This is a genomic window from Acidisoma sp. 7E03 (assembly GCF_054665075.1).
In genome coordinates this window covers 1-54,892 of record NZ_BAAFHE010000016.1, presented here as the reverse complement: position 1 = coordinate 54,892, position 54,892 = coordinate 1, and the positions used below count along the sequence as shown (strand labels likewise).

The 54,892-nt window shown below is 63.5% G+C and carries 59 protein-coding genes, 2 tRNA genes and 1 pseudogene (1 of these 62 cut by a window edge); 41 read left to right on the top strand and 21 right to left on the bottom strand.

The features are described 5' to 3' along the window. From ACYQ6W_RS20235 to ACYQ6W_RS20210, 6 genes are all read left to right on the top strand, one after another. A protein-coding gene (locus ACYQ6W_RS20235; RefSeq protein WP_459677846.1) for an amino acid ABC transporter ATP-binding/permease protein crosses the window boundary here: on the top strand, window positions 1-1,626 show its 3' portion. Its footprint begins 45 nt before the window's first position; the window shows 1,626 of its 1,671 coding nt (coding positions 46-1,671); its start codon lies off the left edge, out of view; the stop codon is at window positions 1,624-1,626. A 14-nt stretch (window positions 1,627-1,640) separates the two neighbouring features. Next, entirely contained in the window at window positions 1,641-2,567 is a 927-nt protein-coding gene (locus ACYQ6W_RS20230; RefSeq protein ID WP_459677844.1) for a DnaJ C-terminal domain-containing protein, read from the top strand. Window positions 2,568-2,689: 122 nt separating this feature from the next. Then, window positions 2,690-3,643: a GNAT family N-acetyltransferase gene (locus ACYQ6W_RS20225; protein WP_459677842.1), complete on the top strand. Its 954-nt coding sequence runs from the start codon at window positions 2,690-2,692 to the stop codon at window positions 3,641-3,643. 136 nt (window positions 3,644-3,779) lie between these two features. Further along, entirely contained in the window at window positions 3,780-4,103 is a 324-nt protein-coding gene (locus ACYQ6W_RS20220; protein ID WP_459677841.1) for a chaperone modulator CbpM, read from the top strand. 201 nt (window positions 4,104-4,304) lie between these two features. Then, window positions 4,305-6,695: a phosphoketolase family protein gene (locus tag ACYQ6W_RS20215; protein WP_459677839.1), complete on the top strand. Its 2,391-nt coding sequence runs from the start codon at window positions 4,305-4,307 to the stop codon at window positions 6,693-6,695. Window positions 6,696-6,767: 72 nt separating this feature from the next. Then, window positions 6,768-7,946 (top strand): acetate/propionate family kinase, encoded by a 1,179-nt coding sequence (locus ACYQ6W_RS20210; protein ID WP_459677837.1) that lies wholly within the window; start codon window positions 6,768-6,770, stop codon window positions 7,944-7,946. Window positions 7,947-7,979: 33 nt separating this feature from the next. Here the strand turns inward: ACYQ6W_RS20210 and ACYQ6W_RS20205 are convergent, their stop codons facing one another. Beyond that, window positions 7,980-9,047: an alkene reductase gene (locus tag ACYQ6W_RS20205; RefSeq protein WP_459677835.1), complete on the bottom strand. Its 1,068-nt coding sequence runs from the start codon at window positions 9,045-9,047 to the stop codon at window positions 7,980-7,982. Window positions 9,048-9,177: 130 nt separating this feature from the next. Here ACYQ6W_RS20205 and ACYQ6W_RS20200 point away from each other — a divergent pair, with 130 nt between their 5' ends. After that, window positions 9,178-9,513: an ArsR/SmtB family transcription factor gene (locus ACYQ6W_RS20200; protein ID WP_459677834.1), complete on the top strand. Its 336-nt coding sequence runs from the start codon at window positions 9,178-9,180 to the stop codon at window positions 9,511-9,513. On the opposite strand, the gene ACYQ6W_RS20195 is transcribed toward ACYQ6W_RS20200, so the two are convergent. Both ACYQ6W_RS20195 and ACYQ6W_RS20190 read right to left on the bottom strand, forming a co-directional pair. Continuing rightward, window positions 9,514-10,662 carry an iron-containing alcohol dehydrogenase gene (locus ACYQ6W_RS20195; RefSeq protein WP_459677832.1) on the bottom strand — a complete coding sequence of 383 codons (1,149 nt, stop codon included), beginning with the start codon at window positions 10,660-10,662 and terminating at the stop codon, window positions 9,514-9,516. It lies immediately after the preceding gene. Window positions 10,663-10,737: 75 nt separating this feature from the next. Next, window positions 10,738-11,283 carry a hypothetical protein gene (locus ACYQ6W_RS20190; RefSeq protein ID WP_459677831.1) on the bottom strand — a complete coding sequence of 182 codons (546 nt, stop codon included), beginning with the start codon at window positions 11,281-11,283 and terminating at the stop codon, window positions 10,738-10,740. A gap of 245 nt (window positions 11,284-11,528) precedes the next feature. On the opposite strand from ACYQ6W_RS20190, the gene ACYQ6W_RS20185 reads away from it, so the two are divergent. Next, entirely contained in the window at window positions 11,529-11,912 is a 384-nt protein-coding gene (locus ACYQ6W_RS20185; protein ID WP_459677829.1) for a hypothetical protein, read from the top strand. Window positions 11,913-11,942: 30 nt separating this feature from the next. On the opposite strand, the gene ACYQ6W_RS20180 is transcribed toward ACYQ6W_RS20185, so the two are convergent. Continuing rightward, window positions 11,943-12,806, bottom strand: a complete 864-nt coding sequence (locus tag ACYQ6W_RS20180; RefSeq protein WP_459677828.1) for a LysR substrate-binding domain-containing protein — start codon at window positions 12,804-12,806, stop codon at window positions 11,943-11,945. A 169-nt stretch (window positions 12,807-12,975) separates the two neighbouring features. Here ACYQ6W_RS20180 and ACYQ6W_RS20175 point away from each other — a divergent pair, with 169 nt between their 5' ends. From ACYQ6W_RS20175 to phnX, 8 genes are all read left to right on the top strand, one after another. Then, window positions 12,976-14,169 (top strand): 2-aminoethylphosphonate--pyruvate transaminase, encoded by a 1,194-nt coding sequence (locus ACYQ6W_RS20175; protein WP_459677826.1) that lies wholly within the window; start codon window positions 12,976-12,978, stop codon window positions 14,167-14,169. A gap of 7 nt (window positions 14,170-14,176) precedes the next feature. Continuing rightward, window positions 14,177-15,529, top strand: a complete 1,353-nt coding sequence (pbfA, locus tag ACYQ6W_RS20170; protein ID WP_459677825.1) for a (R)-1-hydroxy-2-aminoethylphosphonate ammonia-lyase — start codon at window positions 14,177-14,179, stop codon at window positions 15,527-15,529. Beyond that, window positions 15,526-16,536 carry a C-terminal binding protein gene (locus ACYQ6W_RS20165; RefSeq protein ID WP_459677824.1) on the top strand — a complete coding sequence of 337 codons (1,011 nt, stop codon included), beginning with the start codon at window positions 15,526-15,528 and terminating at the stop codon, window positions 16,534-16,536. Before pbfA ends, ACYQ6W_RS20165 begins: the two co-directional genes overlap by 4 nt. 296 nt (window positions 16,537-16,832) lie before the next feature. Continuing rightward, complete coding sequence (locus ACYQ6W_RS20160) at window positions 16,833-17,864, top strand: 2-aminoethylphosphonate ABC transporter substrate-binding protein (RefSeq protein WP_459677823.1); 1,032 nt, start codon at window positions 16,833-16,835, stop codon at window positions 17,862-17,864. Then, window positions 17,864-19,003 (top strand): ABC transporter ATP-binding protein, encoded by a 1,140-nt coding sequence (locus ACYQ6W_RS20155; RefSeq protein WP_459677822.1) that lies wholly within the window; start codon window positions 17,864-17,866, stop codon window positions 19,001-19,003. Before ACYQ6W_RS20160 ends, ACYQ6W_RS20155 begins: the two co-directional genes overlap by 1 nt. After that, window positions 18,996-19,856 (top strand): 2-aminoethylphosphonate ABC transporter permease subunit, encoded by an 861-nt coding sequence (locus ACYQ6W_RS20150; RefSeq protein ID WP_459677821.1) that lies wholly within the window; start codon window positions 18,996-18,998, stop codon window positions 19,854-19,856. The genes ACYQ6W_RS20155 and ACYQ6W_RS20150 overlap by 8 nt, the downstream gene beginning before the upstream one ends. After that, on the top strand, window positions 19,840-20,643 hold the full coding sequence (locus ACYQ6W_RS20145; protein ID WP_459677820.1) for an ABC transporter permease subunit: 804 nt from the start codon (window positions 19,840-19,842) through the stop codon (window positions 20,641-20,643). Before ACYQ6W_RS20150 ends, ACYQ6W_RS20145 begins: the two co-directional genes overlap by 17 nt. A 4-nt stretch (window positions 20,644-20,647) precedes the next feature. After that, the gene (phnX, locus tag ACYQ6W_RS20140; RefSeq protein WP_459677819.1) at window positions 20,648-21,457 is read left to right on the top strand and encodes a phosphonoacetaldehyde hydrolase; all 810 of its coding nucleotides are present in this window, start codon (window positions 20,648-20,650) and stop codon (window positions 21,455-21,457) included. 95 nt (window positions 21,458-21,552) lie between these two features. Here the strand turns inward: phnX and ACYQ6W_RS20135 are convergent, their stop codons facing one another. Both ACYQ6W_RS20135 and ACYQ6W_RS20130 read right to left on the bottom strand, forming a co-directional pair. After that, entirely contained in the window at window positions 21,553-21,828 is a 276-nt protein-coding gene (locus ACYQ6W_RS20135) for a hypothetical protein (protein ID WP_459677818.1), read from the bottom strand. 379 nt (window positions 21,829-22,207) lie between these two features. Then, complete coding sequence (locus ACYQ6W_RS20130) at window positions 22,208-23,095, bottom strand: SDR family oxidoreductase (protein WP_459677817.1); 888 nt, start codon at window positions 23,093-23,095, stop codon at window positions 22,208-22,210. A gap of 499 nt (window positions 23,096-23,594) precedes the next feature. Between ACYQ6W_RS20130 and ACYQ6W_RS20125 the strand changes: the two genes are divergently transcribed. From ACYQ6W_RS20125 to ACYQ6W_RS20065, 13 genes are all read left to right on the top strand, one after another. Beyond that, window positions 23,595-24,935, top strand: coding sequence for a tyrosine-type recombinase/integrase (locus ACYQ6W_RS20125; protein ID WP_459677816.1), 1,341 nt, complete (start codon window positions 23,595-23,597; stop codon window positions 24,933-24,935). Continuing rightward, a complete protein-coding gene (locus tag ACYQ6W_RS20120) occupies window positions 24,932-25,684 on the top strand; it encodes a hypothetical protein (RefSeq protein WP_459677815.1) in 753 nt (250 codons plus the stop codon). Before ACYQ6W_RS20125 ends, ACYQ6W_RS20120 begins: the two co-directional genes overlap by 4 nt. 45 nt (window positions 25,685-25,729) lie before the next feature. Continuing rightward, window positions 25,730-26,017 carry a hypothetical protein gene (locus ACYQ6W_RS20115; protein WP_459677814.1) on the top strand — a complete coding sequence of 96 codons (288 nt, stop codon included), beginning with the start codon at window positions 25,730-25,732 and terminating at the stop codon, window positions 26,015-26,017. A gap of 132 nt (window positions 26,018-26,149) precedes the next feature. Next, window positions 26,150-26,350, top strand: a complete 201-nt coding sequence (locus ACYQ6W_RS20110) for a hypothetical protein (RefSeq protein ID WP_459677813.1) — start codon at window positions 26,150-26,152, stop codon at window positions 26,348-26,350. Beyond that, a complete protein-coding gene (locus tag ACYQ6W_RS20105) occupies window positions 26,347-27,186 on the top strand; it encodes a bifunctional DNA primase/polymerase (protein WP_459677812.1) in 840 nt (279 codons plus the stop codon). The genes ACYQ6W_RS20110 and ACYQ6W_RS20105 overlap by 4 nt, the downstream gene beginning before the upstream one ends. Next, window positions 27,183-28,532 carry an AAA family ATPase gene (locus ACYQ6W_RS20100; RefSeq protein ID WP_459677811.1) on the top strand — a complete coding sequence of 450 codons (1,350 nt, stop codon included), beginning with the start codon at window positions 27,183-27,185 and terminating at the stop codon, window positions 28,530-28,532. Before ACYQ6W_RS20105 ends, ACYQ6W_RS20100 begins: the two co-directional genes overlap by 4 nt. A 466-nt stretch (window positions 28,533-28,998) precedes the next feature. Continuing rightward, window positions 28,999-29,328, top strand: a complete 330-nt coding sequence (locus ACYQ6W_RS20095) for a hypothetical protein (RefSeq protein ID WP_459677810.1) — start codon at window positions 28,999-29,001, stop codon at window positions 29,326-29,328. After that, window positions 29,325-31,436, top strand: a complete 2,112-nt coding sequence (locus tag ACYQ6W_RS20090; protein ID WP_459677809.1) for a hypothetical protein — start codon at window positions 29,325-29,327, stop codon at window positions 31,434-31,436. Before ACYQ6W_RS20095 ends, ACYQ6W_RS20090 begins: the two co-directional genes overlap by 4 nt. A gap of 817 nt (window positions 31,437-32,253) precedes the next feature. Beyond that, a complete protein-coding gene (locus tag ACYQ6W_RS20085) occupies window positions 32,254-32,736 on the top strand; it encodes a hypothetical protein (RefSeq protein ID WP_459677808.1) in 483 nt (160 codons plus the stop codon). Next, a complete protein-coding gene (locus ACYQ6W_RS20080; RefSeq protein ID WP_459677807.1) occupies window positions 32,733-33,092 on the top strand; it encodes a hypothetical protein in 360 nt (119 codons plus the stop codon). Before ACYQ6W_RS20085 ends, ACYQ6W_RS20080 begins: the two co-directional genes overlap by 4 nt. Further along, entirely contained in the window at window positions 33,089-33,442 is a 354-nt protein-coding gene (locus tag ACYQ6W_RS20075) for a hypothetical protein (RefSeq protein ID WP_459677806.1), read from the top strand. Before ACYQ6W_RS20080 ends, ACYQ6W_RS20075 begins: the two co-directional genes overlap by 4 nt. Window positions 33,443-33,659: 217 nt before the next feature. Further along, window positions 33,660-33,938, top strand: a complete 279-nt coding sequence (locus tag ACYQ6W_RS20070; protein WP_459677804.1) for a hypothetical protein — start codon at window positions 33,660-33,662, stop codon at window positions 33,936-33,938. Next, complete coding sequence (locus ACYQ6W_RS20065) at window positions 33,939-34,967, top strand: hypothetical protein (RefSeq protein WP_459677802.1); 1,029 nt, start codon at window positions 33,939-33,941, stop codon at window positions 34,965-34,967. 62 nt (window positions 34,968-35,029) lie between these two features. Here ACYQ6W_RS20065 and ACYQ6W_RS20060 read toward each other — a convergent pair whose 3' ends face one another. The 5 genes from ACYQ6W_RS20060 to ACYQ6W_RS20040 form a co-directional block, all read right to left on the bottom strand. Beyond that, window positions 35,030-35,398, bottom strand: a complete 369-nt coding sequence (locus tag ACYQ6W_RS20060) for a hypothetical protein (protein ID WP_459677801.1) — start codon at window positions 35,396-35,398, stop codon at window positions 35,030-35,032. A 273-nt stretch (window positions 35,399-35,671) separates the two neighbouring features. Then, entirely contained in the window at window positions 35,672-36,610 is a 939-nt protein-coding gene (locus tag ACYQ6W_RS20055; RefSeq protein WP_459677800.1) for a hypothetical protein, read from the bottom strand. Window positions 36,611-36,618: 8 nt separating this feature from the next. Continuing rightward, entirely contained in the window at window positions 36,619-37,050 is a 432-nt protein-coding gene (locus ACYQ6W_RS20050; protein WP_459677798.1) for a hypothetical protein, read from the bottom strand. 173 nt (window positions 37,051-37,223) lie between these two features. Further along, window positions 37,224-37,580 carry a GIY-YIG nuclease family protein gene (locus tag ACYQ6W_RS20045; RefSeq protein WP_459677882.1) on the bottom strand — a complete coding sequence of 119 codons (357 nt, stop codon included), beginning with the start codon at window positions 37,578-37,580 and terminating at the stop codon, window positions 37,224-37,226. A gap of 44 nt (window positions 37,581-37,624) precedes the next feature. After that, complete coding sequence (locus ACYQ6W_RS20040) at window positions 37,625-37,858, bottom strand: helix-turn-helix domain-containing protein (RefSeq protein WP_459677880.1); 234 nt, start codon at window positions 37,856-37,858, stop codon at window positions 37,625-37,627. Between the two features lie 180 nt (window positions 37,859-38,038). Between ACYQ6W_RS20040 and ACYQ6W_RS20035 the strand changes: the two genes are divergently transcribed. The 5 genes from ACYQ6W_RS20035 to ACYQ6W_RS20015 are packed head-to-tail and all read left to right on the top strand — an operon-like array spanning window position 38,039 to window position 39,630. Then, a complete protein-coding gene (locus tag ACYQ6W_RS20035; RefSeq protein WP_459677797.1) occupies window positions 38,039-38,395 on the top strand; it encodes a hypothetical protein in 357 nt (118 codons plus the stop codon). Between the two features lie 11 nt (window positions 38,396-38,406). Beyond that, a complete protein-coding gene (locus ACYQ6W_RS20030; protein WP_459677795.1) occupies window positions 38,407-38,760 on the top strand; it encodes a hypothetical protein in 354 nt (117 codons plus the stop codon). Continuing rightward, the gene (locus ACYQ6W_RS20025; protein ID WP_459677794.1) at window positions 38,757-38,987 is read left to right on the top strand and encodes a hypothetical protein; all 231 of its coding nucleotides are present in this window, start codon (window positions 38,757-38,759) and stop codon (window positions 38,985-38,987) included. Before ACYQ6W_RS20030 ends, ACYQ6W_RS20025 begins: the two co-directional genes overlap by 4 nt. After that, window positions 38,984-39,331, top strand: coding sequence for a hypothetical protein (locus ACYQ6W_RS20020; protein ID WP_459677793.1), 348 nt, complete (start codon window positions 38,984-38,986; stop codon window positions 39,329-39,331). Before ACYQ6W_RS20025 ends, ACYQ6W_RS20020 begins: the two co-directional genes overlap by 4 nt. Then, the gene (locus ACYQ6W_RS20015; RefSeq protein WP_459677792.1) at window positions 39,328-39,630 is read left to right on the top strand and encodes a hypothetical protein; all 303 of its coding nucleotides are present in this window, start codon (window positions 39,328-39,330) and stop codon (window positions 39,628-39,630) included. Before ACYQ6W_RS20020 ends, ACYQ6W_RS20015 begins: the two co-directional genes overlap by 4 nt. Window positions 39,631-39,774: 144 nt before the next feature. On the opposite strand, the gene ACYQ6W_RS20010 is transcribed toward ACYQ6W_RS20015, so the two are convergent. The 6 genes from ACYQ6W_RS20010 to gyrA all read right to left on the bottom strand — a co-directional run bounded on the left by ACYQ6W_RS20010 (window position 39,775) and on the right by gyrA (window position 45,131). Beyond that, window positions 39,775-40,242, bottom strand: a complete 468-nt coding sequence (locus ACYQ6W_RS20010; protein WP_459677790.1) for a hypothetical protein — start codon at window positions 40,240-40,242, stop codon at window positions 39,775-39,777. After that, window positions 40,242-40,508 carry a hypothetical protein gene (locus ACYQ6W_RS20005; protein ID WP_459677788.1) on the bottom strand — a complete coding sequence of 89 codons (267 nt, stop codon included), beginning with the start codon at window positions 40,506-40,508 and terminating at the stop codon, window positions 40,242-40,244. The genes ACYQ6W_RS20010 and ACYQ6W_RS20005 overlap by 1 nt, the downstream gene beginning before the upstream one ends. Before the next feature lie 635 nt (window positions 40,509-41,143). Further along, window positions 41,144-41,219 (bottom strand) — tRNA-Lys (locus ACYQ6W_RS20000). A 114-nt stretch (window positions 41,220-41,333) separates the two neighbouring features. Then, complete coding sequence (locus tag ACYQ6W_RS19995) at window positions 41,334-41,816, bottom strand: peptidylprolyl isomerase (RefSeq protein ID WP_459677879.1); 483 nt, start codon at window positions 41,814-41,816, stop codon at window positions 41,334-41,336. Between the two features lie 62 nt (window positions 41,817-41,878). After that, on the bottom strand, window positions 41,879-42,397 hold the full coding sequence (gene coaD / locus ACYQ6W_RS19990) for a pantetheine-phosphate adenylyltransferase (RefSeq protein ID WP_459677787.1): 519 nt from the start codon (window positions 42,395-42,397) through the stop codon (window positions 41,879-41,881). Between the two features lies 1 nt (window position 42,398). Continuing rightward, window positions 42,399-45,131, bottom strand: a complete 2,733-nt coding sequence (gyrA, locus tag ACYQ6W_RS19985; protein WP_459677878.1) for a DNA gyrase subunit A — start codon at window positions 45,129-45,131, stop codon at window positions 42,399-42,401. A 283-nt stretch (window positions 45,132-45,414) separates the two neighbouring features. Between gyrA and ACYQ6W_RS19980 the strand changes: the two genes are divergently transcribed. Further along, on the top strand, window positions 45,415-45,747 hold the full coding sequence (locus ACYQ6W_RS19980) for a plasmid stabilization protein (RefSeq protein ID WP_459677877.1): 333 nt from the start codon (window positions 45,415-45,417) through the stop codon (window positions 45,745-45,747). 64 nt (window positions 45,748-45,811) lie between these two features. Here ACYQ6W_RS19980 and pnp read toward each other — a convergent pair whose 3' ends face one another. The 3 genes from pnp to truB all read right to left on the bottom strand — a co-directional run bounded on the left by pnp (window position 45,812) and on the right by truB (window position 49,537). After that, entirely contained in the window at window positions 45,812-47,965 is a 2,154-nt protein-coding gene (gene pnp / locus ACYQ6W_RS19975; protein WP_459677785.1) for a polyribonucleotide nucleotidyltransferase, read from the bottom strand. Between the two features lie 351 nt (window positions 47,966-48,316). Next, window positions 48,317-48,586, bottom strand: coding sequence for a 30S ribosomal protein S15 (rpsO, locus tag ACYQ6W_RS19970; RefSeq protein ID WP_459677783.1), 270 nt, complete (start codon window positions 48,584-48,586; stop codon window positions 48,317-48,319). A gap of 24 nt (window positions 48,587-48,610) precedes the next feature. Beyond that, complete coding sequence (truB, locus tag ACYQ6W_RS19965; protein ID WP_459677782.1) at window positions 48,611-49,537, bottom strand: tRNA pseudouridine(55) synthase TruB; 927 nt, start codon at window positions 49,535-49,537, stop codon at window positions 48,611-48,613. A gap of 185 nt (window positions 49,538-49,722) precedes the next feature. Here truB and lepA point away from each other — a divergent pair, with 185 nt between their 5' ends. The 6 genes and pseudogenes from lepA to ACYQ6W_RS19935 all read left to right on the top strand — a co-directional run bounded on the left by lepA (window position 49,723) and on the right by ACYQ6W_RS19935 (window position 53,896). Then, window positions 49,723-51,528: a translation elongation factor 4 gene (gene lepA, locus ACYQ6W_RS19960; protein WP_459677781.1), complete on the top strand. Its 1,806-nt coding sequence runs from the start codon at window positions 49,723-49,725 to the stop codon at window positions 51,526-51,528. A 96-nt stretch (window positions 51,529-51,624) separates the two neighbouring features. Beyond that, window positions 51,625-51,714, top strand: a tRNA-Ser gene (locus ACYQ6W_RS19955). A 91-nt stretch (window positions 51,715-51,805) separates the two neighbouring features. After that, window positions 51,806-51,985: pseudogene (locus ACYQ6W_RS19950) on the top strand (DUF6538 domain-containing protein); the annotation flags it as partial. A 54-nt stretch (window positions 51,986-52,039) separates the two neighbouring features. Beyond that, window positions 52,040-52,516, top strand: a complete 477-nt coding sequence (locus ACYQ6W_RS19945; protein WP_459677886.1) for a hypothetical protein — start codon at window positions 52,040-52,042, stop codon at window positions 52,514-52,516. Further along, complete coding sequence (locus tag ACYQ6W_RS19940; RefSeq protein ID WP_459677779.1) at window positions 52,452-53,309, top strand: site-specific integrase; 858 nt, start codon at window positions 52,452-52,454, stop codon at window positions 53,307-53,309. The genes ACYQ6W_RS19945 and ACYQ6W_RS19940 overlap by 65 nt, the downstream gene beginning before the upstream one ends. Further along, window positions 53,276-53,896 carry a hypothetical protein gene (locus tag ACYQ6W_RS19935; protein WP_459677778.1) on the top strand — a complete coding sequence of 207 codons (621 nt, stop codon included), beginning with the start codon at window positions 53,276-53,278 and terminating at the stop codon, window positions 53,894-53,896. The genes ACYQ6W_RS19940 and ACYQ6W_RS19935 overlap by 34 nt, the downstream gene beginning before the upstream one ends. Window positions 53,897-54,109: 213 nt before the next feature. On the opposite strand, the gene ACYQ6W_RS19930 is transcribed toward ACYQ6W_RS19935, so the two are convergent. Continuing rightward, the gene (locus tag ACYQ6W_RS19930; protein ID WP_459677777.1) at window positions 54,110-54,385 is read right to left on the bottom strand and encodes a hypothetical protein; all 276 of its coding nucleotides are present in this window, start codon (window positions 54,383-54,385) and stop codon (window positions 54,110-54,112) included. Window positions 54,386-54,892 lie beyond the last annotated feature (507 nt).

Sequence of the window (54,892 nt, the reverse complement as noted above, 5' to 3'; positions counted from 1 at the left end):
GAGCGGGGACGCCTCGTCCTCGCCTGTCTCGCGGCCGGCACCGTCACCGCCGCGTCGACCCTGCTGCTCGGCATTTCCGGTTGGTTTCTGACGGCCGCCGGCCTCGCGGGACTGGCGGGGCCGTTGGTCGCCAACGGCTTCAACTATTTCACGCCGGCCGCGCTCATTCGCCTTTTCGCCATTCTGCGCACCGGCGGCCGCTATGCCGAGCGGGTGCTGGAGCATGAGGCCGCGCTGCGCGCCCTGGCCCGCATCCGGCCTGCGCTCTTCGCGGCGATCCTGGCCGCCCCCGCCGAACGCGCCTTGGGCTACAGCGTGGGGGATGCCGCAAGCCGCATGGTGCAGGATGTGGATGCGCTGGAAGCGCGCTTCGTCCGCCTGCCGGTGCCCTGGGGCATGGCGGCGGCCTTCCTCGCCGGCACGGCGATGGTGCTGCCAGCCGGCCTGCTGCCGGCGCTCGTGACCGCCGGCATCCTAGGGACGACGTTCGGCATCGGCTCCTGGCTGGCTCGTCTTGCGCGGGCCGATGGACAGGCGGTGCAGCGCGCCAATGCCGCGCTGAAGGAGCGCTATGCCGGCCTCGTCTCGGCCTCCGCCGAACTCCGCGCCTATGGGCTCGAGACCTGGGCTGCGGCGGAGATCGCAACGGAGGGCGAGAGGCTGCTCGCCGCGCAGGCGCGGGTCACCGCCTGGGGTGGCTGGTTCGCGCTGCTCCAAGGCTCGGCGGCGGGCCTCGCCGGGATGGCCGCGCTTGCGCTCGCGCCGCCGCATCATCTGCCCCTCGCAGCGATGGCGGCGCTTGGTGCGACGATGACGGTGGACGGCGCCGGTGCCTTCCTGCGCGGGCTGGAAGCGAAAGGCGGCTGGCAGGAGGCCGCCGACCGGCTGGAGACCGTGCTCACGCCACCGCCACCCGCTTTGGCGCCAGGCATGGCCATCGGCCCCGACCCGGAGATCGACCTCGGCATCGGTGCCGCGCCGCTGGCGTCGGGCAGTATCGTCGGCCTCACCGGTGCCTCGGGCATCGGCAAGACGACGCTGCTCGAGCGGCTCGTCGGGCTACGCTCGGCAGTCGGAGCCCGCATCACGCTGGATGGCCGGCCGCTCGACCGCCTGGAGACCGCTGCATACCGACGGGTTTTCGCCTATGCACCCCAGGATGCGCCACTGCTGGCCGGCACCGTGCGGGCCAATCTCATGCTGGCCTGCCCGGACCGGGCGGAGGTCGGGGATGATCTGCTGTGGTGTGCGCTGGAGGATGCGGCCCTTGCCGCCCGCATGCGCGCCTTGCCCGACGGCTTGGACACCTGGCTGGGCGAAAACGGCGCCCGGCTCTCGGGCGGAGAGCGCCGCCGCCTCGGCCTCGCCCGCGCCTATCTTCGGCCGGCGCCATGGCTTCTGCTGGACGAGCCGACCGCCGGGTTGGATCTGGCCACCGAGGCGATCGTGTGCGGCCGGCTGGCGGCGCGCCTGGCGCGTACTGGTCAGGGCGCCCTCGTCGTTTCGCATCGCCCGGCGCCGCTGCGGCTTTGCAGCTCTGTTCTGCGCCTGGGCGATCCCGCGCCGCATGCCATGATGTCTTCAACCGGACAGCGCGCTGACCTACATACGATCAAGCTTGCTTGAACCGGGATGGTCTGATGGCGAAGACGGATCTCTACGCGACTCTCGGCGTCAGTCGCAGCGCGAGCGCCGAGGAGATTCGCAAGGCTTATCGCGCCTTGGCGAAGCAGCATCATCCTGATCTCAATCCGGGCAACCAGGTGGCCGAGGATCGCTTCAAGGCGATCGCCGCCGCCTACGACATTCTGGGCGACGCGGAGAAGCGCGGCCGATACGACCGCGGCGAGATCGACGAGACGGGGGCCGAGGCGGCCCCCGAACATCCCTCCTATCGCAGCTACGCCGAAGGCGCCCAGGGACGGCGCTACCGGCAGCAGGCGGGGCCGGAGATGAGCGAGGCAGATCTGAGCGATCTTTTCGCCGATCTCTTCGGCCAAGGCGCGCAACCGGGCGGCCGGACGAATGGCCCGCGCCGCGGGCGTGATGCGCACTACACCCTCACCATCGACTTTCTCGATGCGGTGACGGGAACGACGAAGCGCCTGGCGCTGCCGGAAGGACGGGGGCTCGATGCGCGCATTCCCCCCGGGATCGAAGAAGGCCAGGTGATGCGGCTGAAGGGCCAGGGCGGGCCGGGGCGCGAAGGTGGCCCCGCCGGCGACGCCTTGATCGAAATCCACATCACTCCGCATCGCGAGTTCCGCCGCGACGGACGGGACATTCATGTCGAGGTGCCGATCAGCTATTCGGAAGCGGTGCTCGGCGCCAAGATTCCGGTGCCGACGCCGACCGGCCCCGTCACGATGACGATCCCGAAAGGCTCCGACACGGGCACGAAGCTGCGCCTGCGCGGCCGTGGCGTGGCGGCACATGGTGGCCAGCCGGCGGGTGACGAATTCGTCACCCTCAAGCTGGTGCTCGGGACGGTCGACGACGCGCTGGAGACCTTTCTGCGGAATTGGCCCGGCCGCGAGCGGGACGACCCACGGAAGGAGCACAACTGACCGCGCCGGAAAGGCCGCCGGCGCATCATCCACTCGGCCAGTCCGTCCCCCAAACAGACAGGTCGCACTCTTGCCGGCTCGGCTCTACCTGATACCGGTCTGGATCAGAGGCGAAGCGGCGTATGGACGGGATGACGGGGCTGACGGGACTTTCGGCCCGGCCCATTTTCGACGAGGACTGGTGGTTCGACGCGGTCTGCCCGGGGGCCTGGGCGCGGCATGAAGTGCGGCGCGATGGGCGGCTCTTCGCCTCCTTCGCCTTCCATATCTTTCGCAAGATGGGCTTCCGCTACGTCACCATGCCGGGTCTGACACGCACGCTGGAACCCACCATCCATCCGGGCGCGCGCAAGCCGGTCAGCCGGCTGCAAAGCTCGACGGCGCTGCTCAAGGAGTTGCTAGAGAGCATGCCCCGCCACGACCGTATGGAACTGTGCCTGCCGCCGGACAGCGAATTGGCGCTTCCCTTCAGCCTTCTCGGCTACAGGAGCACCGCGACCTATACTTTTCGCCAAGAGGGCGAATCGCGGGATACGCTGTGGCACGGGATGGACCAGAAAACCCGCAATCTGATCACGACCTCGCGCAAGCGGCTCGCCGTCACCCGTCATTACGATCTCGACCGCTATGTCCGGCTCTCGCGCGGCAGCCGCAAGAGTGGCGGCCGGGACAAGACCGACTATGCGGCGATCTGCCGAGCGTTTGAGGCCTGCCTGTTACGAGAGCAGACAACCATCCTGGCGGCGGTGGACGAAGAGGGACGTGATGTCGCGAGTGCGATCCTGATCTGGGATCGACACGAGCTTTATTATTGGATGAGCGCGCGGGACAATGGCCTCTCCGGTAATGCCGCAAACAGCCTGCTCGTATGGGAAGCGTTGGAACTGGCCTCGGCGCTTGGCCGCCGTTTCGACGTGGATGGTTTCATCACGCCGCGCAACGGCGTCTTTCTATCGAAGTTCGGCCTGCAGCCGGCGATCCGCCATTACGTCACCAACGTCAATCCGGTCTGGTCGATGCTGCAGGGCATTCGCGCCGCCTTCCGGCCGGGACTGGACCAAGTCTCCTACCGCTGACCGGCGCCGGCCGCTGACAAGCCGGCGAGCAGCCGCCCACTCTCTGGCGCCCGTGGCGCCCATGGACTAACCTCATCACGGGGTGCGCCGCGGCCCGATGCATCGGCCGGCGCCAGGACCTGGTGCGAGGTGTGTGATGATCACGATCGAAACCCTGTCCGCCACGGTCTCCGGCTTCGATGCCGAAGATCTGCAGCGCTGGATCGACAATGCCTGGGTGCGCCCGGATGGCCCGCCCGGCAGCTATCGCTTCCACGACATCGACGTCGCCCGCCTGCGCCTCATTCTCCAACTGCGTGACGACATGGGGATCGACGAGGGCGCGCTGCCGGTGGTGCTATCACTTCTCGACCAACTGTACGAGACACGGCGCCAGATACGGCGCCTGTGCGATGTCATGGAAACGACACTGTCGCCGGAAGATCGCCGACGGCTGCGCGAAGACATCGGCCCCGTCTGATAAAATAAGTCGTCCTGACGGTCCGCTCGCGGCCACGTGCGTGACGGCGCGGCCGTCTCTTGATCTGCATCAACGCTCTCCTCCCTCACTCGCCTGCACAACGGGACATCCAGGGAGATCATCCCGCCGCTGCAGTGTCTCGCATCCCGCGATCTGCTGCGGGTTCGTTCAGGCAGGCGCTACGGCGCCCAGGAGGTCCAGATGCACGATCCGTCCGCTGCCACACCAACTCAGTCGCAGCCGCTCTCGCCCGATCTGCTCAAGAAGATGGATGCCTACTGGCGCGCCGCGAATTACCTCTCGGTCGGCCAGATTTATCTGCGCGACAATCCCTTGCTCGAACAACCCTTGACGCTGGAGCACGTCAAGCCGCGGCTGCTTGGCCACTGGGGCACGACGCCCGGCCTCAACATGCTCTATGTGCATCTCAATCGCCTGATCAAGGACAACGATCTAGACATGATCTATGTCATCGGGCCAGGCCATGGCGGGCCGGGGCTGGTGGCGCATGCCTATCTCGAAGGCTCCTATACCGAACGATATCCCGCGATCGAGCGCAGCCGTAGCGGTCTGCATCGGCTGTTCCGGCAGTTTTCATGGCCCTACGGCATTCCGAGCCATGTGGCGCCCGAGACACCAGGCTCGATCCATGAGGGCGGCGAGCTCGGCTATTCCCTGGCGCATGCCTATGGTGCGGCCTTCGACAATCCCGATCTGATCGTCGCCTGCGTGGTAGGGGACGGCGAGGCTGAGACCGGGCCGCTCGCCACGAGCTGGCATTCCAACAAGTTCATCAATCCGGCCCGCGACGGGGCGGTTCTGCCCATCCTGCATCTCAACGGGTTCAAGATCGCCAACCCGACCATCCTGTCCCGCATCGGTGACGAGGAGCTGGCGCAGTTGATGCGCGGCTACGGTTACGAACCGCATTTCGTGGAAGGACATGAGCCGGAGCTCGTGCATCAGCAGCTCGCCGCGACACTGGACGCCGTTCTTGCCCGCATCAAGCAGATTCAGGCGACGGCCCGTGCTGCGGACGCGCAAGCGACGCCGGAGCGGCCGCACTGGCCGATGATCGTGCTGCGCACGCCGAAAGGCTGGACCGGGCCGAAGGTCGTGGACGGCAAGCCGGTGGAAGGCACCTGGCGGGCGCATCAGGTGCCCATCACCAATTTTCAGACTCCGGAACATCTCACCATTCTGGAGGATTGGCTGCGCAGCTACAGGCCGCAGGAGCTTTTCGACCGCAACGGTAAGTTCCGCGACGACTATGCGGAGCTCGCGCCGACCGGTCATCGCCGCATGGGCTACAATCCGCATGCGAATGGCGGCGAGATCATGCAGCCGCTCTCCCTGCCGCATTTCAGCGACTACGCAGTGGCGGTGCAGGAGCCGGGGGCGGTGCGGGCCGAAGCCACGCGTGTGCTGGGCCACTACATCCGCGACGTCATGAAGCTCAACATGGAGCGACGGAACTTCCGTCTCTTCGGGCCGGACGAGACCGCCTCCAACCGCCTGGATGCCGTCTACGAGGTGACGAAGAAGGAGTGGATGGCGGAGACGGTGGACTTCGACACGGATCTCGCATCCGATGGCCGCGTCATGGAGGTGTTGAGCGAGCATCTATGCCAGGGGTGGCTGGAGGGTTATCTTCTGACGGGCCGTCATGGCTTCTTCAGCTGTTATGAAGCCTTCATCCACATCATCGATTCGATGATGAACCAGCATGCGAAATGGCTCAAGGTCACGCGCGACATCCCCTGGCGCAAGCCCATCGCCTCGCTGAACTATCTCCTCACCTCCCATGTCTGGCGGCAGGACCATAACGGCTTTTCCCATCAAGACCCGGGCTTCATGGATCTGGTGGCGAACAAGAAGGCGGATATCGCGCGCATCTATCTGCCGCCGGATGCCAATACCCTTCTCTCCGTCGCGCATCACTGCCTGCACAGCCGGAACTACATCAATCTGATCGTCGCCGGAAAACAGCCGGAGTGGCAGTGGCTGTCGATGGATCAGGCCATCAAGCATTGCACGGCTGGCGCCGGCATCTGGGACTTCGCGAGTGACGAGGGCGAGCCAGACGTCGTCATGGCCTGCGCGGGTGACGTGCCGACGGTCGAGACCATGGCGGCCGTGATGCTACTGCGGGAATACGTGCCGGACATCAAGATCCGCGTCGTCAACGTCGTCGATCTCATGGTGCTGCAGCCAACCTCGGAACACCCACATGGCCTTGAGGACAGCGAGTTCGACGCGCTCTTCACCCGCGACAAGCCCGTGGTCTTCGCCTTCCATGGCTACCCGTCTCTGATCCACAAGCTCACCTATCGCCGGTACAACCACGTCAACATCCACGTGCGCGGCTACAAGGAAGAGGGCACGACGACGACGCCCTTCGACATGGTGGTGATCAACAACCTCGACCGGTTCCAGCTGGCTCTGGATGCGATCGAGCGGATTCCCCGGCTGAAGGATCAAGTGCCGGCGGAACGGGATCGCTACTGGGCGACGATCCAGAAGCACAAGCTCTATGTCGGCGAGCATGGCGACGACATGCCCGAGATCGTCAACTGGCGCTGGCACCGCTGAGGCGCGCGCGGCCGAACCCGGCGCAGGTCCCTCTGCGCCGGGAGGGTCTTGAGCGACATGTCGGAGATAGCGATGCGCCATCACGGATCGATCCTCACGCTTAATGCCGGCTCCTCCAGCATCAAGTTCGCGCTCTTCGATGCGGCGCAGAACCTGCGGGAGACGCTGCGCGGCGAGATCGAGAACCTGTCCAGCGTGCCGCACTTCCATGCAGTGGACGACGAGGGGCGCGTGCTGATCGAGCGACGCTGGGCTCCGGAAGACAACGCTTCCTACCCTCATGTACTGGGGGAGTTGATCGCCTTTGCGGAGGCGCATCTGGGGGAGGGCGGCTTGAGTTCGGTCGGCCATCGCATCGTGCATGGCGGGGCGGAATACAGTGCCCCGGTGCGGCTGGATGGCGCGACCGTCGCCGCCCTCGAAGCACTGACGCCCCTTGATCCGCTGCATCTGCCGCTCAACCTGGCGCCCATCCGGGCGATTGCCGCGGCGCGGCCGAGCCTGCCCCAGATCGCCTGTTTCGACACCGCCTTCCACCATACCGTGCCAGAGGTCGCGCGCAGCTATGCCCTACCGCGCACCCTCACCACTCAAGGGGTGCGCGCCTACGGTTTCCATGGCCTGTCCTACGAATATATCGCGGCGGCCTTGCAGGATGTGGCGCCGGGTCTCGCCTACGGTCGGGTGATCGTCGCGCATCTCGGCTCCGGCGCCAGCCTCTGCGCTCTCGCGAACGGCAAAAGCTTCGCCACGACCATGGGCTTCAGCGCCATCGACGGGCTGATGATGGCGACGCGCTCGGGCATCGTTGACCCGGGCGTGCTGCTCTATCTCGGGCGGCAAGGCATGAGTTTCGCTCAGATCGAAGAGATGCTCTACCGCCAGTCCGGCCTGCTCGGCGTTTCAGGCATTAGCGGTGACGTCCGCACGCTGCAGGAGAGCGACGCACCGGAAGCGCGGCAGGCGCTGGATCTCTTCGTCTACCGCGTCGCCTGGGAGGCAGGGGCGCTCGTCAGTGTCCTAGGTGGATTGGACGGGCTGGTCTTCACGGCTGGCATCGGGGAGCATTCGGCCGGTCTGCGGGCTGAAATCTGTGCGCGCCTCGCCTGGCTGGGTGTGCGGTTGGATGCGGCGGCGAATGCCGCCCACGCCGCCGTCATCAGCCTGCCGGACAGTGCCGTTTCTGTCCGCGTCATCCCGACGAACGAGGAGCTGATGATCGCCCGGCATGTGCTAGGCCTGCTGGGCTGAGGGGCGGGGCCGTGCGCCCCACCCCTTTTTGCGTCAGGCGGCGACGGTCTCGGGCAGGGCCGGGTAATCGGTGTAGCCCTCGGCTCCGTGGGCGTAGAGCGTGTTGCGATTCAACTCGTTCAGCGGCGCTCCGGTGCGGAGGCGGGCCGGAAGATCGGGGTTGGCGATGAATTTCACGCCAAACGCGATGGCATCCGCCCAGCCTTCGGACAGCGCCTTTTCCGACTGCTCGACGGTGAAGCGCTCATTGGCGATGTAAGTGCCGCCGAATTCCTGCTTCAGCGTCGGGCCGATCGAATCCGCCGCTTCATGTTCACGGGCGAAGAGGAAGGCGAGGCCGCGCTTCTTCGCTTCCCGCGCCACATGGCTGAAGGTGCCGCGCAGATCGCTGTCGCCCATGCTGTGGCTATCGCCGCGCGGCGCAAGATGCAGGCCGACGCGATCCGCACCCCAGACGGAGATGGCGGCATCCACCGCTTCGAACATCAGCCGCGCGCGGTTTTCCACCGGGCCGCCGTATTCATCGGTCCGCTTGTTGCTGCCGTCCTGCAGGAACTGGTCGAGCAGATAGCCGTTGGCGCCGTGGATCTCCACGCCGTCGAAGCCGGCGCGCTGGGCATTCTCGGCGCCGCGCTTGTAGTCCGCGATGATGCCGGGAAGTTCCTCGAGGGTCAGGGCGCGGGGTGTCGGGTAGGGACGCTCGGGCCGCAGCAGGCTGACATGGCCCTGGGCCGCGATGGCCGAGGGAGCTACCGGCAAATCGCCACCCAGCAGGGAAGGATCGGAGATGCGGCCGCAATGCCAGAGCTGCATCATGATGTGGCCGCCGGCCGCATGCACGGCATCGGTGATGACGCGCCAGCCTTCCACCTGGGCTTCCGACCAGATCCCGGGCGTCCGCTCGTAGCCGACGCTTTTCGGATTGATGTTGGTCGCTTCGGTGAGGATCAGGCCGGCGCTCGCGCGCTGGACGTAATAGTCGCGCATCAGCGGCGTCGGCACACGGTCCTCGGTGGCACGGGCGCGGGTGAGGGGGGCCATCAAGACGCGGTGCGGCAGGTCGAGCGCGCCGACGCGGATCGGGTCGAAAAGTGTGGGCATGGGTGGCATATCCCTGGTTGCGGGCTGAGAAGCCCCGGCTGAAAGGCGCGCCGCAGACCCAAGGTAAGCGGCGAAAGCGGGCACGCCGGTGTTTGATGTTCGACGAATATCGAATATAGGAGAGGGCATCATGGCGCAAGAGCCCTACTGCCACCCGGATATCGAGACGGTCAGCCTGGCCGAGGTGCTGCATGCGCTGAGCGACCCCGTGCGCCTTTGCATTTTGCGCTCTTTGAGGCCGGGTGAAGAGACTGCGTGGAGCGGCTTCATGGTGAAGGTCTCGCCCTCCACCCTCAGCCATCACATGAAGGTTCTGCGCAATGCAGGCCTGATCCGCAACCGGCGCGAGGGTACGCGCTGTCTCGTCTCGCTACGGCCGGAGCTTTCCGGCCGCTTCCCGGATCTGGTGGAGACGGTGATGCGGCTCACGCCGCCCGCCTGTATCGAGGCCGAAGACGCGGCCTAATCAGCCCCAGGCTTCCTGATAGAGGGCGATGATCTCGGCGGCCTCTGGCACGCGCGGGTTGTTGGCGGGCGAGCCGGAGGCGAGCGCTTGTTCCGCCATCAGCGGCAACAGCCTGTCCCATGCCGCCGGGTCGATGCCGTAGCTCTTCGGCGTCGGCACGGCGAGATCGCGGTTGAGCGCAGCGAGGGCTGTCGTCAGCTTGGCCACCGCGCTCTGGTCGCCTTCCGTCGCTTCCGCCAGACGCATGGCCCGCGCGCAGGTGGCATAGCGGCCGAGGGCGGCAGGCGCCGACCAGCGGGTGACGGTCGGTAGCAGCATGGCGTTGGACAGGCCGTGCGCGACGTGGAAATGCGCGCCGATCGGCCGGCTCATGCCATGCACGAGCGCAACCGAAGCGTTGGAAAAGGCGATGCCCGCCTGATGCGCACCCAGCATCATGGCAGCGCGCGCTCCGCGGTTACCGGGCTCGGCATAGGCCGTGCGCAGATTGTCCCAGATCAGCCGCATGGCGGAGAGCGCCATCTGGTCGGAGAAGTCATTTGCCCGGCGCGAGACATAGGCCTCGATCGCATGGGTCAGGGCGTCAACGCCAGTATCGGCGGTCAGCCGGGCCGGTTTCGACATCGTCAGCTCGAAATCGATAATCGCCGCCATGGGAAGATAAGCGAGGCCGGCGCAGAGCATTTTCTCCCCACTTGCCTCGTCCGTGATGATGGTGAAACGCGTCGCCTCCGAACCGGTACCGGCAGTGGTGGGGATGGCGACGATGGGCAGGCCCGGCGCATCCTGCACATGCGGCACGCGAAGCTCCCGCATCGTGCCGCCGAGCGGTCCGAGCACCGCAGCGGCCTTGGCCGTGTCGATGGGGCTACCGCCGCCGAAGCCAATGACGCAGTCGAAATCGCCGCTGCGCAATTGGGTCAACGCGGCATCGACCGAGGCGACCGTCGGATCGGGCACCACCTCGGTGAAGGCGGGGATCTCCCCGCCCAGGATGGCGCGCAGACGGGCCAAGCCGCCGGAGGTGGCGAGGAAGGGGTCGGTGACGATGAGCGGCCGAGAGAGGCGGAGCTGCTCCAGAACCGCAGGCGTCTCCTCAAGGCTGCCGGGGCCGAGGCGGATCAGGCGCGGGAGAGCGATGGCGGCCATGGGGGTGTCCCTTCCAGGATCTGGTTCGACCGGACTCTGGGCAGAAGGGCCGCGGCTTGTCCACCGAGGGAGGCGCTACCAGCTGCGCGCGGAGACGGTGCAGAGGCGGGACCAGAGGCGCGCGAAATCGGGGCTCGTCGCCTCGAAGCGCGTCATCGTCATGATGCCGGCGACGGAAAGGAAGCGCGTTCCGGCGAGGGCGCCGCTGCCCGCGCTGCCGTCGATCGTGCCACAGATGGCCAGAAGGCCGCCCGCGCTGCGCTGGACGAAGGCGTCCGCGAAACCGCGGTAGTCGGGCGCGTTCAAGGCATGCCGCACCGCAGCTTCTGCCTGAATCAGGGAGGTTTGCAACCTGCTGTCGAGCGTGTGTGGCGCGGCCCTCTGGGTCGCGGGCGTCAGCATGGCGCCGGGCTGCAGCGAGATGGCGAAGCAGATCGCGCAGAGGGCCGAGGCGATGAAGGCCAGCAGATGGTGGCCCAAGCCAGCGGCGCGGGGCGCGTATCCCGTGATCAGAGAAGCTCCAGGCGCGATCGCGCTCTCGCACCCGCCATAGCCGCAGCCGGGACAGCGGCTATGGCGGCCGGGGATGACGGCTGTGCACCAGGGGCAGATGATTGCCATGGCGGCCTCCTTGGCCTCATGCGGTTGCAAGGCTGCGAGAACCAGTTTCCGACGCCGCGGGGCTCATCACGATGACGGCGGGAGATGCGCTATGGTCGAGTGGTTCGCGCTCGGGTGGTTGCATTAAGCCGGGTCACGCCACGAGCGTCTGTACGCGCGACTACATAGGGAGAAACACGTACCCGTCGGCGTCTTGCCGCCTCGGACGGGTGGACCATCTCAAAGGGATGGACGGTAGGGACAGCATGACCGAGCAGGAAGATGTGCCCATCACGATGCCGGAGGGCACGCCCGAGGAGACGCATCACCGGCGGCGGCGCATGGCCCATCTGCTCGGCCGTCTCCCGGATCGCTTACGTCGCGCCACGATCTGGTTGCTGCGCCCGCATGCCCGCTGGGTGCGCATCCCGGTCGGCGTGCTGCTGGTGCTCGGCGGCATCTTCAGCATCCTGCCGGTGCTGGGCATTTGGATGCTGCCGCTCGGCCTTGTCCTGCTCGCGGAGGACGTGCCGCTGTTGCGGCGCTGGCGCGAGAAAGCGCTCGACTGGATCGAGCAGAAACGTCCGCACTGGATCTATGGCGAGGACGCCAAGCCGAAGCCAGCGCAGCCTGGCACGCCCCAGCGCTGAGCGGGCTGGCGCCTGCATTCCGTTGGCGCGCTAGCTGAGAAGCCGTGCCGTCTCGAAGAAGGCGCGGATGGTTTTTGCCTCCGCCCGTTCCTTCAGGCAGATCATTACCTCGTCCATCGCCATGGCCGGCCCCTCGATCGTGAGCCGCACCAGCCGCAGATCGTGACCGAATTCGGCTTCCGAGACGAAACCGACGCCCAGCCCCATGGCAACGATTTCCCGCATCGCTTCCCGTCCTTCGGCCTCGATGGCGAAAGCAAGGGTGAGTCCTTGGGCTTCCGCCGCCTCCTCGACCTTCTTGCGTGTCTTGGAGCCCTGTTCCCGGCCGACGAGCGGGAAGCGCATGAGGGCTGCAAGGGGAACCGGCCCCATACCCGCCAAAGGGTGGTCGCGTGCGACGCAGGCGATGATCGGGCTGGTGTTCAGCGACACGCTGTCGATGTCGCGGATCGACGGAATATCGCCGATCACACCGATGTCGGTCTCATAGCTCGCCAGGGCGCGGCTGATGGTCTCGGTATTGCCGCTGCGGAGGACGACGCGGACGCCTGGGTAGCGTTCGCGAAAGGCCGTCAATACCGGCAGCACGTGATGCACCGCATCCGCCATGATGGACAGGCGGCCCGCGCGCAGCGCACGCGATTCGGAGAGCAGCTCCAGGGCCTGGGTCTCCGTCTCGAACATGCGGCGGGTGATGGCCAGAAGCTGCTCTCCCGCCGGGGTCAGCACCACCTGCTTGCGCTGCCGGTTGAAGAGCAGGACGTCATACTCCTCCTCCAGCTTGCGAACCTGGTCGGAAATTGCGGGCTGGGTCAGTAGCAGTTCCTGCGCAGCGCGGGAGAAGCCGCCATGGATCGCGACGTAGTGGAAGGCGCGCAGCTGAACGTAGCGCATAGGTCTGCATCATCCTGGGTGATAGATCGGGTCGTCTCAAAGACTGAGCCGATGCCATAGACCGAGCAGGCGGGCAGGATCGGTGAAATTTATGGTTCAATACAAAATAGCGATTTTTCAGATGATTTTATCTGGCCGATGCTAGGGCTGCATCGCGACGGAGACAGTCATGGCCACTCACCCTTTTGACCAGACGGCAGAACCGCTGCCGGCTCCGGCCCTGGGTGAGCCTTATCTGCTGACCCCTGGCCCGCTGACGACCGCTCTCTCCGTCAAGCAGGCGATGCTGCGGGATTGGGGTTCATGGGACGCGGGGTTTCGCGGGCTGACAGCCGAGTTGCGCCGCGCGCTCCTGAATTTGGTAGGGCAGGAGGAAGCGTCCTTCGATTGCGTGCCGATGCAGGGCAGCGGCACGGCCGCCGTGGAGGCGATGCTCGCCTCCTTCGTGCCGCGCGAAGGCCGCGTGCTCGTGCTTGCCAACGGCGCCTATGGCAAGCGAGCGGCGGAGATCCTGACCTATCTCGGGCGTGACCATCGGCTGATCGACAAGGGGGATTACTTGCCGCCTCGGGGTGGCGAGGTGGCAAGGCTGCTCGCGGATGATCCCAGCATCAGCCATGTCTTCGTGGTGCATTGTGAGACGAGTTCGGGGATCCTCAATCCTGTGCGTGAGATTTCCGAGGCCGTTTATGCCGCGGGGCGAAAGCTGCTGGTCGATTCGATGAGCGCCTTTGGCGCTGTCCCGACGGATTTCCGTTACGAGGCGCTGGTCTCTTCCGCCAACAAATGCATCGAGGGCGTGCCTGGCTTCGGCTTCGTCATTGCCCGCAAGAGCGAGCTTGAAGCGGCGCGCGGGCGCAGCCATTCACTCAGCCTCGACTTGCATGCGCAATGGACAGTGATGGAGAAGACGGGCCAGTGGCGCTTCACCCCGCCCACCCATGCGGTCGCCGCCTTCATCGAGGCGTTGCGTCTGCATCGTGCAGAGGGGGGTGTCGCCGGGCGCGGCGCGCGCTACGCCATGAATCGGGACGTGCTGGTCACCGAAATGCGGGCAGCCGGTTTCGAGACGCTGCTGCCGGACGCGTGGCTGTCTCCGATCATCGTGACCTTCTTCTGCCCAGGTGACCCGGCCTTCGACTTCGGGCGCTTCTACGGGCTGATGAAGGAACGCGGCTTCATCATCTATCCGGGAAAGCTCACGGCGGTGGAGAGCTTCCGCATCGGCTGCATTGGTCAGATGGATCATCACGTCATGCGCCGTGTGGCGGGGGCAGCGGCCGAGGCGCTGGCCGCCATGGGTGTCGCCTCTGCGGCGCCGCCCAGGGCGGCCATCGCGGAACGCGCGCGCTTGGCTGCCTGAGGCACCGATGTCCCTCATCCACACGGAAGGCGAATCCAATCGCTCCGACGCGCGGGCGCGCTGGGCGGCCGGGCTGCAGGATGTGCGCACGCAGTCTCTGCTGCAGCGGGATGCCCAGGCGTTCCTGCACCAAAGCCTGTCGAGCCCGTGCCTCACCACCATTGCGCGCGCCGAGGGGATCTGGATCGAGGATACCGCCGGCCGCCGCTACATGGATTTCCATGGCAACAGCGTCCATCACATCGGCTACGGCCACCCACGCCTGAAGGCCGCGATCACCGCGCAGATGGATGTGCTGAGCTTCGCGCCGCGTCGCTTCACCTGCGAGCCGGCGGTGGAACTGGCCGAGACGCTGGGTGCGCTCGCGCCAGGCGATCTCGGCAAGGTGCTGTTCACGACTGGCGGCTCGGATGCGGTGGAGGTCGCGCTGAAACTCGCCCGCGCCGCCACTGGGCGCTTCAAGACGCTCTCCTTCTGGGATGCCTTCCACGGCGCCGGCTTCGGTGCGGCGAGCGTCGGCGGTGAGGCGACCTTCCGCTCCGGCATTGCGGGCCCTTTGCTGCCCGGCACGGAACATGTCGCGCCCTGGGCCGCGCACCACTGCCCCTATGGCACCCGAAGTCTCGAAGACTCGGCCCGGGCCTGTGCCAGCATGATCGCCTATGTTCTGGCGCGGGAAGGGGACTTCGCCGCCGTGGTGGCCGAGCCGATGCGCGCCACGCCCAACCCGCCCGTGCCCGGCTTCTGGCGCGCCGTGCGCGAGGCCTGTGACCGCCATGGCACCCTGCTGATCTTCGACGAAATCCCGACCGGCCTCGGCAAGACGGGGCGGCTCTTCGCTTCCGAACATGATGGCGTCACGCCGGACATCCTGGTGATCGGCAAATCCCTCGGCGGTGGCATTCTGCCGATCGCCGCCTGCATCGCGCGGCGCGACCTCGACGTCGCCGGAGACTATGCCATCGGCCATTATACGCACGAGAAGAACCCGGTGACGGCGCGGGCCGCCCTCACCACCCTTGCCATCATTCAGGAGGAGGGGCTTGTAGCGCGCGCGGCGGAACTCGGCGCGCATGCGATGGACCGCATGCAGACGCTGATGGCGCGAAGTGCCCATGTGGGGGACGTGCGTGGCCGCGGCCTGCTCTTTGGAGTGGAGATCGTGGCCGACCGCGACAGCATGGCGGCCGACAACGCCCGTGCCGAGCGCATCTACTACCGCTGCTTGGACGCCGGCCTCAGCTTCAAGATCAGCCAGGGCAATGTCCTGACGCTCTCGCCACCACTGGTGATCGCTCAAAGCGATCTCGACCATGCCTTGGACATCGTGAGCGAAGCCGTCTTGGCGGAGGCGGCGTGAAAGCCGTCCGTCTCGATGCCGAGCTGGAGTGTCCCGGGATCGACGCAGGCTTGCGGGCACGTGGTGTCGATCTCGTCACCCTGCCGGATGGCGTGGATGAGGACGCTCTGACTGCAGCGGTGGCCGAGGCGGACCTGCTGCTCATGTGCTACACGCCCGTCACGGCGCGGGTGATTGCGGCCGCACCGCACCTGCGTGGGATCGTCAAATATGGTGTCGGCATCGACGCGATCGACATTCCCGCGGCGATGGCACGGGGCATTCCGGTCGTCAACGTGCCGGACTACGCGGAAGAGACCGTGGCCGAAGGCGCCTTCGCCTTGCTGATCGCCTTGATGAAGCGGCTGCCTGCCATCGGTGGCCGGATGCAGGCACAAGGCTGGGTCTGGCCCGAGACACGCTGGCTCGGACGCGACATTGCCGGGGCGACGCTGGGCCTGGTCGGCTTCGGTCGCATCGGCCGCAGCATGGCGCGCATGGCAGGGCAGGGATTTCGCGCACGGGTTTTGGCCTTCGATCCTTATGCAGATGAGGCGACCATGTCGGCGGCGGGCGTGGAGAAGACGCCGGATCTCCATGCCATGCTCCGTCGGTGCGACATGGTCTCGATCCATTGCGTGCTGAACGACGAGACGCGTTGCCTGATCGACGCGGAAGCTCTGGCCTGTCTCTCTCCCTCGGCCGTGCTCGTCAACGTGTCGCGTGGTGCGATCATCGACGAATCAGCCCTGGTGGAGGCCGTGGTGGGCGGCCGCCTCGGCGGGGTTGCGCTCGACGTCTTTTCCGCCGAACCTCTGGCGCGGGAAGGGCACATGATGAGCCCGCTCTACGGTCGTGACGACGTGATTCTCTTTCCGCACATGACCTTCTTCACGGCGGAAGCGATGCATCGCCTGACGGAGGAGACGCTCGCGCGTTGCGACGAGATTCTTGCGGGCCGGCCGGTGACGATCCGGTCGGCGGATCCAAGGTTGCAGGTGCAACAAGTTGGCGTTTTGCTGCGCTGATCGCGCCTGTGAGTGGGGCCGTCACGATCGTGAAATCGGTATACCCTTTCCAAACTAAAGAAATTTAGCGTGTATGCCAGATATCTTGTATGACAATACTGTTTCAACTGTTCTGATACCATGCTAGCCTCAAATACTGCATAAGTTTGATTTTGCATTTCATAAATTAAATAGATTTTACTTACCGTTCCTTTCGCGCGAATCATCCTCGCCAAGCGGCAAGCCATCGCCGGCAGCACGGGGATATGGTCGGGGGAATGCCTGCCGGCCCGCTCCCTCCCATCAAGAGGCATAGAATGCGCGCAGGAATTTCTCTGGCGGCGGGTCTTTTTCTCGCGACCTTGGCCGGGGCGTCCGCTCAGGCGGCGTCGGATGTCGTGACCATCTACAGTGCGGACGGTCTGCATGATGGCAGCCCCAGTTGGTTCGGCCAGGAGTTCGACGCCTTCACCAAGGCGACGGGCATCAAGGTGCAGTATGTGGAGGGCGGATCAGGCGGCGTCGTCGACCGCATTGCCCGCGAAAAGTCCAACACCCAGGCCGATGTTCTGGTGACGCTGCCGCCCTTCATGCAGAAGGCGGCGGCCGATGGCCTGCTCGCGGCCTATACCCCTGCGGGCGCCGATGCCATTCCGGCGGGGAGCAAGGACCCGAAGGGCGACTACTACGCCATGGTCAACAACTATCCGAACTTCATCTACGACGCAGCCGTGCTGAAGGAAGCGCCCGCCAGCTACGACGATCTGCTCAAGCCCGACTTCAAGAACAAGCTGCAGTATTCCACCCCGGGACAGGCCGGTGACGGTACGGCCTTCATGATCCAGGTCTTCCACGCCTTCGGCAGCAAGCAGGCAGGGCTCGACTATCTGAAGAAGCTGCAGGCGAACAACCGCGGTCCCTCTGCCTCCACCGGCAAGCTCACTGCACTCGTCAACAAGGGCGAACTCTATGTCGCCAACGGCGATCTGCAGATGAACCTCGCCCAGTCGGCCGACGACCCCAATGTCCGGGTCTTCTTTCCCGCCGGTCCCGATGGCCGCAAGACCGCCTTCGCCCTGCCCTATTACATCGCGCTCGTCGCCGGCGCGCCGCATAGCGAGAACGGCAAGAAGCTGATCGACTTCCTGCTCAGCAAGAACGCACAGGAAAGTGTCAGTACCGTCGCTCAGGGTCTGCCCGTGCGCACGGACGTGCAGCCGACTGATGCCACCTATCAGAAGCTGCAGGCAATGATGCAGGGCGTCACCGTCTGGTCACCCGATTGGACGCAGATCCTCGCCGATCTGAAGAGCGACGTCGCCGCCTACAACGACGCAACGGCGAACTGATGAGCGAGGCCGCCACTCTGGCGGGTGGGGTAGAGGCTGCGGCGCGCGCGCAAGCGCGCGTCGCCACCGCCATGGCCTCGAGTCGCATCCAGTTCGAGGACGTCTCCGTCGCCTATGGTGGCCTCACCGTCCTGTCCGATTTGAACCTGACGGTTCAGCCGGGCGAGATTGTCGCGCTCATCGGGCCGTCCGGCTCGGGGAAGACCACGGCGCTGCGTGCCGTAGCCGGGTTTGTCCGCCCGTCACGCGGCCGCATCCTGATCGGCGACCGCGACGTGACCGATCTGCCGCCCTATGCCCGACGGATCGGCATGGTGGTCCAGAACTACGCGCTCTTTCCGCATATGCGGGTGGAGGAGAACGTCGCCTTCGGTCTCCGCGCCCAGGGGGCTGACCGGCGGACGATCGGCCCGCGCGTCGCCGAATGCCTCGATCTCGTCGGTATGGGCCGCTACGCGAAGCGTCTGCCGCGCGAACTTTCTGGCGGCCAGCAGCAGCGCGTCGCCATCGCCCGCGCGCTCGCCGTGCGGCCGCAGGTGCTGCTGCTGGATGAGCCGCTCTCCGCCCTCGACACGCAGATCCGCCGCAGCATGGTCGAGGAGATCGCGAAGCTTCATCGCGACCTTCCCGAACTCACTGTGCTCTACGTCACGCATGACCAGAGCGAGGCGCTGACGCTTGCCGACCACATCGGCATCATGCGCGACGGCCGGCTGGAAGCCTGTGGCGAGACGCAGACGCTGTTTCGCACGCCGCCCACGCGCTTCGCCGCCGAATTTCTCGGCCGGGCCAATATCCTTCCTATCCTGCACGAGGGGGGTGGGCTCGTCTCCTTTCGGGGATGGCGCTTTTCGGCCGCCAATCCGCACGGTCTCGACGCGGGCGCCGCCTTGCTTTGCTTGCGGCCGCATCATTTGCGCCTGGCACCCGAGGCCGGCTGCACGCAACGGCTGGCGGCGACCGTGACCGGCGTGCAGTGGCAGGGCGATGCGCTGCACGTGACCCTGGATGCGGAGGGTGAGACGCTGCGGCTGACCTGCCCGCCTCTCGGCCGGCCGCCGGGTTTCGGCGACCGCTTGGATCTCTTCTTCGATCCGGCTGAGGTGACACTGGTGCCGGGGAGTGCCGCCGATGTCTGACCTCGCCCTGGTGGCCGAGGGCCACCGCCCTCGCTTCGGCGCCCTCTCCTGGGTTGCGGCACCGCTGCTCGTGCTGTCCGTCCTGTTCTTCTATCCGCTGGCGCTGATCGCCGGCACCGCCCTGGGCCAAGGTCCGTCCGCGCTGCTCCAGTCCCTGGGCGGGCGGCAGTTCCTGCATGGGCTGGAACATACCCTCACCATCGCCGTTGCTTCGACCGCCGGCTGCCTGATCCTCGGCTTCGTGCTGTCGCTCGCCATCGCCTTCGTACCCTTCCCCGGCGCCCGCCTCGCCTCCCGAGTGATCGACACCATCATCGCGCTGCCGACCTTCCTCGTGACGCTTGCCTTCACCTTCGTCTACGGCTCCGCGGGACTGCTCAACGAAGCGCTGATGCAGATGTTCGGGTGGCAGGCGGCGCCCATCGATTTTCTCTATTCGCAGTGGGGCGTCATTCTCGCGGAGATCACCGTCTACACGCCTTTCGTCATGCGCCCGCTGCTCGCGGTCTTCGCGACGATGGAGATGGCGCAGCTGGAGGTCGCGAGCAGCCTGGGCGCGCGGCCGCTGCGCATCGTGCGCCAGATCATCCTGCCCGCGGCCCTGCCTGCGCTGCTCGCCGGCGGCAGCCTGTGCCTGCTGCTGACGGTGAACGAATTCGGCATCGTACTGTTCATCGGCGCGAAGGACGTGATCACCCTGCCCATGCTCGTCTACGAAAAGGCGATCCAGCAATTCGACTATGACGGCGCCTGCGTCATCGCGGTCGTCAACGTCCTGCTCTCCCTCGGCCTCTACACGCTCTACCGGTCCATCCTTGCGCGAATGGCAGGCGGTCATGCTCGTCTGGTCTAGAGGGGTGCGGCTGCTGATCTGGGCCGTGGTGGTGCCGCTCTTTCTTCTCGTCTACGGCCTGCCTATCGCCGTGATCCTGCTCGCGAGCCTCGCCAAGACGTGGAACGGCGTGCTGCCTGCGGCTCTGACGCTGGACCACTATGTCGCTGCCGTTCAGGGCGATTCGCTCGGCAGCCTGAAGACGAGCCTTCTCACGGGTCTCGGTGCGAGCCTCGCGGCCCTCATCAGCGGCACTTGGGCGGCGCTGGCCCTGCGCCGTCTGCCTCGACAGGGCGCAAGGCTGCTCGACGCCGTCTTCTTCGTGCCGAGCGCCGTGCCTTCCGCTTCTGTTGGCCTCGGCCTGCTCGTCGCCTTCAGCCAGAAGCCTTTGCTGATGAACGGCACGCCCTGGATCGTGCTTGCGGCCCATTTCGTGCTGATCAGCGCCTTCACCTACGGCAATCTGCGCGCGGGCCTTGCCCGCATTCCCGCGGATTGCGAGGCGATGGCGGAAAGCTTGGGGGCGCGGCCGTTTTACCGGCTGCGGCGCGTGACCCTGCCGCTGCTGAAGCCCTATCTCATCTCTGCCTTTTCGCTGAGCTTTGCGCTGTCCATGGGTGAACTCGGCGCCACGATCATGATCTACCCCCCGGGCTGGGTGACGCTGCCGGTGCAGATCTTCGCCCTTTCCGACCGCGGCGCGATCTTCGACGCGGCAACGCTGACGACGCTGCTCGGGCTCGCGACCCTCCTCATGCTGACGGTGCTGTCCCGCCTGACCGGCCGCGCCCTGACACGAAATGGATGACCCCATGACATTCACCCATCTCAATGCCGTCGTCTTCGACTGGGCCGGAACCGTGGTGGATTTCGGCTCTCGTGCGCCGATGGGCGCCTTCGTCGAGGCCTTCGCCGCATTCGGGGTTGAGGTCACCATTGCGGAGGCGCGGATTCCGATGGGCATGGCGAAGCGCCCGCATGTCGCGGCGCTGCTCGCCATGCCCCGCATTGCCGCCGCCTGGGAGGCACGACACGGCCATGCGCCGGGGGAGACGGATATCGACGCAGTCTACGAGGTTTTCGTGCCGAAGAACGTGGCTGTGGCAGCGGATCACGCCGGGCTCATCCCCGGCGCCGCAGAGACTGCAGCGGCGCTCCGTGCAGCAGGCGTGAAGATCGGCAGCACTACGGGCTATACACGTGAGATCATGGCGCGGATCCTGCCCCGCGCCGCCGAACAGGGGTTCACGGTGGATGCCATGGCCTGCACGGGGGATGCGCCGGGAGGTCGGCCCAGCCCATTCCTCACCTGGCGAGTCTTGGCCGAGCTCGGCTGCTACCCGGCGTTCCGGGCGGCGAAGGTGGATGATACCGAGGTAGGCATTGCCGAAGGACTTAATGCGGGTGCCTGGTCTGTCGGCGTCGCCATCACCGGCAATGTCTTCGGCCTATCCGAGGCGGAGACGGCGGCCTTGCCGCCGCCCACCTTCCAGGCAATTCGCGCTGCGGCGCGCCAGCGACTCATGGCCGCCGGCGCCCGCTACGTCGTCGACGGTGTTGGGGATCTCATGCCCGTGCTTTGGGAGATCGAAGGCCGGCTCGTTCGCGGCGAACGCCCCTAAGCCTATCGATAGTGGTGGAGACGATTTCATAAAGCCACCGCGGCCAGCCGGCGGGGACCATCCGGCCGGGCCCTGGGCCCGGCCGGATGAGGGCATCAGTCCGTCTGGGTCGCGCCGGTGGTGTGGACAGAGTTCTTTTCGGCCATGCCGCCCGCCTTCTTGCCCGTTCCGGTGGTCATGCCGCCACCGGCCGTGCCGTTTTGCGGGTCAGTCGACATCGCGCTGCTTCCATTGGCGCTGTCCACCGTCGGGCCAGGGACCGCGGCGCTCTGGGTCTGCGGCGGGGTGTCGGAGCCGTTGCCGGCGAAGCTGCTGGCGAGCGGAAGTGCCGTAATGGCGGCTGCGGCCGCGAGGATGCGCAGAGGACGCATGTCGTAAATCTCCCTGAATGACGGCACATCATTGCGCCTGTGCGTCTTCATAAGGTCATGAGGTCAGCCGATTGGGAGAGCAGTGATCTTCACAAATATGCCAGACTCTCGCGCAGTCACATCAACGAAGCGTTGCTGCCACTCCCATGCCAGACGAACCGTTCTTTTTCTTGTTTTGTCAACGAATGAAGAGCGTGCGGCCTGGCGGGGGATGCTACGATTGGATGGATCCGCAGACCACGGGGTGCGCGGTGGCGCATCTCGCGTGGTGGACCGGGCCACGCGGCGATCCACCAGAAACAGCCGGCTCGTCCGCCGGATCGATTGTCGCTTGCGGCTGATCGGCACGGACGCGTTCCTTGGGAACCTGTCTCTGGGCTCAGGGGCGTATCCGCTGCGCGTCGAATTCCGTCGGCAAGCCCAGCATCTTCAGCCGCAGGAAGTCGAGTAACCGATCGGGTAAGATACGCGGCAGAAGGGTGAGCATATGCGCGTCCTTGCCAGTCGGGTAACGTGCCCGCGGCCGGGGTGCTGTCAGCGCGAGTTGGATTGTGCGGGCTACGACATCAGGATCGCTCCCGCCAGCCTCGCGCGCATTGGCGCGTGCGCTGAAGCGGCGGACTAGACCGGCATAGCGGGCGCTCCCCGACTCTGGCCAACGCGCAATCACCTGCTCGACGCCGCCGAGCGTCTTGTCGACCGCGGGCGTCTTGATGGAGCCTGGCTGGATGATCACGACATGAATGCCAAGCGGCCGCAATTCCATGCGCAGAGCATCGCTAAAGCATTCGAAGGCGGCTTTCGACCCGCACAGCACCCCGCCGAAGGGGATGGTGATGTGAGCGCCGACGGAGCCGAGATTGACGATGCGGCCTGCGCCAGATGGCAGCAGCGGCAGGAAGGCCTGGATCACGGCAAGCTGGCCGAAGAGGTTGACCTCGAAGGCGGCGCGCACAGCATCAAGCGGCACGACCTCCAGCGGAGCGGAGAGGCCGATTCCTGCATTGTTCACCAACCCGTCCAGCCGGCCGCCCGTCGCCGTGTCGATAAATGACCGACATGCGTCGATCGTATCCGGCTTGGCAACGTCGAGAATGACCGGGATGAGCAGATCGGGCGGCGCTTCGGTTTTCAGCCTTTCGCCGTCTTCGAGGCGGCGGCAGGCGGCAAAGACCCGCATTCCGGATGCCGCAAGACGGAGCGCGGTGGCACGGCCAATGCCACTCGACGCGCCGGTGACCAGCACCTGCTTCTGTTCGTTGCGCAAGGCCTCAGCCTTTCCCGATGGAGCCGTTCTCCTGCGCGTCACTCTTCCGAAAAGGCCGGGAGTCTACAAGAGGAGGACCTGGGCCGTCGGCAGTTCGGAGGCGCGCCTCATCTTGGCCTGCATCGGGATCACTGGCTGCCCGCTCGGACGGCGTCGCCGAACGGTGTATCGAACTGATAAGATCCGCATGCTGAGCATGATCGAGATCCATGGAGCTTCCCATGTATCCCAACTTGTGACCCGCGACGGAGATTTCGGCTCAATGGGTCGGGATTTCCCCTACCCCTTGATTTCATGGTGAGCCCGGTGGGACTCGAACCCACGACCCCATGATTAAAAGTTTGCTCCAACGTGCTATGTCCGTCCTGTGTCCGCGGATTGGAATGAAAAATCAGGCAGAAATCTGCCGATTTTTGTTGAAGACCGAAGAAAGACGTTGAACGAAATAGGCGTCAGAGTGCAATGTGCGCGCGGACACAGCGCGGACATGGAGGCGGACATGGCGGAGCTACTGACCGAACAAAGGGTCAAAGATCTCCCCCCTCCGGAAAGAGGGAATCGGATTTTCTACGACGCGGCGGAGCGCGGTCTTGGTCTGCGGATCACGTCTGCGGGAGCGCGCGCCTACATTTTCAACTACCGGACCAAAGGCGGGACCGAACGACGGATCACGATCGGAACCGCGGGACGATGGGAGGACAAGGTTTGGCGCGACGGAGCGTGGAGCCTAAAGGCCGCCCGAAAGCGTGCGAAGGAACTGCGGCAGCGGATTGACGTCGGCGAAGACCCTATGGGCGATCTCCATGCCGAGCGTGCGGCCCCCACCGTCAACGACCTGGCTGACCGCTTCGAAAAAGAACACCTTCCCCGAAAGCGCCCCACAACTGTCGACAGTTATAAGCGTCTCCTCCGGGTCCACATTCGCCCAGCCATCGGAACCAAGAAGGTCGCCGATCTCCGCCACGCCGATATCGAAGCGATGCACCGGAAGATCGCGGCTGAGAGCCCCTATTCTGCCAACCGCGCGGCGGCAGTCGTGTCCAAGATGCTGTCGCTCGCCATAAAGTGGGAAATGCGGGGTGACAATCCTGCAACGGGAGTTGAGCGAAGCCCGGAGCACAAACGGGAGCGATATCTCACCGGGGCGGAGATCGCGAAGTTATCAGAAGCTCTCGGCGCCCATTCTGAGAGGGTCAGCGCGAACGCGGTTCGGCTCCTCTTACTGACCGGAGCCCGGAAGGGTGAAACTCTTGCTGCCCAATGGAAAGACTTTGACCTGGAAGCCGGCATCTGGATCAAGCCGGCGGCGACGACGAAAACTGCCAAGCTGCACCGCGTGCCACTCTCAGCGCCGGCTATCGCCCTTCTCGTCGGCATGAAGGCGGAGGCCGATGAGGAGTTCGAGAAGGAGCGCCGCGACTATCCTAAAGCCGTTCAATGCCCGTATGTCTTTCCCGGCTCGGATGGCAAGCCCCTCACCGACATCAAACACTTTTGGTCGTCCATCTGCATCAAGGCCGGGCTGGCGAAGGCGGTCGAGAAGAAGGATGCCGCCGGCCGCGCCGTCAAAGACAAGGACGGTAATCCAGTCCTGACATGGCAGACGACGGCCCGCATACACGACTTGCGCCATACCTTCGCCAGTGTGCTTGCCAGTTCGGGGTTGAGTTTGCCGGTCATCGGCGCGCTTCTTGGTCACACGCAGGCAGCGACGACCGCGCGCTACGCGCACTTGCTCGATGACCCACTTAGGGCCGCGGCTGAGCGCGCGGCAGCGGTTATCTCGGCGGGCGGCAAGAAGGGCGCAGATGTGGTGGATCTGGCGGAGCGCCGGGCATGAGTGAACACCAAGATTTCGTGATACCGTCGTGGTTGCCTCCTAGCCTGGCAGATTGGCTTGCGACCCAAACGACATTTTGTGCTGAATATGAGAAGCATCCGGAAGCTATCCGCAAGCTGCTGGCCGATGACCGCGTGAGCGTACTTTGGAGTGAACTGCTCAAACGAAACCCCGGAGGGTACGTCCATCCCGTAAAAAAGGAGGTGCTCGAAAAAAGGCTCGGAACAAAAATCAGTTTTGGCGGCGACCAGCTACAGAATCTCGCGCTCAAGGTGCTCTTCCAGCAACTTTCAAGGATAGTTGCGGAGGCTCCTTCCGTTCCGCTTTGGAGCCCGTCTGAGCGCGACCATCATGTGAAACAACTAGATCAGCGCGCGCAATGGCTCCTTTGGGAAGCCCTAGATACTGAAGGTCTCGGTGACGCATGGACGGAGATCGCTGAAGGAATGCGCCACAAGGCAAACCTATTGCGAATGAAGGCGGAGCAGCTCCGTAATACAAAGATCTTTGTTTCAGCGAATAAGCGACAAAACCCGCATGGCACTGCTGCGGCCCTTCGAGCAGCGGTAGCCCTGAACGGTCTTTTCGGACTGCCGTTTTACAAGCAGTCAGCGGTCATAGGCGAGATTGCCAGTGGAAGCTCGCTCTCAATGGAACAGGTGCGGAAAGCATACAATGATGAGCGCAGGGGTGGGGTGGTAGAAAGGAGCGCCAAATTGCAAAAAAACACACAGATGGTTCAGGGATAGTAACCAAGTGAAAATCTCCGCAGTTGTTGTGAATGCGGAGGCACTATGTTGCAGACGGAAAATCAGGAAGCTGGCACGTCTGGTTTCATCCCGGCTCCCTGCCGCCCTTGGAAGCGGCTGTTTCCGAGCTATGGCGATCTTGATGAGATTGCTGAAATCATGGGTGGCTGTCAGCGTTCTGCTCGGAATTTGGTTGATAAGTTGCAGGTCCCCCACATCCGGTTAAGAGGGCGGCGGCTCTACGACCTCGATGACCTGCGCCGCCGGCTGCTTTCTCAAGCGGCAAACACCGCACCCCGAGGCCGGGGCCGTCCCCGCAAGTTCGCAGCCTGAACGCAAACCGCCGCTAAGGGCCACGACTCCCTAAGCGGCGGTGCAAGTCGAAGACATCACTGGCTGGCGCTTGTGATGTAGCCGATCTGCCCGCTCGCTGCAAGGCCCTTGGCGTCCGATGAGGACGCACAGATGTCGTTCGATACTTACCGCGCCTATCAACTTTCTGATCCCTTCCAAAATCGGCACTTCCAGCGCCCTTGCCTGGATCGCGCCTATTCGGCGGCCGAACTCGATCGCCTCAGCGACCACGAGCTGAGTGTCGGCCATGTCCAGCGAGCTGAGATGCTTGCGTGGCGAGCCGCGGCGATGCGGGAGGACAGCCGCGCTTGAGCACAGTTCTCCAACGTGCGTTGCGGCTTGCCGAAGCCGGTTATCCCGTCTTCCCGTGCGGCCCGCAGAAGCGCCCGACCATCCCCAAGGAAGACGGTGCCGAAAGCCCTGGTGGCTTTCATCTGGCCACCGCTGATGCCGATGGCGTGCGCGATCTGTGGCGCAGGTGGCCCGGCCCGCTGGTCGGCATTCCGACCGGCCCGCGCTCTGGATTTGACGCGCTCGACATCGACGCCGGCAAAGGCGGTATGGAGTGGTGGAAAAAGCACCGCGCTCGCCTGCCGGACACCTTCACCTACTGCACCCGGAGCGGAGGCCTCCACGCCTTGTTCAGGGCGCACCCCAGCGTCAGGAACAGCGAGAGCAAGATTGCCCGCGGCGTGGATACCCGTGGCACTGGCGGCTACATCATCGCGTGGTGGGCCTGCGGTTGTGGGGTGGCGACGCATGCCCCGATCGAACCCTGGCCGGCGTGGCTTCTGGACGCCTACGTGACGGCCACACGACCGCCGCCGGCCGCGCGCCGATCAGTTCGCGTGCGCTCCGCAGCATCGTCCCTGTCGACGGCTTCCCTGCGCGAGTTCGTTGACCGGCAGATCAGTCGCGTGAAGCACGCGGCGGACGGGCAGCGCCATTACCGCCTGCGCGCGGCGGCCTGCACGATCGGTGGCGTACTCGACAGGTCGGAACTGTCTGAGGGCGACGTGACGGATCGTTTGCTCAACGCGGTCGCCGATGCCGGCGCCGAAGACATGGTGAACGCTGCCAAGACCGTCCGCTGGGGCCTGGAGCGGGGCGCCACGTCGCCGCTCGAACCGAAGGAGCGTCGTCGGTGAACTATTCCGAGATGCCCGAACTACCGCCGATCGAAGCCTATGAGGTGTTGACGGACGCGCAAACGGCCCTCGATGAGGACGAGCAGGACGCCGCGGCAGCGCCCGAGTTCTCGGCCGCCGTCAGCTCCGCCTGGCGCATCAGCGCTGCGTCCGATTGGAGCGAGGCGGACATTCCGCGACGCGAGTGGATCGTGCCGCAGTACGTCATGCGCCGGAAGGTCACGGCCCTGATCGGCGCGCCGGAGGCCGGCAAGTCGGGTGTCGCGCTGCGATGGGCCATCAGCCTCGCGCTCAACCTACCCTTCGGTGACTTCGCACCGGTTCCGCTGCCGGGTGAAGCACCTCGGCCGCGCCGCGTCGTTATCCTCAATGCCGAGGACGACGAGGAGGAGCAGCGTCGCCGAATCAGCTCGATGATCCGAGATACCGGCCGCCGCGTTTCCGATCTCGGCGACAGGCTTGTGCGCGTCGGTGCGGGCAAAGAGACAGCTTCCCTCTTCACCCTCGGCCCTGACGGCGCGATCTACGCGACGCCGGCATGGGAGGAACTGAGCGAATATCTCAAGGACCAGCGCGCAGACGTCCTGATCCTCGACCCGCTGGTGGAGCTGATGGGCGGGGCCGATGAGAACAGCAACGGCATCATGGGCCAAGTTTTTGCGAAGCTCCGCAGCCTCGCCGAGGAGCTTGGCCTCGCCATCATCGTTATCCACCACACGAAGAAGGGCGTGGCCGTTCCGGGCAACCTGGAGGCTGCCCGCGGCGGCAGTGCTCTGGGTGGCTCTATCCGTATCGGTCTCACTCTCACGGTCATGACGGAGGCTGAGGCCGAACAGCTCGGTGTACCGAAGGACAAGCGTCGTCATTACGTTCGGCTCGACAACGCCAAGCAGAGCTATGGGCCGCCGGCTGATGGCGCGACCTGGCTGCACCGGTTCAGCGTGCATCTCGACAATGGCGACACCGCGCCGGCTCTGGAACCCTGGACGCCGCCCAAGGCCCGTGAGATGAGCCTGGATGAGCTGCTGCCGATAGCGGAGGCGATCAAGGCGGGAGCACCTGACGGCCAGCCATTCTCCCCAAAGCTCTCTGGAGATGTCAGGTCGGTCAAGCATGCGCTCGAAGCGCAGGGCATCACGGGCAAGGTGTCCCAGGATGCCACGCTCGTCGCGTTGCGCCAGCGGTGCGGGATGATCGAGGCCGACTACCAGCGCCGCAATGAGAAACTGCAGAAGCGTGGGACCGGACGCGGTTTGCGGATTGACGGTCTTCCCGAAGCTGAGTGGGTGGGCAGTCCAGGGGCTACCGGATCTTCAACATCCGGTAGCGATGACGATGAAAATTGATACGAAATCGATCCTACTACCGGATGGTCTACCCCCTAAGGGAAAGGACCATCCGGTAGCAGAAAACTGCTACCCGGACGGCCCTCTACCGGGTTCCCTAAATCACATCCGGGAAGATCCGGTAGCATCCGGTAGCCGGGAGGAACGGGAAGAGCGCGACGCCATGCAGAACGAGGCGCGCTACGCCGTGCGGCAGAGCATCCCGCGGGAACTGATGATCCGGGGATTGGTGAGGGCGGCGAAAATCCGCCGACCGCATTCCGGATTTTTCGACCATCAAGATGGACCGCCGAGTGATACTTAATCACCGGAAAGTGTCCGATATTACATCGATATATCAATAGTTTACATGAGGAATATTCGATCAGTGTCCGCACTATGTCCGCCACAAAAGGCCAAAACGCCCCCCCAACCGTCTAGCAACGGCGCCCCGATCTCCCTGGCACGCCGCCCCCTTCGATGGGCCATGAAGGGCCGAACCCGCGAGGCCGACCTCTACCGTGCGACTGTGCGCGCACTGACCGCGCATCTGGGCGATGAACCGCCCCCCGTGCAGGCTCTGCTGATCGGGCAACTGGCTTGGTTGCAGGTCCACATCTCGAAACTGAACGAAGCGGCCCTCGATGGTGTCGGCCTATCAGAGCCTCGCCTGAACCAATTGCTCGAACTTCACCGCCTCTATGCCCGTGGGCTGCGTGACATCGGGCTCAAGCAGCCCGATACCGACCCTCAGCCTCCAAGCTGGAATGCGTTCCTGGGCTCGCTGTCCACGCCTGACGAAGGAGTCGACGCATGACCGTCGCCAGGCCAGCCAAGCGCCCCAGGAAGCCCGCCACGGGCGCCCTGAAGGCCATCCCGACCATCATCGAGGCGATGGAGGACCCAGCGATCTTCGGGCCGCACTTCAGGGGCAAGACATGGGGGCCGTGGAAGGCCTTCCTGCGGTCTATGTTCGGTCTGCCCATGTTTGCGGAGGAGGCTGCCCTCTATCGCCGCCTCACGGGGCGCACAGAGGCGCCCGTAGGCCAGTTCGAAGAAGCGACGCTGATCGTGGGCCGGCGCGGCGGCAAGTCGCGTATCTTGGCGCTCATCGCCGTCTATCTTGCTGCCTTCCGGAACTACGAGCCGTTCCTCTCGCCTGGCGAGGTGGCGACCGTCGCGGTGCTCGCTTCTGACCGGCGCCAAGCCCAGAGCATCCTGCGCTACAGCGTCGCTTTGCTGAAGGAAACGCCCCTTTTGGCTTCGTTGATCCAGGACGAAACTCAAGAGCAAATTGTCTTGGGGAACCGGGTGACTCTCGAAATTGGCACCGCAAGCTTTCGGTCAATTCGCGGAAGGACCTTCGCCGCGGTGCTGGCCGACGAACTCGCATTCTGGCGCGTGGAAGAAGGCAGCGCTAATCCTGACGTTGAGATCCTGCGCGCCATCCGCCCCGGTCTTGGGACGATCCCCGGCGCCCCGCTGCTACTGGCGTCGTCACCCTATGCGCGAAAGGGCGAGCTTTACCAGAGCTTCCGGCGCGACTGGGGCAATGATGCATCGTCGGTTCTGTGCTGGAAGGCGGCCACGCTTGACATGCACGATAATGCGCGCCTCCGAAAGATGCGCGATCAGGACTTCGAGAAAGATCCGCAAAGCGCACGCGCCGAATGGGACGGCGAGTTCCGCGACGATCTTGCGGATTTCTTGACGCCCGAGATGATCGAGGCCGTGACCTGCCAGGGTCGCACCGAACTGCCGCCTGTGCCCGGCGTCCGATATGTCGCCTTCTGCGACCCGAGCGGCGGCGTGAGTGACGCCATGACGCTCGCAGTCGCGCACCTGGAGGCGGACAAGGCGGTGCTGGACGCGGTGCTCGTCGTGCAGCCGCCGTTCGATCCGAGCGAGGCTGTGGCACGCTGTGCGGCGCTGCTGAAGCGGTACAGCATCGTGCGCGTGAGGAGCGATAGATACGCTGGTCAATGGGTGGTCTCGTCGTTTGCAGCCGTGGGGATTACGGTCGACCATAGCGAGCGGCCGAAGTCCGACCTCTACCTCGACTTCCTGCCAATGGTGACGGCCAAGAGCGCGGAGCTTCTCGACAATCGTCAGCTTCTGACGGAACTGGCGAACCTGGAGCGGCGCACTGCTCGCAGCGGACGCGATAGCGTCGACCATGGACCGGGACAGCACGATGACCTTGCCAACTCGGTGGCGGGTGTCTTGTCCACGGTCATGCACGATCGCCGCACGCCCATGATTGATCGCAACAACCTCAAGCCTGCTGAGGAGAAAGGCGAGGCCGTCGACGCAACCAAGTTCCCCCACACCGAGTGTCTCTATGCGACCGTATGGGTCGATCACAATGGCATATGCGGGTGGACGACCTTCGCATACGCTGAAGGTATGCAGCCTGGGCTGCTTATCCTTGATTTTGGTCGGGAACCGTGGAGGCCGACGATCATGGATCAGATCGTGGCAAGCTTGGTAGAAATCCGTGCACGCATCATTGCCCTAGGCGGCTACGCGCACGAACGAGGCATCTCTCTGTTGATCCACTGCCAGGATCAGTTGTGCGCAACAACTAAGGCGGCGCTTGCGAGGCATCCCATGGAGGTGAAGCCTTATCACCGGCTGGCTACCATCGGCGCGCTGCCGATCGAACAGACATGGCTGCGCGACCCTGTGCGGCTGATGATCTCGGCTTCCGGACAGGCAGCGGAAGGAAAAGTGCAACTATCGAAACAGGCGCTTGAGCGAGCGGTGCGCATTCCGATCGAGGGTTTGCTGGAGGTCTTTCCTGGTCAGGACTTGGATGATGACGCGTTGCGCCTCGCGATGCTGGTGGGCATCGCCTTCAATGACCCGAACAGCAACGCCTTCACCGCACCTGATCTGCCGACGACGATGATGCGGTTCGGGTAGGTGGCACGCTGCGCTTCGGTGCGGTCGATGCCAAGACCGCGGACAGCGGCATTGATGCCGCCTTCTGAACGATGACCACGACCATCTGATCGCTTGCTTTCAATCGGCGCAGTGTGCGCCGATTGATGCTTCTCCTCCGTCAGCCGCACCCACTCCGCCGGTTGATGCGGTGTAGATTGCATAGCCTTATGTGCAAATCGAATATCGTGACCCTTATTCAACGACGTTCGATTGCAGTCCGCAAAATTCAAGAAAATTCCTGATTAGTCCAAACTCGATAAAATCAAGATTCTCGCGTTGAGATGATTTTACGACTATTATTCTGCTTATGAACAGCACGAAGAAGCGCCTTTGTCACTACATCAGAACCTCAACGATTGAGGCTTTGGATGCTGTCGCCTTCGACACTGGTCGGTCCCGCTCCGAGCTATTGGACTTGGCAGGACAACTTCTTGCTGCCGAGTATGGACGCCAGCTCAGTGAGGCGATAAACGCTGAACGTCCATCCTTCCTTCATCGCGACATTCTGCAACGCGCGCGGGCAGAGCATACGGCTCTACTGGAGCGCGCCAGCGAACAGTTTGACATCGTGCGTGGGCAGAGGCCTTCCGAGACCCCGAGGGCTAAGCCGGACCAAAAACCCGGCTTCCCTGCCTATGCGCGTGTGGCGGAGCCCAGGGTACCCTGCGGCCCTGTAAATGGCTCCGCGCTGCGAGCCGGTGGGGTTTACCAGTGCCCCGCCGGCTCCGGTCCTTCAGGGCATCGCAAATGACCCCGGCCGGCTACTTCCCATCCATCAAAAACCAACGAGGACCACATGAGCAATCAGGAATTGCTGCGCCTGCGCGCGCAGGTCGAGGAAGCAACGGCCCGTATGCGGGCGATGCAACAGCCCCTTTCCGCCGCGGATCGCGAGCAGATGGAGGCGGTGCGCCACCGGCATGATGCAGTCGCGGCCCTGTTTGGCGAGCGAGCACGCGAACCGATGGCCGGGGAATCGCCGGATACCTATCGGGCGGCCCTGCTTCAGGACCTCGCCAAGCGCACGCGCTCCTACGCAAAATCGAACTTCTTCCGGGCCGACAGTGCGACCCTCGCCGCGGTCGAGCCGCATGTGCTGGCGGAGGCGCGGCACGATGCGCTTAGCAGCCAGCGCGGCCGCCTGGTCGAATATCATGAGACTGATCCGAGCGGCCGGCGCATCACGAAATATGCCGGCGACATTGGTGCCTTCATGGCCCCCTTCATGGCGCCTCCGGCCACGACGCCGATCCGCAACCCGCGGGAGGGCAACCGATGAGCGGCCGATACGTCGCCCTGTCGCCTGAATTCGAGAAGACCAAGGCCGAGCTGGAGGGCGAGCTGCTGGCCTCGGGAAAGGGCTTCGCCGCGAAGATGGGCGAGGCGCTGACGGCCGCCTACGGCGAAATAGAGCGCCTGCGCGGCATTATCCGTGACAACACCGAGATCCCCGAGCGCTATCCCGTCGCAGTCTCGGCCGCCGTCGTGCCGCAGGAACGCGGGCCGGCCCGCCGCCTCCTTTTTGCGGTGGCAAACGATCATTCGATGTGGGCGCGCGGCCTGGACGATCGAAACTGGGACCGCTGGGACCGCATCCCCGGCCTGCCCCAGGCATCTGAGGAGATCGGCGAATGAGCGCCTATCAGCCGCCCCGGCTCTGGAACAGCTCGCGGCGCCCGCGGCAGGTCACGCGCGGCCAGGCGGTCAGAGGATGGCTCGCGATGCTATGGGTGCGCGTCCTGCGCCCGTGGTGGCGCCTGCGGGACCGTGTGACGTCCAGGCGGCGCCCGATCCCCCATCGGTGGACGGTCGAGCGCGAGATGCGCCGCGTTGCGCTGGAAATTGACAGCCTGGAGCTGGCCGCCCGCCTTGGCTCGGCGGAGGCCGAAAACCGTCTGGCCGATATGGCCGATGACCACGTGGGGCGAGAGCGCGCGCGCCTCGCTGGTGTCGCACTGCGGTCGGTCAGGTCGAGGAAGAACTGAGGCCCATGAGCGCCACACTGATTCCCTGGCCGACACATCGCCGTTGCAGCCGGATGCTGCATGACATCTTTGTCCATGTTCGGGACACGCTGCCGGCATCCGGCGCCCGGGATTGGCTCGCACTTATGGCCACGGTGCAGAGCTTGGTCGAGGCCGATCCTGTCTTGGCGCGGAAGCTGGATGCCGAATTTCGGCGAATGATGAGGACACCCGCCTGATGCCAGATCCCTACTCCCGCGCGTCGGAAATTGCCCGCCGCCTCGACTACGCGCTTGCGCTGATCGACCAAGACCTCAGGACGGGCGCGGGTGATGTCCAGACGGCGCACCTGGCGGCGCTTGCCCTGCACGCGATCTGCGACACCCTCACAGCCCTGGATGAGAACGACCCCCTGCTGGGCCGGATCTGGCGCGCATCCGGCTTCCCGCACGCGCCTGCTGCGGCGCAGGGCCATCTCGCCGAGCTGCTGCGTCTGGAAGGGGAGCGGACGGCGTAGATGCGCTACTACGACCTCACCCTGCTCAATGCCGATGGCTCGGCCGCCGTTCGCTCTGACGGTTCTGCCTATCGCTGGGGAACGAACGTCAACGGCACTTATGATCCGGCCGCGCTGGACATCCAGTTTGACCTGATCATCAGTTCCTATGCAGCTCCAGTTGGCGGCTACGGCATCACGATCTATGGGCCCGCGCTTCGGGATCTACAGCAGTCCCAGAATTTCATGGGGACCAAATATGGAAACGGCTACCAGTTCGTGCTCAAGGGTGGGTTCAGCGCTGGCCTGCCGCTGAACAATGCATCTCAGGCCGGGGTGATCGCGCGAGGCATCATCGTCCAGAGCTTCGGCAACTGGCGCGGCACGGAAATGACCCTTGATTTTGTGGTCAATCCGAGCACCTACACGCAGGCAAACCCTGGCAATCTCATGCTGACTTGCCGCGCTGGCCAGACGCTGTCCAATGCGCTTCAGCAGACGCTGTCGACGGCCTATCCCAACTATCAGATCAACATCCAGATCAGCGATCAGGTTAAGTGGGGTCACGATGTCATCGGCCCCTACACGACGCTAGAGGGGTTGGCGACCGGGGTCTACAACATCACGCATGGGATGCTCGGCAGCGGTTACGCTGGGGTGTCTATCTCGGTCGAAAACAATACGATCAATGTGTTTGACGGCACCGTGCCGTCACAGAAGGTCATTCAGCTCGCCTATACCGATTTCATCGGTCAGCCGACCTGGATCGATCAGAACACGATGCAACTGTTTTGCGCGATGCGTGCCGATCTCCCCTTGGGGGCGATCATCAAGATGCCGATCGGCACCAATATGGCGCCCGGCCTGACCAACGCCCCAGGCTTCGTCACCACAACGGCTAATTCCGCACCGAATGAACTCAACTACCCCCTGACCTTCCAAGGCCAGTTTCAGGTCAATCAGATCCGCCAGATCGGACACCTCCGCGATCCATCGGCCGAGGGCTGGCAGACGGTCGTGACCTGCACTCCCTGGAAGGCGGCGAAGTGACCGCGCGCGTGAACGTGCAGGCGAATACGCCGGGGCGGTAGACGATCACCACCAACGGCGATTTACTTGCTGCTCAAAGAGATCTCTGTCGGTCCGCCTGTCATGGGTTTCCCATCCACTATAAGTTTCATGCCCTGCTCTTCTGCCCAGCGCTCCAGCCCCACAAACAAATCGTAATCTCTGTGGCGCGGATCTGAGATGATAATGTGCTCTCGTCCGTCCACCCAGCGCTTTACGAAAAACGACCGGGGCTTTCTTCCGGAATTGATGTCGGCGGTTACATCTTGGGGCCAGGAAGTGAACTCCCTTTCCGATTGTAGGCGGTCGGCCTTTTCCATCTCCGCAGCTTTGGCTAAGGCTTCTGCCTCGGCTTTCGCGCGAACCAATTGCTCTGCCGTTTCAATGTCAGCTAGCTTATCTCCAAGTTTCATCCCGCAATTCCTTACCAACAATCTGATTCACTGAAGAATCACATAGCATAGTAGACCGTGCCCCCACATCTCGTCTGATTCTCGTGAGAATGGGCAGGGCGCCGACCGGCGTTGTTCTAAGTTGTGCGCATGGCATCAATAAGAATAGCCCATCGCATCTTTGGAGACGACGTTTTATGATACTGCAAGGGCAATTCTCGCCTGACCTGAGACCCACCACTGGCCCCACTCAATGCGCAGGGGTACTCAGGATCAGGCGGACAGTCTTCTATCTCAGAAGCTTATCATAGTGATAGCCCCAGACTGAATTTCTCTTAGGGCGAATCCAAAACTCTCCTGCGTTCTGACGCTAATCAGGTCGATGTCCGGGTGTCGTGGGAATGGTCGCTGATACTTTTCAGCTTCCACTCTCAGGTTCTTAATCAGATCATCATAGTGTTCTGCGTGGTGCTTGAGATTTCGTGCAAGCTGCATCCATTTCACTGATGCATCAGATGAGGTCTTTGCAGTAGTTATGCCGCCAAACGGTGGCATGTAAACGGCACCGTTTAACTCAATAGCAGACGAGATGCCGGCTTTACGAAGTCTGTTTCTGTCCTCTGGGGATATAGGGTGCGCCAAACCGACTGCTCCCGCCAGTGGAACAAACAGTCGCTCTCGGGGCCAGTTTGTTGTCGAACGTACAACGATATCCTCAGCGCTCCAATCGCCATGATTGAAGATGCCGAGAACGAAAGCTTTCTTTGGGCGAAATATCACAAACAAGAGCTGGCTGGTGCGTTTCACAAAGCCGTCTTTTTCTATTTCATGGGATAGGTGCAGATGATGTACCCCCCACTCGTTGAGCATCGGATCAAGTGATCGACCGCCAGCATTACCTTTTTTATCCTCATCATAGCCAAAGTCGATTAGCCGGCTAAGATGCGGTATCACGCTTGCGCCGCGCTTGATCTTGCTCGCGAGTTGCAAAATAATGTGGCGGTGCTCGCGAAACGCTGTGCTGCCACTGAATTCCTTTGCATAGAAGACGGACCGTCTGTGCGGGTGCACTAAGCGGGAGCGCCAATTAAAAAAACGAACTATCAACTCATCGATAGGGAGTGCCTCCAGCGTCGCCCTATGGTTCGGATCTTGAATAGGCAGCTCTCTAAGAGCCGTATCTCGTAAATCATTTTCCCACCGCCGCAAGCGGAGTTCGGCTTCCATTTCCATCAGATTTGTTATGTGCCGGTTGGGAAATCTCTAATCTTTTGCATCGAAACTAATACTGGCCCTCGGTCGCTTTCTAAAACAGTTTGCGAATCACCGTGCTTTAGAAAGCCACGCAGGGTAAATTGCTCACCCGCGCGCAGGGGTGCTCCACCTTGCACTAGCAACATACCATCCACGGTCGCAGTCCCAGTGACATAAAACTCTAGTCCGCCGCGTTCGGGACGATTTGCATATTCGCCGTCATAATTACCACCGAACGCGTCGGTTCCAATAACCATACCGGTATCAAAAACTAAGAGTCCAAAACCAGTTCCGGCGGCTCCGGCGTAACTAACTCTCCAAAATCCTTCTCGGCTCACATCCCGACTCCGCTTTCGGTTGCCATTTCTAAAATCAAACTGATGGAAGAGAGCGATAAAGTTGTCATGGCGTAAGACCATTCCTTGCGCCTATGCAAGGTAAACCGTTCCAAGCTGACCCGAGTCGAGTCTACCTTGGGCTCTCGATCAGAAACGTTTCGCTTTATGCGCGGCGAACGAGCCTGACCATACAGATTCGCACGGTAGGGGCATTTGCTTTTTATCGTTGCGTCCTTCGACAACGGCTCCGCCGGTTAGAGCAGCCGCAGCTGGTTGGATGGAACGCTTGGAGACCAGGTGGTTTTCTCTTTGGACACAGTCGTTGTCGCAGACATTGGCCGTTCTTGCCGTGGCTCCATCCACGGTAATGCTGCGGTGTAGACCGCAAACACCGCCTCGGCCGGCGTGATCGCGAACCATTCGTTCCGAACCTGCATGCGACCAAGAAGCCGGTGGGCTTGGCTTTCGACCTCCGGCGCCGCGCCGAATGGCACACCGATCGCCGCATGGATCATGAGATCCTGTGGAGAAGCAGTCTGTAGCGTGGCCAGGCGCACCCGCGGATCAGTGGCCATGCCGACCTTCTGCAAGCCCTTCTCAGGCCCGATCACGTAGACGTAGCGGAGGGCAGGGGCCAGCCTCCGGTGGTGGCGCTTCAAGCCTGAGGCTTTCTTTTGCGGACGCCGGCCCCGCCGCCGTTCTCAGGAATGAACTGAACCCCGGCGCCTTCCAGCGCGCTTTGCATCGCTTTGAGGTTGTTGGCCATCGGCGTGCTTGTGCCCCCCTCAAACGCCTTGACCGTTGAGAGTCCTACTGAGGCGGCTTCAGCCAACTGCTTCTGGGTCCAGTCGATAAGCCCTCGTGCCGCCCGGCACTGGGAAGGAGACATTTGCGCCATGAGCAAGCACTAGCAACTTTTGCGGCCGAGAACAACCAAAGGAATTGACTGCAGCCAAAAGGGAAGACTACAATCTTTTTGGTTGTCCTAGACCCATAAGTCGGCCGGACCAAAGGCTCCTACCCCTCTGGCCCGGCCTAACCGCAACCGCTTTCTAGGGGAAAGCAGGCAATGGCTATTCACGCCCATAGCACACCGAGCGGCAGTCCGCTGCCGTTCGGCTTCATCGACCTCGACAATCACCCGGACGGCAGGCTCATGCGCCTGTGTAGCCAGGCCGGCCGGCTCCGCGACCGCGCCCATTTCGAAGGGGTGGAGATCTACCAGTGCCCGGAACCGGAATACGTCCGGATGCTGCACCGCCTCATCGCGCAGATCTCCGACATGGCACCGCGGACACAGGAGGGCTTCCGGCTCAAGGCGCTCTTCCTGCTCGGCGACGAGGACGATCCTCGCAATACGTGGGCGGTGAGGGCGCCGCTGGTGAGCGTGATCAAGGATGCCCTGCGGCTGGGGTTGCAGTCATGAGCCGGATTAGTATGCGCCGGCACCATGGCCGCGCCGACAACCGGCTCCTTGAACTATGTGCCCAGTTTCGGCGCGTTCAGAGACGGTTGGACGTCTTGTGGCGCCGCGAGGAGGCCTGTCGGTCGTGGGCGACCGAGAAGGACGCGATCCGCGCGGAAACGCAGACACTGGTCGAACGTAGCTGGGCTCTCCGCCTGGCTGTCAGCGATCTGCCGGCGCGAACGCCGTTCGGTCTGCGAGCAAAGGCCTGGATGGCGGCCTGGGAGACCACGGACGGCGATCCGGAAAGCGGACGCATGGGCGAGATCGATACCGCGGCATCCTGGTCGCTCGCCCGCGATATTCTTTGGAGGGCTGCGGCATGAGCGCGTCGAGCAAATGGGACGACGAGTTCCCCCCGAAGTTCACCCATGCAAGTGCTCTTGGAGAGCTTCAGGATATAAGCGACGACTGCGATGCTGTCGGCGAGATCCTTGTCGCGCTCGCCCGGGGGCCTGACGATCTTACGCATGGCTCGATCTTGTTCCTCGGCCATGCTCTCCAGCAATTGGCCGACCGCGCCACGGAAGTGATGCGGAGGACGCCGAAATGAGCGTGTCCTCCCAGAACCCGGATGCCGAACTGATCGCCGCCTGTGACGAATTCCTTCGCCGTCAGCGTCAGTTCAGCGCCATCTCCGCAGCTTTGCCCGGTGATGTGCGCGAGGATGATCCAGCTTGGGCGATCTTGGACCCGATCCCGGAACTGACGGAACGGATCGTCAAGCTTCGCGCCAGCACGCCGGAAGGTTTCTTCGCCCGAGCCCAGTGCGGGGCGTATTTCTACCTCCCTGGTCATCGGGTCAGCTGGGACAATCCTGACGCCTCCCTGGATGAGAGGTGCGGCGCGGCATCGATGCGCGACTTGATCCGGCTGGAACGAGGAGAGTCCGCATGACCGCGCAGATCATCAACCTCGCCGAGAGGCGGGCGGCAATGACCGAGACTGCGCCCCCAGGGCGGGACAGAGTGATGAGCCTGCTGCTGGTGCTCGCGGAGGAGATGGGGCTCGCCACCTCGAAGTATCGAAGGGGAGGTGCCCCGCCTCAACCTCAAGGCCGAAAGCCCTCCACTTCGGAGCGCATTCAGAAGATTGCTGACAACCTTGGGATCGACGTTGAGGCGCCCTTTCGGGCGAAGCCAAAGCCAGCCTCGAAGCCGACACAGCCCCGCGGGCAGAGGTCAAGCAAACCGTAACGCGGCCGGGTGCTGAGAACGAGTAGGCGTAAGAGCGTTATTCTTCCAGTAGCGCTCTTATCTGGTCCTCCGGGCGCATTATACCAAAACTCAGTTTGGTTCAGCTTTCAGAAGGCACGACCCTCTGCATCCCCAATGGCCATGTCAATTTGCCAGCGTCACCGTCCCGGAAATGCCATCATATACCATGACGAGGTTGCGCAGTAATGTGCGTCCCAATAACACCTGATGAAACTGACCGCCTTTTGCCAAGTGGACTCCACAAAAGAGGCCGGACAAAATAGCATTCAAACTGGGGATCATCACATAGCCGAGATAGACATTGACTGTATGCTGACCACCAACCCCGCTTACGATACGCTTGTCTACTACGGGCAGGCTCAGACGAACGGCAAGCTCGTCGTCAATGCAGCTCTCTCCTGCTCCTGTATCTATTAGGGCCGGTATGCTCTCTGCGGCCTGAGCGTGAAGGTCGCCACCGGATAGCCGCACCTTCTCTGGCTCTACGGCACTCACCGTCACCATCATCGTAGGGCCGTGGTGCATCAACAGGGCAGCACCTGATGGCTGCCCACTTGGGTCGTCGTTGAATCCGGCCCTGGTGACCGTCATTAGGCGGCCCGAACAGGCCGGCACATAACGGAAGCAGGTAACGTCGGGAATGTTACCCCCACCTGCCTGATCAGGAACGGGCCTTCGCCCAAAGTCATGCGCGCGAAGTGCGCCGCGTTATCAAGACTGTCAAATGTCCCTTGGAGCTGCCCGCCAGCCACCACAACAAATTTTCCGTGGTGGTGCTTCTCGAGTTCGGCTTTCATCTCATTAAAGGCGGCGATTTCAGTGTCGATGGATCGGTCCGCGATCATGGTGTCCGGCATCTTTCAAAATCCACTGGTGTCGCTGTCTAAGACTATAGTGTCATACGCATGTTAACGCCTCATGGCGTAGCTGCAAATGAAAGCTTAACGCCCATTGCGAGACAGTGAGCCCGATTGCGTCAGCCGGGGGCGAGCCTGAGGGGCTTGGTTACTTACAGCCGGCGAGCGGGGAACGTGCGCCGACGTCCACGCTAATCTACTGGTACTCGTGCCCGTATATCGGCCATATATTGGCCACTGGCCGCCGACGGATCTTCTAAATCCCTGAAGGGAGTGGCGTCTCATGCGGATGGGGACTATTGCCCCCGACTTAGAAGCCTTCTGCCTCAAACTGTTTTGTCGTCGGGAGCAACCGCCGGGCCAACATAGGTCCACCCTTTCGCGTCACTGCTGGGTGCATCAGTGAGCCAAGACCCATGTCTGACGGGATCGCCGAAGGGATTCCACCACCCCTACCTTCTCACGCCGTAGGGATCGATCAGAAGATGCGGCCTGGCTGGTCAGGATTTTCCGGCACGCTTGGCGCAGCGGGATTAGGCCATCCTTCGTTGCTCAGCATGTGCCTCTTGAAGCGGACACTGTGCGGACATTTTTTGAGGGAAACTCCGAAAGTTCTCGCTAACCCCTTGATTTCATGGTGAGCCCGGTGGGACTCGAACCCACGACCCCATGATTAAAAGTCACGTGCTCTACCGGCTGAGCTACGGGCTCGTCTCTTGGTGGGTGCGTTGAACGGCAGAAGCGGGCCTGCGTCAACCCATCAGAACGAAGAACGCCCCGCGTTTGACGCGGGGCGTTCCATCACGGCGCCTGGATGGCTAGAGGTTACTGGGCCACCGTCATGCGGATGATGCGGTCGGGGTCGGAGACGATGCCGTTCTGGCCCGCGCCCTTCTTGATGTCCTGCACATAGTCCATACCGCTCACCACCTGGCCGACGATGGTGTACTGGCCGTCGAGCCAGGGGGCGGGCGCCAGGCAGATGAAGAACTGGCTGTTGGCGCTGTTCGGGTCCGCCGTGCGGGCCATGCCCACCGTCCCGGTCAGGAACTTCGCCTGGTCGGTGAATTCGGCCGGAAGGTCCGGCAGCTTGCTGCCGCCCGTGCCGGTGCCGCTCGGGTCGCCGCCCTGCGCCATGAAGCCCGCGATCACGCGGTGGAAGGGCGTGTTGTCGTAGAAGCCTTCGCGGGTCAGCGTGATCATCCGCTCGGCCGCCTTGGGCGCGAGGTCCGGCCGCAGCTTGATCACCACGGTGCCGTATTTGAGCTGCATGTCCAGCGTGTCGGATGCAGCCTGTGCGTCGCTCATACCAAATCCCATCATGGTTGTTGCGCCGAGGGCGAGGGTCATCGCCGCTCTTCGGTTGATGCTCATGGCTCTCTCTGCTTCTTCACCCAGGCCTCGAGGTGCCGCTCCGTCAGCGGCGGAACGAAGCTCGAGACGTCTCCGCCCAGCGCTGCAATCTCCTTGACGAAGCGGGAGGAGATGAACTGGTGCCGCTCGCTCGCCATGAGAAACACCGTCTCGATCGTGGGATCGAGGCGGTAGTTCATGCCGGCAAGTTGGAATTCGAAGTCGAAATCCGAGACCGCGCGCAGGCCGCGCAGGATCACGCTTGCCTGAACGTCGCGGGCAAACTGCACAAGCAGGGAGGAGAAGGGCCGCACGTCGATCGGCGTCCCGGTCTCCCGCGCCGTCTCCTCCAGCACCGCCCGCGTCAGCGCCACTCGTTCGTCGAGCGTCGAGACCGGGTTCTTGCCGGAATTGGAGGCGACCGCGACGATCAGCCGGTCCACCAGCCGCGCGCCGCGCGCGATGATGTCGAGATGACCATTGGTGATCGGATCGAAGGTCCCGGGATAGACGCCGATCTTTTCACGCGCGGCCATCTCAGGCGGGCGTCCCGTCATCCGCGGCACCGGCCTCGGGGGCGGCGGGCGGGGTGCCATCTTCCGGGCCCGAACCCTCTGCCTCGGGTTCCGTCGGCTCCTCCATCACGGGGAAGACGCTGGTGACCCGCTCGCCGTCCGAAAGCCGCAGCAGCGTGACGCCCATGGCCTGGCGGCCGGTCAGGCGCACCTGGTCGCCCGGCACGCGGATCAGGCGGCCGGTATCGGTGACCAGCATCAGGTCGTCACCCGGCTGCACCGGGAAGGTGGTGACGACCTCGGTCCCGTTCCGTGCCGAGAGGGTGATGTTGGTGATGCCCTGGCCGCCACGGCCGGTGACACGATATTCGTAGGCCGAGGAACGTTTGCCGAAGCCGCCATTGGTGACGGTGAGCAGAAACTGCTCGGCATCCCGCAACTCCTGGAAGCGCTCGTCGCTGAGGGTGACGGCGGTCTCCGCCCCCTCTTCGGCATCGACCTCGATCTCGGCGACGTCCTCATCGCCCGCGCGGCTGCGCTTGAGATAGGCCGTGCGCTCTTCCACACCCGCCGGCACGTGCCGCAGGACGGAAAGCGCAATCACCCGGTCGTCCTTCCCAAGGCGGATACCGCGCACGCCGGCGCTGTCACGCCCGGCGAAGACGCGCAGATTGTCCTCGTGAATCTGGAAGCGGATGCAGCGGCCGCCCGCCGTCGCCAGCATCACGTCGTCGCCTTCGCGGCAGGTCGCGACGCCGATGAGATGGTCGCCCTCGTCCAGCTTCATGGCGATGAGGCCCGAGGCCCGCATGTTGCGGAAGTCGGACAGCTTGTTGCGGCGGACATTGCCGGAGGCGGTGGCGAAGACGAGATGCAGGTTCTCCCACAGGCTCTCGTCCTGCGGCAGGGGCAGCACGGCGGTGATGCCGTCGGTGCCGAGCTCGGGCAACAGGTTGATGAGCGCCCGGCCCTTGCCCTGCGGGCCTGCTTCCGGCAGGCGCCAAACCTTTTCACGGTAAGCCTTGCCGCCCGAGGAGAAGAACAGCACCCATTGATGGGTATGGGCGTTGAAGCTGCGCGTCACCACGTCGTCACCGCGCGTGGTCGCCGCGGTGCGGCCGCGGCCGCCGCGGTTCTGCTGGCGGAAGGTCTCGAGCGGGGTGCGCTTGATGAAATTGTCCCGCGTGATGGTGACCACCATCTGACCCGGCTCGATCAGGCTCTCGTCGTCCTGATCAGCCGCCGCATCGGTGATCTCCGTCATGCGCGGGCTGCCGATTTCCATCCGCACGGCCGCCAGCTCATCCCGCATCACTTCGAGGCGGCGGAGGCGCGAGCCGAGAATATCGAGCAGATCCTTGATCTTCTCGGCAACTTCGGTGAGTTCGGCCTGGATCTTGTGACGCTCGAGCCCGGTCAGGCGCTGCAGGCGCAGGTCCAGGATGCCACGCGCCTGGGCGTCCGTCAGCTTGATGCGGTTGGAGCCCTCGACGATGCTGCCGCGATCTTCGATGAGGTCGAGCAGCGGCAGGATCTCCTCCGCCGGCCATTCCCGTTCCATCAGCGCCGCGCGCGCGGCGGCGGCATCGGGCGCCGCCCGGATGATGCGGATCACCTCGTCGATATTGGCGACGGCGACGGCGAGACCGACGAGCAGATGGCCGCGGTCTCGGGCGCGGGCGAGATCATGCCGGGCACGCCGCAGGATCACCTCCTCACGGAAGGTGATGAAGCACATCAGCGCCTCGCGCAGACCCATCTGGCGCGGACGGCCATTGTCGAGCGCCAGCATGTTGACGCCGAAGGAGGTCTGCAACTGGGTGAAGCGGAAGAGCTGGTTGAGTACGACTTCCGGCGTCGCGTCGCGCTTCAGCTCGATCACGATGCGCATGCCGTCGCGGTCGCTCTCGTCCCGCATGTCGGCAATGCCTTCGACCTGCTTGTTGCGCACGAGATCGGCGATGCGCTCCAGCAGGGTGGACTTGTTCACCTGGTATGGGATTTCATTGACGATGATCGCCGTGCGATCCTTCCGGATCTCCTCGAATTCGGTGCGGGCGCGCAGGATGAGGCCGCCGCGGCCAGTCTCGAAGGCTTGGCGGATGCCCGAGCGGCCGAGGATGATGCCGCCCGTCGGGAAATCGGGCCCCGGGATGATGGTCATCAGCTCGTCGAGCCCGATATCGGGATTGGCGATCATCGCGAGAGTCGCGTCGATCACTTCGCTCGGGTTGTGGGGCGGAATGTTCGTCGCCATGCCGACGGCGATGCCGTTGGCACCGTTGACCAGCAGGTTCGGGAAGGCGGCGGGTAGGAACTTCGGTTCTTCCGCACTCTCGTCGTAATTCGGCTGGAAATCGACGGTATCGCGGTCGATGTCGTTGAGCAGGAACATCGAGGCGGTGGCGAGGCGCGATTCCGTGTAGCGCATCGCTGCCGGCGGGTCGCCGTCGACCGAGCCGAAATTACCCTGGCCGTCGATCAGGCGCACGCGCATCGAAAAGGGCTGCGCCATGCGCACGAGCGCGTCGTAAATCGAGCTGTCGCCGTGCGGATGGTATTTACCCATCACGTCACCGGTGATGCGCGCCGACTTGCGATAGGGCTTGTCAGGCGTGAAGCCCGATTCCTGCATTGCGAAGAGGATGCGGCGATGGACCGGTTTCAGCCCGTCCCGCGCGTCGGGCAGCGCGCGGCTGACGATGACGGACATCGCATAGGCGAGATAGGACTGCCGCATCTCATCTTCGAGCATCACGGGCTGCGAAGAGGGCGGCAGGGAAGCAGTCGGATCAGGCGGTGTGGTGTCGCTCAACGGGACTCTCGGAGCTGCTCAGATACGAGCGGGGAAGGGCGGGTCGGGAGGCGACCCGCACACACGGATCTATCGCCGTTGGAGACGGGAAGACATGGAGTTTTTATGCGCCATTTTCCGGATTCGGGCAAGGCGGGAGGGCGGATCACAGCCAGGCGACGCCGCTTGAAGCCGGGCCACGGTACCCCCTCCTCAACCAAAGAGACTGGTGAAGGAGGCAATCGTGCCGCAGGGCGACAAGTCGAAATACACGGACAAGCAGGAACGCAAGGCGGATCATATCGCTGAAGGCTACGAAGAGCGGGGTGTTCCAGAAAAAGAGGCGGAGCGCCGGGCTTGGGCCACCGTCAACAAAGAGGATGGTGGTGGCAACAAGAGCGGCTCCGGCCGCGGCCACAAGACCTCGCATGCCTCGTCCCGCAAGGGTGGCCATATCGGCGGCGCCCATGCGGCAGAGCGACCGAAGGCCGATCGTTCGGCGGCGGCACGGAAGGCGGCGGCCACGCGCAAGCGCAATGCGGCCCAGGGGTCGCACGGGCACCAGGCCTCGAACTGAGGCCAAAAAGAAAAGGGGCGCCCCGGCCGGGACGCCCCTTCTCGTTCCGTCGTGAGGTCCGCCGTTATTCGGCGGCCTTCTCGTCCCGCCGGCCGCCGCCCTTGGCTCCGACCTTGTCTGAGATGTCCTCGCCGGTGGCTTGGTCGACCACGCGCATCGAGAGCTTCACCTTGCCGCGGTCGTCGAAGCCGATGACCTTCACCTTCACGGCGTCGCCCTGGGCGACGACGTCACCCGTCTTGGCGACGCGCGTCGCGGCCAGCTCGCTGATGTGCACCAGCCCGTCCTTGGCGCCGAGGAAGTTCACGAAGGCGCCGAAATCGGCGACCTTCACCACCTTGCCGTTGTAGATCTTGCCGACTTCCGGCTCGGCGACGATGCCGGTGATGCGGTCGATGGCGGCCTGCGTCTTCTCTTCGCTCGTCGAAGCGATTTTGATGGTGCCGTCGTCGTCGATGTCGATCTTGCAGCCCGTGGTCTCGACGATGTCGCGGATCACCTTGCCGCCGGTGCCGATGACGTCGCGGATCTTCTCCTTCGGCACGTTGATCACGGTGATGCGGGGCGCCGTGGCGGCAACACCGCCGCGGGCGCCAGTCAGCGCCTTGGCCATCTCACCCAGGATGTGGATGCGGCCTTCGCGGGCCTGCTGCAGGGCGATCTTCATGATCTCAGGCGTGATGGAAGTAATCTTGATGTCCATCTGCAGGCTGGTGACGCCCGCTTCCGTGCCGGCCACCTTGAAGTCCATGTCGCCGAGATGATCCTCGTCGCCCAGGATGTCGGAGAGCACGGCGAAGCCGCGATCTTCCTTGATCAGGCCCATGGCGATGCCAGCCACCGGGCGCGTCAGGGGTACGCCCGCATCCATCAGGGAGAGCGAGGTGCCGCAGACGGTCGCCATCGAGGAGGAGCCGTTGCTCTCGGTGATCTCGGAGACCACGCGGAGGGTGTACGGGAACTTGTCCTTCGCCGGCAGCAGCGGGTGGATGGCACGCCAGGCGAGCTTGCCATGGCCGATTTCGCGGCGGCCCGGAGAGCCCATGCGCCCGGCTTCACCCACCGAATAGGGGGGGAAGTTGTAGTGCAGCATGAAGTGCTCGCGATATTCGCCGTCCAGCGCGTCGATCACCTGCTCGTCCTGCGCCGTGCCCAAGGTCGCGACGCAGAGTGCCTGCGTCTCCCCGCGGGTGAAGAGCGCGGAGCCGTGGGCGCGCGGCAGAACGCCCACTTCGGCGACGATCGGGCGAACCGTCTTGGTGTCGCGGCCGTCGATGCGCATGCCGGTGTCGAGGATGGCATTGCGGACGATGTCGGCCTCGAGGTCCTTGAACAGACCCTTCGCGGCTTCTGCGTTCAGCCCTTCGGCCGTCAGCGCGGCAGCGGCGGCCTTCTTCGCGGCGGCGATCTTCTCGTAGCGAGCGGCCTTGCCGGTCTCCTTATAGGCGGCGGCGAGATCGGCCCGGGCCAGGGCATCGACGCGGGCCCGCAGCGTGGTCTCTTCCTCGGAGGGCTCGGGCAGAGCCCAGGGCTCTTTCGCCGCATGCTCGGCCAGTTCGATGATGGCGTTGATCACGGCCTGGAAGGCGGTGTGACCGAAGGTCACGGCCTCCAGCATCAGCTCCTCGGACAGTTCCTTCGCCTCGCTCTCGACCATGAGCACGCCTTCGGCGGTGCCCGCGACGACGAGGTCGAGATCGCTCTCTTCCGTCTGCTGGGTGGTCGGGTTGAGGACGAACTCACCATTGATGCGGGCCACGCGGGCGGCGCCCACCGGTCCGAAGAAGGGGATGCCGGAGAGCGTCAGCGCGGCCGAGCAGCCGATCATGGAGACGATGTCCGGATCGTTCTCGAGGTCATGGCTGAGGACGGTGGCGACGACCTGCACCTCGTTGCGGAAGCCTTCGGGGAAGAGCGGGCGGATCGGACGATCGATCAGGCGGCTGACGAGCGTCTCGTTCTCGGAGGGACGACCCTCACGCTTGAAGAAGCCGCCCGGGATCTTGCCGGCCGCGAAGGCCTTTTCCTGGTAGTTGACGGTGAGCGGGAAGAAGTCCTGACCCGGCTTCACGGTCTTGGCGCCGACCGCCGTGCAGAGCACGATCGTGTCGCCATAGGTGATCATCACGGCGCCGTCGGCCTGGCGGGCGATCTTGCCGGTCTCCAGGATCAGGGGCCGGCCGCCCCATTCGATTTCCTTGCGGAAGTAGTTGAACATGCGAACATCCTTGTCGTTGCGGACGGATGCGACGGCACGGGATGGGGAACCGGGGGCTTCCGAAGCGGACTTCGGCGTCTCGGGCGGCATGGGGAGCGGAGAGGCGGCCCTTGGGTAAAGAGGCTGCTTCCGCCGGCCATGTGGCCGGAAACGCCGGAGGGGTCCTGGCCTATGCGTCAGGCCCGGCCGGCCTATCCTGTAGAACCGCCGCTTCCGCGGCTCGGGGCACCCCCATGGGCGCCCTTGGTTTCGCCGCTTGCGCGGCCTGTCTTGCTTTTGCCACCCGAAGCGGGCGGTGGCCACCTCCCACCCCGGAGAACGGATCCTGGGCGGGAAGTGGTTTCGCCGGGTTTAGCGGCGGAGGCCGAGACGGCCGATGAGCGTGGAATAGCGCTCGTTATCGGTCTTCTTCAGATAGTCGAGCAGGCGGCGGCGGCGGCCGACGAGCATGAGAAGGCCGCGACGGCTATGGAAGTCCTTCGCGTGGATCTTCAGGTGCTCGGTGAGGCTGGAGATGCGCTCGGACAGCAGGGCGATCTGGACCTCGGGGCTGCCCGTGTCGTTCGCGCCACGTGCATAGTTGGAGATAAGCGCAGAGCGCTCCTCGGCGGTGATCGACATCGTGTGCGTTCCTATGACAGAGGGTTAGAGCAGGCGCTCGGGCTTCATCCAGCCCTCTTCGAGCCGGCACAAACCGATCACGCGGCCCCCCACCATCGCCCGAACGGTCCCGCTTGCGGGATCGGCCGTCTCTGGTATCCGCCCCATCAAGTCGACCAGGCTGAGCGCCTGGCCATGCCGGAGCTGAATGGCTTCGCCTTCGGTCAAGGCCAGCGCCGGGATGTCGGCCAGCGCGGTCGCGACCGGCAGCAGAAGCGCCGGAGAGATGGGGGCCGTATCCCCCTCCTGCGCCAGTTTGTCCAGGGAAATCGCCATCTCTTCGGTGAAGGGGCCGACCCGCAGCCGGCGCAGGACGGTGATATGGCCGAGCGAGCCGCAGGCAATCGCGATGTCGCGGGCGAGGCTGCGCATATAGACGCCCTTGCCGGATTCTACCTCGAAGACCGCGGTATCGGCATCGGGCCGGGCGATCAGCGCGAAGCGGTCGATCTGCGCCGGGCGCGGTTCCAACACCGGGGCGCGGCCTTCGCGCGCCATGTCATACGCCCGCTCGCCGGCCACCTTGATGGCGGAATAGATGGGGGGCACCTGCATGATGAGGCCGCGGAAGGCCGGCAGTGCCGCTTCGATCGTCGCAGTATCGGGCCGCACCTCCGAGGTGCCGGTGACCGTGCCTTGCGCGTCATCGGTGTCTCGGGCTTCGCCGAAGCGCAGAGTGAACTGGTAGCGCTTGGTCCCGTCCATCACATAGGGCACGGTCTTGGTGGCGGCGCCGAAGGCGATGGGCAGAAGCCCCGTGGCCAGCGGGTCCAGCGTGCCGCCGTGGCCGGCCTTCTGCGCGTCGAAGAGCCGCTTCAGCTTGTTCACCATGTCGGTGCTGGTCGGGCCCTCGGGCTTGTCGAGGATGAGCCACCCATCCAGGGGGCGGCCGCGCGGGCGGCGAGTCTTCATGGCGTCGGATCAGTGCAACAGAGAAAGCGGGAAGGGGCGGGGCTATGGCAGGAGATGGCAGGCCTCGCAAGAGAAAGCGGCGCGGAGCTGCCGGCCGCTCGCCTGCGGTGCCGGCAGGGCGGCTGCGCTGCGGCGCCCGCGCAAGACGGCTGACAGACGCGCCTCCTTCCCGTATGTGACGCGCCATGACCGACACGCCGCTTTCCCGCATCCGCAACTTTTCCATCATCGCCCATATCGACCACGGCAAGTCCACTCTGGCCGACCGGTTGATCCAGGCGACCGGCGCGCTCACCCAGCGCGAGATGAAGGAGCAGGTGCTCGACTCCATGGAGCTGGAGCAGGAGCGCGGCATTACCATCAAGGCGCAGACCGTCCGCCTCAACTACACGGCGAAGGACGGGGAGACCTATGTCCTGAACCTGATGGACACGCCCGGCCATGTCGACTTTGCCTATGAGGTCAGCCGCAGCCTCGCCGCCTGCGAGGGCTCGCTGCTCGTCGTCGATGCGAGCCAGGGCGTGGAGGCGCAGACGCTGGCGAACGTCTACCAGGCGATCGACGCGGGACACGAGATCGTGCCGGTGCTCAACAAGATCGACCTGCCGGCCGCCGAGCCCGAGCGCGTGAAGCAGCAGATCGAGGACGTGATCGGGCTGGACGCTTCCGACGCCGTCGAGATCAGCGCCAAGACCGGCCTCAACATCGAAGGTGTGCTGGAAGCCCTCGTCACCCGCCTGCCGCCGCCGGAAGGCGAGGCCGAGGCGCCGCTCAAGGCGCTGCTGGTGGATAGCTGGTACGACGCCTATCTCGGCGTCATCATCCTGGTGCGCATCAAGGACGGCCATCTGCGGAAAGGACAGAAAATCCGCATGATGGCGAAGGGCGCCGTCCACACCGTGGATCAGGTCGGCGTCTTCCGCCCCAAGATGGAAGCGGTGGAGAGCCTCGGCCCCGGCGAGATGGGCTACATCACCGCCGCCATCAAGACGGTGGCCGATTGCGACGTGGGCGACACCATCACCGACGACCGGCGCCCCGCGGCGGAGGCCCTGCCGGGCTTCAAACCCTCCGTCCCCGTCGTCTGGTGCGGCCTTTTCCCCGTGGACGCGGACGATTTCGAGAAGCTGCGCGACAGCCTAGCCAAGCTGCGCCTCAACGATGCGAGCTTCCATTACGAGGCCGAGACCTCGGCGGCGCTCGGCTTCGGCTTTCGCTGCGGCTTCCTCGGCCTGCTGCATCTGGAAATCATCCAGGAGCGCCTGTCGCGCGAATTCGACCTTGATCTCATCGCGACGGCACCCTCCGTCGTCTATCACATCTACGACCAGAAGGGGGCGATGGAGCCCCTGCACAATCCGGCCGACATGCCGGACGTGACCAAGATCGCCCGCATCGAGGAGCCATGGATCAAGGCGAACATCATGGTGCCGGACGATCACCTGGGCGCCGTGCTCACCCTCTGCAACGAGCGGCGCGGCCAGCAGCAGGACCTGACCTATGTCGGCAACCGCGCCATGGCGGTCTATCGCCTGCCGCTGAACGAGGTGGTCTTCGACTTCTACGACCGGCTGAAATCCTCGACCAAGGGCTATGCGAGCTTCGATTACCAGATGGACGGCTATGAGGAGAGCGACCTCGTGCGCATCTCCATCCTGGTGAATGCCGAGCCCGTGGACGCCCTGAGCTTCATCGCCCATCGCAGCCAGGCGGAAAGCCGCGGCCGGGCGATCTGCGCCAAGCTCAAGGATCTCATCCCGAAGCAGCTCTTCAAGATCGCCATCCAGGCGGCGATCGGCGGGCGTATCATCGCCCGCGAGACGATCGGCGCGCTCTCCAAGGACGTGACGGCGAAGTGCTACGGCGGTGACATCAGCCGCAAGCGCAAGCTGTTGGAGAAGCAGAAGGAAGGCAAGAAGCGCATGCGGCAGTTCGGCAAGGTGGAAATCCCGCAGAGCGCGTTCCTCGCCGCCCTCAAGATCGACGGGTGAGGCGGCGCCCGACCCGCGGCGGAAAAGCGCGCCGGGAATGCGACGGGGGGAGTTGCACTCCCCCCTGGTTCTAGCTAGGAAACGCTACCCTCAGCTGGAGAGATGGCCGAGCGGCTTAAGGCGCACGCTTGGAAAGCGTGTGTACGTGCAAGCGTACCGTGGGTTCGAATCCCACTCTCTCCGCCATTTTGTCTATAAGTCATTGATTTCAATCACTTAAGTCTTCGCTCTGCCCCCCGTGTGACACACGTTTGTGATACACGCCAGAGGGGCCGGAATGCGTCTTCCGCCGCATGTGATTCGCCGCCGTCAGGGGCTCTACCTCCGGCTCCGGCTGCCAGCCGACCTGACTAGGGTCACTCGTAAAAGATATATCGTAAGAACCCTCGGCACGTCTGATGCTCGCTTAGCACGTGGACGTGCGGCTATTGTCTCTGGTCGAGTTCATGAAGCGATTGAGCGGGCGCGAATGGAGATAGCGGGGACGTTCTTGGGTAAGCCGATAAGCGGCTTGACGGCTGAGGATATTCGTCGCCTCCGCGATACCCCTGCCGCCGCTGAAGCCGCTCTTAACGCGATGGATGAGGCCGACCGCGCCGCTTTGGCGGCCCGACTCGATGCCCTGGTTTCGGCGGCTGAACGGGAGAATGCCGTCATTCGCGGCGAGAATCGGATGCTTGAAATCGCTCTCGATGTTCATCGTGATGCTCATCAGTCGGGGCTTATCGAAGGGCTCAAGCAAGCCATCGCCGCAGGTGGGTCAGCCCTTCCACCGAAGCTGTTGGCACATCCTGACGCAGCGGTGCCCTGGATGAGCTTTCAAGACCAGTTCCTCGCATCGCGAGGGGAACTCAGTGATGGGACGCTTAAAACCTATCGCCAGTTTTTTCGCGACTTAGAGACTGCCATCGGAGTCAAGAATCTTGGCGACCTTACGACGCGCGACATCGCCAAATACGGTGACTTGGTTGGAGAAAAAGGGGAGTAATCGAGGCTCCGGAGTCCTGGGCCGAAAAACCATCATCCGGCAACTCGGCTATGCAAAATCGCTGACGGCTTGGGCAAAATCAAAGGGGATGATACCCGAGGATATTGGCGCTGGGGTGGAAATCCGGAGGCGTACGAGAGAGGAGAAGCGGAAAGACGATGAGGGAGCAAAACGCGGCTTCACGAATGCAGAACTGAAAAGGCTCTTCGACTCTCCATTGTTTGTTGGGTGCTATAGTCGCTTCTATCGCCATAAATCCGGAAATCTCGTCTACAAAGACTCAAAATTTTGGATCATGCTCGTTGCTCTGATGACCGGAGGGCGGGTCGAAGAGCTTGCAACCGCGCCCTCTCATCTTGTGAATTTTGAAGGTGTGCTCTGTCTAGATCTAACACGCGCAACGAAAACTTTGAATTCTCCCCGCCTCGTCCCGATTCAAAAGGCGCTCAGGCGAATCGGATTCGTTGCTTATGCAAGTAGCCAAGCTGAAAAGGGGGCTCTACTCTTTGAAGACCGTCAAGCAAGCGCTGATTGGTCCAAATGGACAAACCGCTACATTGACAATATCTTGGGCAATGATGTGACCGTCAGTTTTCACAGCTTTCGTCACACCTTCCGCCAAAGCTGCTCCGCGGCAGGGTTTGGGGATTATTTGGCTGATAAGCTTATGGGTCATAAAGGTGACAAAAGATCTATGGGTTCACACTATGGCAAGGCTCTGACCCCTGACGAAGCAAGACTCGTAGCTGAGAAGCTTTGTTGTCCTATACATCTGGATCATATCGCTATCTAAGTTTTTGGGGCGAGCGCATGCTAAAAAGTCTACTTTCATTTTTCAATGACAATGAAGGCTTCGCCATTTGGGTTCAAGCCGTTGGGGCTATTGCAATCATAGCGGTGACCGCGTGGGTGTCCAGTAGGGATTTGCGGGAGATTCGACGACGCGAAGCCAAAACACGTCAAATTATGCGGGAAAGTGTCGCGACTGTTGCAGAGATGTCCTGTAAATCGCTCAATGAACTACTCAGAAAGTACAGCCACAATCAGCCTTATCAACTAGAACAAGCCTTCAAAGAATTCTACAATCCAAGTGAATTCAGTGCGTTTGTTGATGCCTTATCTGCGCTTTCTCTGTTAAGCTTTGATGACCCCAGGTTGATTGTTGCTTTAATGAATCTTAGGGGACTCGTAGGGGCCATTAGCAAGCGTCTGGATACTGCTTATGCGTCGTCGGGGTCGAGTTCTGCTAACATTGTAAGTCTTGAGTTCGAGAAAATCCGTAACCTGAAAACTCCGTTTTTTAACTCTGTGGCGAGTATTCTACGGATTGTTCGAGGGCATTCCGCTGAAGCGGAAATTAGTCGTATGGCCTCTCAATGATTCAACTGGTTCCCTGGCCGCACGGCCCGAGCCCGAAGGGCGAAGTCACCGAGTGTCACCTCGTCGCTCGCACCACGTTGGAGCCGTCCCCGCTTTCCAGCCCCTGCTAGCCAGGGGCCGTAGCAAGCGGAGCAGCCTGTTTGCCCGAAAGGCGCCCATGGAGCGCAAATGAGGGCAAACAGGCTGTGGTAAGCGGGGACGGCGGGCACTCTCTCAGTCTCGGCACATTGCTATCTGTTCGTCGCTCATGCCTTCCACGAAGGCATAGATGAGCATGTCGTCGCCTTCGATTTTACAGTCGTCGAAAGGGGGACGGTTTTTTTTAACAGACCATCTGACAACGAGATTTTCACGGGTTCGTGTCGTCCGTCGACGGCCACTTTTTGTTCGCGGGGCAGCGATAGTTTCAATCACGTCGGCATATCGTGCCCACGGCGTGTATGAAATATCACGAGGTGCAAAGTCGTCGAAATGAACGGTGATTTTCATCAAACTAAGTCCTCTTGCTGATTGAAAAAAGACTGTTAGGACATGCCGAACGCTGGCGGGTAGTGCAAAATTGTTGTTTTGTGTTGTGCAAATTTGCACAATGCTTACCGCTCTAGTCGTAGATGAGGGCTGGTTCATCGCGTCGTTCGATTGCTTCTTTTCGGTCCATCTCTTCGCGGAGCTGTTCTTTGCGCTCTCGCTCTCTCCGTTCCCATTCAAGCGCCGCTTTCATCGCGTCTTGAATGCGACCCTCGGATGCCGCCCAGATTGCCACTTCATCACCATCACACACTGCTGCGACCAGGGACCCGGCATTTGCTCTGTCTATTATGGTCGCCAGGGCTCCTAAGGAACGCTCATGCCGCACGGCGGTATCTATCGCGAAACGCCGCTTTTGCTCTGGCGCCCACGCATTGAACCGCACCGGGTTTCCCGGAGGCTCCAACTTCCAAGTAGAGTGGAGCTATGACGAGCAAGACGACGAACAAATTCAGCCCTGAGGTTCGG

Coding starts and splice junctions, on each gene's coding strand:
- ACYQ6W_RS20230 (WP_459677844.1), top strand. CDS start 1,641: ATGGCGAAGACGGATCTCTACGCGACTCTCGGCGTCAGTCGCAGCGCG.
- ACYQ6W_RS20225 (WP_459677842.1), top strand. CDS start 2,690: ATGGACGGGATGACGGGGCTGACGGGACTTTCGGCCCGGCCCATTTTC.
- ACYQ6W_RS20220 (WP_459677841.1), top strand. CDS start 3,780: ATGATCACGATCGAAACCCTGTCCGCCACGGTCTCCGGCTTCGATGCC.
- ACYQ6W_RS20215 (WP_459677839.1), top strand. CDS start 4,305: ATGCACGATCCGTCCGCTGCCACACCAACTCAGTCGCAGCCGCTCTCG.
- ACYQ6W_RS20210 (WP_459677837.1), top strand. CDS start 6,768: ATGCGCCATCACGGATCGATCCTCACGCTTAATGCCGGCTCCTCCAGC.
- ACYQ6W_RS20205 (WP_459677835.1), bottom strand. CDS start 9,047: ATGCCCACACTTTTCGACCCGATCCGCGTCGGCGCGCTCGACCTGCCG.
- ACYQ6W_RS20200 (WP_459677834.1), top strand. CDS start 9,178: ATGGCGCAAGAGCCCTACTGCCACCCGGATATCGAGACGGTCAGCCTG.
- ACYQ6W_RS20195 (WP_459677832.1), bottom strand. CDS start 10,662: ATGGCCGCCATCGCTCTCCCGCGCCTGATCCGCCTCGGCCCCGGCAGC.
- ACYQ6W_RS20190 (WP_459677831.1), bottom strand. CDS start 11,283: ATGGCAATCATCTGCCCCTGGTGCACAGCCGTCATCCCCGGCCGCCAT.
- ACYQ6W_RS20185 (WP_459677829.1), top strand. CDS start 11,529: ATGACCGAGCAGGAAGATGTGCCCATCACGATGCCGGAGGGCACGCCC.
- ACYQ6W_RS20180 (WP_459677828.1), bottom strand. CDS start 12,806: ATGCGCTACGTTCAGCTGCGCGCCTTCCACTACGTCGCGATCCATGGC.
- ACYQ6W_RS20175 (WP_459677826.1), top strand. CDS start 12,976: ATGGCCACTCACCCTTTTGACCAGACGGCAGAACCGCTGCCGGCTCCG.
- pbfA (WP_459677825.1), top strand. CDS start 14,177: ATGTCCCTCATCCACACGGAAGGCGAATCCAATCGCTCCGACGCGCGG.
- ACYQ6W_RS20160 (WP_459677823.1), top strand. CDS start 16,833: ATGCGCGCAGGAATTTCTCTGGCGGCGGGTCTTTTTCTCGCGACCTTG.
- ACYQ6W_RS20155 (WP_459677822.1), top strand. CDS start 17,864: ATGAGCGAGGCCGCCACTCTGGCGGGTGGGGTAGAGGCTGCGGCGCGC.
- ACYQ6W_RS20150 (WP_459677821.1), top strand. CDS start 18,996: ATGTCTGACCTCGCCCTGGTGGCCGAGGGCCACCGCCCTCGCTTCGGC.
- ACYQ6W_RS20145 (WP_459677820.1), top strand. CDS start 19,840: ATGCTCGTCTGGTCTAGAGGGGTGCGGCTGCTGATCTGGGCCGTGGTG.
- phnX (WP_459677819.1), top strand. CDS start 20,648: ATGACATTCACCCATCTCAATGCCGTCGTCTTCGACTGGGCCGGAACC.
- ACYQ6W_RS20135 (WP_459677818.1), bottom strand. CDS start 21,828: ATGCGTCCTCTGCGCATCCTCGCGGCCGCAGCCGCCATTACGGCACTT.
- ACYQ6W_RS20125 (WP_459677816.1), top strand. CDS start 23,595: ATGGCGGAGCTACTGACCGAACAAAGGGTCAAAGATCTCCCCCCTCCG.
- ACYQ6W_RS20120 (WP_459677815.1), top strand. CDS start 24,932: ATGAGTGAACACCAAGATTTCGTGATACCGTCGTGGTTGCCTCCTAGC.
- ACYQ6W_RS20115 (WP_459677814.1), top strand. CDS start 25,730: ATGTTGCAGACGGAAAATCAGGAAGCTGGCACGTCTGGTTTCATCCCG.
- ACYQ6W_RS20110 (WP_459677813.1), top strand. CDS start 26,150: ATGTCGTTCGATACTTACCGCGCCTATCAACTTTCTGATCCCTTCCAA.
- ACYQ6W_RS20095 (WP_459677810.1), top strand. CDS start 28,999: ATGAAGGGCCGAACCCGCGAGGCCGACCTCTACCGTGCGACTGTGCGC.
- ACYQ6W_RS20090 (WP_459677809.1), top strand. CDS start 29,325: ATGACCGTCGCCAGGCCAGCCAAGCGCCCCAGGAAGCCCGCCACGGGC.
- ACYQ6W_RS20085 (WP_459677808.1), top strand. CDS start 32,254: ATGAGCAATCAGGAATTGCTGCGCCTGCGCGCGCAGGTCGAGGAAGCA.
- ACYQ6W_RS20080 (WP_459677807.1), top strand. CDS start 32,733: ATGAGCGGCCGATACGTCGCCCTGTCGCCTGAATTCGAGAAGACCAAG.
- ACYQ6W_RS20075 (WP_459677806.1), top strand. CDS start 33,089: ATGAGCGCCTATCAGCCGCCCCGGCTCTGGAACAGCTCGCGGCGCCCG.
- ACYQ6W_RS20070 (WP_459677804.1), top strand. CDS start 33,660: ATGCCAGATCCCTACTCCCGCGCGTCGGAAATTGCCCGCCGCCTCGAC.
- ACYQ6W_RS20065 (WP_459677802.1), top strand. CDS start 33,939: ATGCGCTACTACGACCTCACCCTGCTCAATGCCGATGGCTCGGCCGCC.
- ACYQ6W_RS20060 (WP_459677801.1), bottom strand. CDS start 35,398: ATGAAACTTGGAGATAAGCTAGCTGACATTGAAACGGCAGAGCAATTG.
- ACYQ6W_RS20055 (WP_459677800.1), bottom strand. CDS start 36,610: ATGGAAATGGAAGCCGAACTCCGCTTGCGGCGGTGGGAAAATGATTTA.
- ACYQ6W_RS20050 (WP_459677798.1), bottom strand. CDS start 37,050: ATGGTCTTACGCCATGACAACTTTATCGCTCTCTTCCATCAGTTTGAT.
- ACYQ6W_RS20040 (WP_459677880.1), bottom strand. CDS start 37,858: ATGTCTCCTTCCCAGTGCCGGGCGGCACGAGGGCTTATCGACTGGACC.
- ACYQ6W_RS20035 (WP_459677797.1), top strand. CDS start 38,039: ATGGCTATTCACGCCCATAGCACACCGAGCGGCAGTCCGCTGCCGTTC.
- ACYQ6W_RS20030 (WP_459677795.1), top strand. CDS start 38,407: ATGCGCCGGCACCATGGCCGCGCCGACAACCGGCTCCTTGAACTATGT.
- ACYQ6W_RS20025 (WP_459677794.1), top strand. CDS start 38,757: ATGAGCGCGTCGAGCAAATGGGACGACGAGTTCCCCCCGAAGTTCACC.
- ACYQ6W_RS20020 (WP_459677793.1), top strand. CDS start 38,984: ATGAGCGTGTCCTCCCAGAACCCGGATGCCGAACTGATCGCCGCCTGT.
- ACYQ6W_RS20015 (WP_459677792.1), top strand. CDS start 39,328: ATGACCGCGCAGATCATCAACCTCGCCGAGAGGCGGGCGGCAATGACC.
- ACYQ6W_RS20010 (WP_459677790.1), bottom strand. CDS start 40,242: ATGACGGTCACCAGGGCCGGATTCAACGACGACCCAAGTGGGCAGCCA.
- ACYQ6W_RS20005 (WP_459677788.1), bottom strand. CDS start 40,508: ATGCCGGACACCATGATCGCGGACCGATCCATCGACACTGAAATCGCC.
- ACYQ6W_RS19995 (WP_459677879.1), bottom strand. CDS start 41,816: ATGAGCGACGCACAGGCTGCATCCGACACGCTGGACATGCAGCTCAAA.
- coaD (WP_459677787.1), bottom strand. CDS start 42,397: ATGGCCGCGCGTGAAAAGATCGGCGTCTATCCCGGGACCTTCGATCCG.
- gyrA (WP_459677878.1), bottom strand. CDS start 45,131: ATGCTCGAAGATGAGATGCGGCAGTCCTATCTCGCCTATGCGATGTCC.
- pnp (WP_459677785.1), bottom strand. CDS start 47,965: ATGTTCAACTACTTCCGCAAGGAAATCGAATGGGGCGGCCGGCCCCTG.
- rpsO (WP_459677783.1), bottom strand. CDS start 48,586: ATGTCGATCACCGCCGAGGAGCGCTCTGCGCTTATCTCCAACTATGCA.
- truB (WP_459677782.1), bottom strand. CDS start 49,537: ATGAAGACTCGCCGCCCGCGCGGCCGCCCCCTGGATGGGTGGCTCATC.
- lepA (WP_459677781.1), top strand. CDS start 49,723: ATGACCGACACGCCGCTTTCCCGCATCCGCAACTTTTCCATCATCGCC.
- ACYQ6W_RS19930 (WP_459677777.1), bottom strand. CDS start 54,385: ATGAAAATCACCGTTCATTTCGACGACTTTGCACCTCGTGATATTTCA.